51 protein-coding genes and 1 pseudogene (1 of these 52 running past the window's edge) are annotated in these 57671 nt (G+C 70.3%); 16 read left to right on the top strand and 36 right to left on the bottom strand.

Translation table 11 applies throughout. From position 1 onward, the window contains the following. Nucleotides 1-147 precede the first annotated feature (147 nt). The 12 genes from AB0I23_RS26565 to AB0I23_RS26620 form a co-directional block, all read right to left on the bottom strand. Nucleotides 148-1587, bottom strand: coding sequence for an amino acid permease (locus AB0I23_RS26565; RefSeq protein WP_359112918.1), 1440 nt, complete (start codon nt 1585-1587; stop codon nt 148-150). 210 nt (nt 1588-1797) lie between these two features. Beyond that, nucleotides 1798-2802 (bottom strand): ornithine carbamoyltransferase, encoded by a 1005-nt coding sequence (argF, locus tag AB0I23_RS26570; protein WP_359112920.1) that lies wholly within the window; start codon nt 2800-2802, stop codon nt 1798-1800. Nucleotides 2803-2958: 156 nt separating this feature from the next. Further along, nucleotides 2959-4191, bottom strand: a complete 1233-nt coding sequence (locus AB0I23_RS26575) for an arginine deiminase (RefSeq protein ID WP_359112921.1) — start codon at nt 4189-4191, stop codon at nt 2959-2961. A 110-nt stretch (nt 4192-4301) separates the two neighbouring features. After that, nucleotides 4302-6869, bottom strand: a complete 2568-nt coding sequence (locus AB0I23_RS26580; RefSeq protein ID WP_359112923.1) for a polynucleotide kinase-phosphatase — start codon at nt 6867-6869, stop codon at nt 4302-4304. Beyond that, entirely contained in the window at nt 6866-8359 is a 1494-nt protein-coding gene (locus AB0I23_RS26585; protein ID WP_359112924.1) for a 3' terminal RNA ribose 2'-O-methyltransferase Hen1, read from the bottom strand. Before AB0I23_RS26585 ends, AB0I23_RS26580 begins: the two co-directional genes overlap by 4 nt. A gap of 66 nt (nt 8360-8425) precedes the next feature. After that, nucleotides 8426-9364: a homocysteine S-methyltransferase gene (gene mmuM, locus AB0I23_RS26590; protein WP_359112926.1), complete on the bottom strand. Its 939-nt coding sequence runs from the start codon at nt 9362-9364 to the stop codon at nt 8426-8428. Between the two features lie 42 nt (nt 9365-9406). Then, complete coding sequence (locus tag AB0I23_RS26595) at nt 9407-10330, bottom strand: LLM class F420-dependent oxidoreductase (protein WP_359112927.1); 924 nt, start codon at nt 10328-10330, stop codon at nt 9407-9409. 90 nt (nt 10331-10420) lie between these two features. Further along, nucleotides 10421-10945, bottom strand: a complete 525-nt coding sequence (locus AB0I23_RS26600; protein WP_359112929.1) for a DUF6099 family protein — start codon at nt 10943-10945, stop codon at nt 10421-10423. Nucleotides 10946-11069: 124 nt separating this feature from the next. Continuing rightward, a complete protein-coding gene (locus AB0I23_RS26605; RefSeq protein WP_359112931.1) occupies nt 11070-11429 on the bottom strand; it encodes a nucleotide pyrophosphohydrolase in 360 nt (119 codons plus the stop codon). Beyond that, a complete protein-coding gene (locus AB0I23_RS26610; protein WP_436847002.1) occupies nt 11426-12640 on the bottom strand; it encodes an AAA family ATPase in 1215 nt (404 codons plus the stop codon). The genes AB0I23_RS26605 and AB0I23_RS26610 overlap by 4 nt, the downstream gene beginning before the upstream one ends. Before the next feature lie 55 nt (nt 12641-12695). After that, nucleotides 12696-13094, bottom strand: a complete 399-nt coding sequence (locus AB0I23_RS26615; protein ID WP_037700939.1) for a cell division protein SepF — start codon at nt 13092-13094, stop codon at nt 12696-12698. 104 nt (nt 13095-13198) lie between these two features. Continuing rightward, entirely contained in the window at nt 13199-13387 is a 189-nt protein-coding gene (locus AB0I23_RS26620; RefSeq protein ID WP_359112935.1) for a hypothetical protein, read from the bottom strand. A 413-nt stretch (nt 13388-13800) separates the two neighbouring features. On the opposite strand from AB0I23_RS26620, the gene AB0I23_RS26625 reads away from it, so the two are divergent. Further along, a complete protein-coding gene (locus AB0I23_RS26625) occupies nt 13801-13929 on the top strand; it encodes a hypothetical protein (protein WP_359112937.1) in 129 nt (42 codons plus the stop codon). A gap of 121 nt (nt 13930-14050) precedes the next feature. Here the strand turns inward: AB0I23_RS26625 and AB0I23_RS26630 are convergent, their stop codons facing one another. The 5 genes from AB0I23_RS26630 to AB0I23_RS26650 all read right to left on the bottom strand — a co-directional run bounded on the left by AB0I23_RS26630 (nt 14051) and on the right by AB0I23_RS26650 (nt 20375). Beyond that, a complete protein-coding gene (locus AB0I23_RS26630; RefSeq protein ID WP_359112939.1) occupies nt 14051-15049 on the bottom strand; it encodes an MBL fold metallo-hydrolase in 999 nt (332 codons plus the stop codon). 457 nt (nt 15050-15506) lie between these two features. Then, entirely contained in the window at nt 15507-16679 is a 1173-nt protein-coding gene (locus AB0I23_RS26635; protein WP_359112941.1) for a Gfo/Idh/MocA family protein, read from the bottom strand. Between the two features lie 39 nt (nt 16680-16718). Next, nucleotides 16719-18356, bottom strand: a complete 1638-nt coding sequence (locus AB0I23_RS26640; RefSeq protein ID WP_359112942.1) for a hypothetical protein — start codon at nt 18354-18356, stop codon at nt 16719-16721. 52 nt (nt 18357-18408) lie between these two features. Next, a complete protein-coding gene (locus AB0I23_RS26645) occupies nt 18409-19368 on the bottom strand; it encodes a carbohydrate ABC transporter permease (protein WP_359112943.1) in 960 nt (319 codons plus the stop codon). Further along, a complete protein-coding gene (locus AB0I23_RS26650; RefSeq protein WP_359112945.1) occupies nt 19365-20375 on the bottom strand; it encodes an ABC transporter permease in 1011 nt (336 codons plus the stop codon). Before AB0I23_RS26650 ends, AB0I23_RS26645 begins: the two co-directional genes overlap by 4 nt. A 379-nt stretch (nt 20376-20754) precedes the next feature. On the opposite strand from AB0I23_RS26650, the gene AB0I23_RS26655 reads away from it, so the two are divergent. Next, nucleotides 20755-21999 (top strand): DUF3472 domain-containing protein, encoded by a 1245-nt coding sequence (locus tag AB0I23_RS26655; protein WP_359112946.1) that lies wholly within the window; start codon nt 20755-20757, stop codon nt 21997-21999. Nucleotides 22000-22041: 42 nt separating this feature from the next. On the opposite strand, the gene AB0I23_RS26660 is transcribed toward AB0I23_RS26655, so the two are convergent. Beyond that, a complete protein-coding gene (locus AB0I23_RS26660) occupies nt 22042-22842 on the bottom strand; it encodes a DeoR/GlpR family DNA-binding transcription regulator (protein WP_359112948.1) in 801 nt (266 codons plus the stop codon). A 185-nt stretch (nt 22843-23027) separates the two neighbouring features. Between AB0I23_RS26660 and AB0I23_RS26665 the strand changes: the two genes are divergently transcribed. Together AB0I23_RS26665 and AB0I23_RS26670 are read left to right on the top strand one after the other, a co-directional pair. Beyond that, entirely contained in the window at nt 23028-23912 is an 885-nt protein-coding gene (locus AB0I23_RS26665) for an SIS domain-containing protein (RefSeq protein WP_359112949.1), read from the top strand. A gap of 393 nt (nt 23913-24305) precedes the next feature. Continuing rightward, on the top strand, nt 24306-24656 hold the full coding sequence (locus tag AB0I23_RS26670) for a hypothetical protein (protein ID WP_359112950.1): 351 nt from the start codon (nt 24306-24308) through the stop codon (nt 24654-24656). 170 nt (nt 24657-24826) lie between these two features. On the opposite strand, the gene AB0I23_RS26675 is transcribed toward AB0I23_RS26670, so the two are convergent. After that, entirely contained in the window at nt 24827-25366 is a 540-nt protein-coding gene (locus AB0I23_RS26675) for a hypothetical protein (protein WP_359112952.1), read from the bottom strand. A gap of 417 nt (nt 25367-25783) precedes the next feature. On the opposite strand from AB0I23_RS26675, the gene AB0I23_RS26680 reads away from it, so the two are divergent. From AB0I23_RS26680 to AB0I23_RS26695, 4 genes are all read left to right on the top strand, one after another. Further along, nucleotides 25784-25993 (top strand): ferredoxin, encoded by a 210-nt coding sequence (locus tag AB0I23_RS26680; protein WP_359112954.1) that lies wholly within the window; start codon nt 25784-25786, stop codon nt 25991-25993. Next, entirely contained in the window at nt 25983-27356 is a 1374-nt protein-coding gene (locus AB0I23_RS26685) for an NAD(P)/FAD-dependent oxidoreductase (protein WP_359112956.1), read from the top strand. Before AB0I23_RS26680 ends, AB0I23_RS26685 begins: the two co-directional genes overlap by 11 nt. A gap of 30 nt (nt 27357-27386) precedes the next feature. Then, nucleotides 27387-28604 (top strand): cytochrome P450, encoded by a 1218-nt coding sequence (locus tag AB0I23_RS26690; RefSeq protein WP_359112958.1) that lies wholly within the window; start codon nt 27387-27389, stop codon nt 28602-28604. 256 nt (nt 28605-28860) lie between these two features. Further along, nucleotides 28861-29448 (top strand): histidine phosphatase family protein, encoded by a 588-nt coding sequence (locus AB0I23_RS26695; protein ID WP_359112959.1) that lies wholly within the window; start codon nt 28861-28863, stop codon nt 29446-29448. Between the two features lie 267 nt (nt 29449-29715). Here AB0I23_RS26695 and AB0I23_RS26705 read toward each other — a convergent pair whose 3' ends face one another. From AB0I23_RS26705 to AB0I23_RS26745, 8 genes are all read right to left on the bottom strand, one after another. After that, the gene (locus tag AB0I23_RS26705; protein WP_359112961.1) at nt 29716-30624 is read right to left on the bottom strand and encodes an adenosine kinase; all 909 of its coding nucleotides are present in this window, start codon (nt 30622-30624) and stop codon (nt 29716-29718) included. A 324-nt stretch (nt 30625-30948) separates the two neighbouring features. Then, nucleotides 30949-33093 carry an MMPL family transporter gene (locus AB0I23_RS26710; protein WP_359112963.1) on the bottom strand — a complete coding sequence of 715 codons (2145 nt, stop codon included), beginning with the start codon at nt 33091-33093 and terminating at the stop codon, nt 30949-30951. A 64-nt stretch (nt 33094-33157) separates the two neighbouring features. Further along, nucleotides 33158-33406, bottom strand: coding sequence for a hypothetical protein (locus tag AB0I23_RS26715; RefSeq protein ID WP_359112964.1), 249 nt, complete (start codon nt 33404-33406; stop codon nt 33158-33160). Nucleotides 33407-33549: 143 nt separating this feature from the next. Further along, nucleotides 33550-34194, bottom strand: a complete 645-nt coding sequence (locus tag AB0I23_RS26725; protein ID WP_359112966.1) for a response regulator transcription factor — start codon at nt 34192-34194, stop codon at nt 33550-33552. Further along, a complete protein-coding gene (locus tag AB0I23_RS26730; protein ID WP_359112967.1) occupies nt 34158-35447 on the bottom strand; it encodes a sensor histidine kinase in 1290 nt (429 codons plus the stop codon). Before AB0I23_RS26730 ends, AB0I23_RS26725 begins: the two co-directional genes overlap by 37 nt. A 173-nt stretch (nt 35448-35620) precedes the next feature. After that, the gene (locus AB0I23_RS26735) at nt 35621-36097 is read right to left on the bottom strand and encodes a hypothetical protein (RefSeq protein WP_359112969.1); all 477 of its coding nucleotides are present in this window, start codon (nt 36095-36097) and stop codon (nt 35621-35623) included. 140 nt (nt 36098-36237) lie between these two features. Next, nucleotides 36238-36822: an SUKH-4 family immunity protein gene (locus AB0I23_RS26740; RefSeq protein ID WP_359112970.1), complete on the bottom strand. Its 585-nt coding sequence runs from the start codon at nt 36820-36822 to the stop codon at nt 36238-36240. Nucleotides 36823-36927: 105 nt separating this feature from the next. Next, nucleotides 36928-37371, bottom strand: coding sequence for a hypothetical protein (locus tag AB0I23_RS26745; protein WP_359112972.1), 444 nt, complete (start codon nt 37369-37371; stop codon nt 36928-36930). Between the two features lie 473 nt (nt 37372-37844). On the opposite strand from AB0I23_RS26745, the gene mptB reads away from it, so the two are divergent. Next, complete coding sequence (gene mptB / locus AB0I23_RS26750) at nt 37845-39311, top strand: polyprenol phosphomannose-dependent alpha 1,6 mannosyltransferase MptB (RefSeq protein ID WP_359112974.1); 1467 nt, start codon at nt 37845-37847, stop codon at nt 39309-39311. A gap of 225 nt (nt 39312-39536) precedes the next feature. After that, on the top strand, nt 39537-40745 hold the full coding sequence (locus AB0I23_RS26755; protein ID WP_359112976.1) for a glycosyltransferase 87 family protein: 1209 nt from the start codon (nt 39537-39539) through the stop codon (nt 40743-40745). Between the two features lie 44 nt (nt 40746-40789). On the opposite strand, the gene AB0I23_RS26760 is transcribed toward AB0I23_RS26755, so the two are convergent. The 6 genes from AB0I23_RS26760 to AB0I23_RS26785 form a co-directional block, all read right to left on the bottom strand. After that, nucleotides 40790-42151: a TIGR02679 family protein gene (locus tag AB0I23_RS26760; RefSeq protein WP_359112978.1), complete on the bottom strand. Its 1362-nt coding sequence runs from the start codon at nt 42149-42151 to the stop codon at nt 40790-40792. Beyond that, nucleotides 42148-46290 carry a TIGR02680 family protein gene (locus tag AB0I23_RS26765; RefSeq protein ID WP_359112980.1) on the bottom strand — a complete coding sequence of 1381 codons (4143 nt, stop codon included), beginning with the start codon at nt 46288-46290 and terminating at the stop codon, nt 42148-42150. The genes AB0I23_RS26760 and AB0I23_RS26765 overlap by 4 nt, the downstream gene beginning before the upstream one ends. After that, nucleotides 46287-47522 carry a TIGR02678 family protein gene (locus AB0I23_RS26770; RefSeq protein ID WP_359112982.1) on the bottom strand — a complete coding sequence of 412 codons (1236 nt, stop codon included), beginning with the start codon at nt 47520-47522 and terminating at the stop codon, nt 46287-46289. The genes AB0I23_RS26765 and AB0I23_RS26770 overlap by 4 nt, the downstream gene beginning before the upstream one ends. After that, nucleotides 47519-49081 (bottom strand): TIGR02677 family protein, encoded by a 1563-nt coding sequence (locus tag AB0I23_RS26775; RefSeq protein WP_359112984.1) that lies wholly within the window; start codon nt 49079-49081, stop codon nt 47519-47521. Before AB0I23_RS26775 ends, AB0I23_RS26770 begins: the two co-directional genes overlap by 4 nt. A 712-nt stretch (nt 49082-49793) precedes the next feature. Then, nucleotides 49794-50132 carry a GNAT family N-acetyltransferase gene (locus tag AB0I23_RS26780; RefSeq protein ID WP_359112986.1) on the bottom strand — a complete coding sequence of 113 codons (339 nt, stop codon included), beginning with the start codon at nt 50130-50132 and terminating at the stop codon, nt 49794-49796. A 21-nt stretch (nt 50133-50153) separates the two neighbouring features. Then, entirely contained in the window at nt 50154-51140 is a 987-nt protein-coding gene (locus AB0I23_RS26785) for a pirin family protein (RefSeq protein ID WP_436847003.1), read from the bottom strand. A gap of 127 nt (nt 51141-51267) precedes the next feature. Here AB0I23_RS26785 and AB0I23_RS26790 point away from each other — a divergent pair, with 127 nt between their 5' ends. Beyond that, nucleotides 51268-51741, top strand: coding sequence for a carboxymuconolactone decarboxylase family protein (locus AB0I23_RS26790; protein WP_359112988.1), 474 nt, complete (start codon nt 51268-51270; stop codon nt 51739-51741). Nucleotides 51742-51775: 34 nt separating this feature from the next. Here the strand turns inward: AB0I23_RS26790 and AB0I23_RS26795 are convergent. From AB0I23_RS26795 to AB0I23_RS26805, 3 genes and pseudogenes are all read right to left on the bottom strand, one after another. Then, nucleotides 51776-53057: pseudogene (locus tag AB0I23_RS26795) on the bottom strand (RNA-guided endonuclease InsQ/TnpB family protein). Between the two features lie 57 nt (nt 53058-53114). Continuing rightward, on the bottom strand, nt 53115-53495 hold the full coding sequence (locus AB0I23_RS26800; RefSeq protein WP_359112989.1) for an MFS transporter: 381 nt from the start codon (nt 53493-53495) through the stop codon (nt 53115-53117). Nucleotides 53496-53609: 114 nt separating this feature from the next. Then, nucleotides 53610-54533 carry a helix-turn-helix transcriptional regulator gene (locus tag AB0I23_RS26805; protein WP_359112991.1) on the bottom strand — a complete coding sequence of 308 codons (924 nt, stop codon included), beginning with the start codon at nt 54531-54533 and terminating at the stop codon, nt 53610-53612. 249 nt (nt 54534-54782) lie between these two features. Between AB0I23_RS26805 and AB0I23_RS26810 the strand changes: the two genes are divergently transcribed. From AB0I23_RS26810 to AB0I23_RS26830, 5 genes are all read left to right on the top strand, one after another. After that, on the top strand, nt 54783-55799 hold the full coding sequence (locus tag AB0I23_RS26810; RefSeq protein ID WP_359112993.1) for a zinc-dependent alcohol dehydrogenase family protein: 1017 nt from the start codon (nt 54783-54785) through the stop codon (nt 55797-55799). A 61-nt stretch (nt 55800-55860) separates the two neighbouring features. Next, nucleotides 55861-56526 (top strand): SDR family NAD(P)-dependent oxidoreductase, encoded by a 666-nt coding sequence (locus tag AB0I23_RS26815; RefSeq protein WP_359112995.1) that lies wholly within the window; start codon nt 55861-55863, stop codon nt 56524-56526. Nucleotides 56527-56566: 40 nt separating this feature from the next. Next, nucleotides 56567-56725 (top strand): hypothetical protein, encoded by a 159-nt coding sequence (locus AB0I23_RS26820; protein ID WP_359112997.1) that lies wholly within the window; start codon nt 56567-56569, stop codon nt 56723-56725. Between the two features lie 29 nt (nt 56726-56754). Continuing rightward, nucleotides 56755-57087, top strand: coding sequence for a cyclophilin-like fold protein (locus AB0I23_RS26825; RefSeq protein ID WP_359112998.1), 333 nt, complete (start codon nt 56755-56757; stop codon nt 57085-57087). After that, nucleotides 57084-57671: the 5' portion of a glucose 1-dehydrogenase gene (locus tag AB0I23_RS26830; protein ID WP_359113000.1), read on the top strand. 180 nt of this gene lie beyond the right edge of the window; only the first 588 of its 768 coding nucleotides appear in the window; the start codon lies at nt 57084-57086; its stop codon lies beyond the right edge, outside the window. Before AB0I23_RS26825 ends, AB0I23_RS26830 begins: the two co-directional genes overlap by 4 nt.

Consider the following 57671-nt stretch of genomic DNA (forward strand, 5'->3'; position numbering starts at 1 on the left):
TGGTAGCTCCGCTACAAGGCCATCCCGGCGCCTTGGAATCGCACGCACCATGCCGCGTCCGCTCTCCGATCGAAGGTCACCCGACAGGCTCTCAGTCCCAGGAGGTGTCCGGCGACTGATCCGCCGGACACCCTCTGGCGGGCGCTCTCAGGCCCGCTCCGCGCCGGCCAGCCGGGACCGGCGTCGCCCGTAGCAGGCGTACACCGCCGCGCCGACCAGCAGGAAGACCACGAACTGCACCCAGGTCGCCCAGCCCGTCCCGTACATCAGATAAAGGCAGAAGCCAACGCCCAGGATCGGGCTGACCGGGTAGAGCGGCACCCGGAAGGAACGCTTCAGCCCGGGGTGGCTGCGGCGCAGCGCGATCACCGCGATATTGACCGCCACCATGGTGGCGAGCGTGCCGATGGTGGTCAGGTTCACCACCGCGTCAAGGGACGCGAAGGCCGCCGGAACGGCAAAGACGGTGGCCACGATCCAGGTGTTGGCGACGGGCGTCGCCGTCCGCGGCGAGACGCGTTCGAAGACCCGCGGGACCAGGCCGTCACGGGACATCGACATCAGGATGCGGGTCTGCCCGTACATCACCGCGAGCACCACGGACGCGATGGCCACGACCGCACCGAAGGCGATGATGCCGCCGCCGACGGTCGAGTCGGTGACCTGGTCGACGATCAGCGAGAGCGCGGCCGGCTTGTCCGAGACTGCGTCCGGGCCCAGTGCCCCGATGGCGGTGAGGGCGACCGCGCAGTAGAGCAGGGTGGCGACGCCGATGCAGATCATGATCGCGATCGGGATGTTCCGGCGAGGGTTCTTGACCTCTTCGCCGGCGGTGGTGACGGCGTCGAAGCCGATGTACGAGAAGAACGCCAGCGAGGCGCCGGAGGTGATCCCGGCCACGCCGTGGGTGGCGAACGGCGAGAGGTGACCGGCCTCGAACGCGGTGAACGCGATGGCGCAGAAGGCGATCAGGATGCCGATCTTGAGGACGGCCATCGCGGCCGTGGCGCCCGCGCTCTCCCGGACGCCGCGCACCAGCAGGGTGGCGGCCATCATGATCACCACGACGGCGGGGAGGTTGATCACGCCGCCGTCGCCGGGCCCGGCGGACAGGGCGGCGGGCAGGTGCCAGCCGACGAGGCTGTTCAGCAGCTCGTTGACGTACTGGCTCCAGCCGACCGCGACCGCGGAGACCGAGACGCCGTACTCCAGCAGCAGGCACCAGCCGACGAGGAACGCGGTGCGTTCGCCCAGAGTGGCGTAGACGAAGGAGTAGGAGCTGCCGGAGACCGGGATCGCGCCGCCCAGCTCGGCGAAGGAGAACGCCGTGAAGATGCAGGTGATCGCGGCGAGGACGAAGGAGACGACAACGGCGGGACCGGCCTCGGCGACGCTGCCGGAGAGGCCGACGAAGATGCCGGTTCCGACGATGGCGCCGATGCCGAAGCACACGAGCTGGAACAGCCCCATGGTGCGCTTGAGGCCGTGCCCCTCCAGGTCGGCGCCGGATTCGGCGACCAGCTGGGTGGGGCTCTTGATGCGCAGTCCCGGCCGGGGCGACAGGCTCTGCGGGCGGAGCGGACTCACGGGGATGATCTCTTCTCTGGTGGAGCATGTGGGGCGTGCGCGCGGAGCTGGTGGGGGGCTCCGGCCGGCTCCGTGGGGGGGAACACATCGGGCACGACAATGGGGTCCGAGCCCGCGAGCTCGAACCCCACCAAGTGGAACCACTGTAACCAATTGCCTGCATGTTCACCCAATCGGGCGCATGTTCATACAGAACCTGGCGGCGCCCCGTCAGGCGGCGGCCAGGGTCGCCACCAGGACGGCCTTGATCGTGTGCATCCGGTTCTCGGCCTCGTCGAAGACGATCGAGTGAGCGGACTCGAAGACCTCGTCGGTGACTTCCAGCTCGGTCAGCCCGTGGGCGGCGTGGATCTCGCGGGCGACCTTCGTGCCGAGGTCGTGGTAGGCCGGGAGGCAGTGCAGGAACTTGACGTCGGTGTTCCCGGTGGCGTTCAGGACGTCCATGGTGACGGCGTACGGCGCGAGCGCCGTGATGCGCTCGGCCCAGACCTCCTTGGGCTCGCCCATGGAGACCCAGACATCGGTGGCGACGAAGTCGGCGCCGCGGACGCCCTCGGCGACGTCCTCGGTGAGGGTGACAGTCGCACCGCTGGCCTCGGCGAGCCTGCGGGCCCGCGCGACGACCTCCTCGGCCGGCCAGTAGGACTTCGGAGCGACGATCCGGACGTCCATGCCCAGCAGCGCACCGGTGACCAGGTACGAGTTGCCCATGTTGAAGCGGGCGTCGCCGAGGTAGGCGAAGACGATCCGCTCCAGCGGCTTGTCGCTGTGCTCGGTCATCGTGAGGACATCGGCGAGCATCTGGGTCGGGTGCCAGTCGTCGGTGAGCCCGTTGAAGACGGGGACACCGCCGTACGCCGCGAGCTCCTCGACGGCCGCCTGGCTGTCACCGCGGTACTCGATGCCGTCGAACATCCGGCCGAGTACGCGAGCGGTGTCCTTCACCGACTCCTTGTGACCCATCTGTGAGCCCGAGGGGTCGAGGTACGTGGTGGAGGCACCCTGGTCGGCGGCGGCGACCTCGAAGGCACAGCGCGTGCGGGTCGAGGTCTTCTCGAAGATCAGCGCGATGTTCTTGCCGCGCAGCCGCTGCACCTCCGCACCCGACTTCTTGGCGGCCTTGAGCTCGGCGGCCAGGTCGATCAGGCCGCGGAACTCCTCGGCCGTGAAGTCCAGCTCCTTGAGGAAGTGGCGGCCTGCGAGGTCTATGGCCATGGTGACTGCTCCTGGGTCGGGCGAGGGTCGCGCGTACAGTTCCCTGGAAGTCTATACGAGAGTACGCATCGCTATACAGTCTCGGGTGCTCCCGTGCCGTCGTCCGCACTCCCGTGCGGCCCGGCGTTCCCCCGTTCGGTCGGGCACCGCTCGTGCCTACACCGGATCGCGGACCACCGGGCAGCTCATGCAGCGGGGACCGCCCCTGCCCCGGCCGAGTTCGCTGCCGCGGATCTCTATGACCTCGATGCCCTGCTTGCGCAGATACGTGTTGGTGGTGGCGTTGCGCTCGTACGCGACGACGACGCCCGGCTCGACGGCCAGCACATTGCAACCGTCGTCCCACTGCTCGCGTTCGGCCGCGTGCACGTCCTGGGTGGCCGTGAGGACCCGGATCGAGTCCAGACCCAGCGCCGCCGCGATGGCCCGGTGCATGTGCTCGGGCGGATGGTCGGTGACCTTGAGCTCCCGCGGTCCGCTGCCGGGCTCGATGGTGTAGGAGCGGAGCATGCCCAGCCCCGCGTACTGGGTGAACGTATCGCCGTCGACCATCGTCATCACCGTGTCGAGGTGCATGAACGCGCGCCTCTTGGGCATGTCGAGCGCCACGATCGTCCGGGCGGAACCGGCGTCGAACAGTCCGCGGGCCAGCATCTCCACCGCCTGCGGGGTGGTGCGCTCGCTCATCCCGATCAGGACGGCGCCCTGCCCGATGACCAGGACGTCGCCGCCCTCGATGGTGGACGGATAGTCGTCCTGCCCCTCGGACCAGTGGTGGAAGGCTCCCGCCTCGGAGCCGGTGAAGAGGGGGTGATGGCGGTAGATCGCCTCGAAGTGGACGGTCTCGCGCTGCCGGGCGGGCCAGCGCATCGCGTTGATGGACACCCCGTCGTATATCCAGGCGGAGGTGTCCCGGGTGAAGAGGTGGTTGGGCAGCGGACCGAGCAGGAAGTCGTCCAGGTCCATGACATGGAAGCGGACGGATGTCGGCTCGCTGTGCCGTTCCAGGAACTCCCGCTTCGTCATACCGCCGACCAGCGCCTCGGCCAGCTCGGCCGTGGGCAGCTCCTCGAAGGCGGCCCGCAGGTGTTCGGTGGCGAGCGGGCCGTACTCCTTCTCGTCGAAGACCCGGTCGAGGACGAGCCGCTTGGCCACCGGGATGTCCAGGGACTCACGCAGCAGATCGCCGAAGAGGTGCACCTCCACCCCGCGGTCGCGCAGGACGTCCGCGAAGCCGTCGTGCTCCTGCCGGGCGCGGCGCACCCACAGCACGTCATCGAAGAGGAGCGCGTCCTTGTTGCTGGGGGTGAGCCGCTTCAGTTCCAGATCGGGGCGGTGCAGGATGACGCGGCGCAGCCGCCCGGCCTCGGAGTCGACATGGAATCCCATGCCTCCATCCTCACCGCGCGGAGCGCCGTTCACCCGGCGAATCGCCACCGAGTTCGCCACCGAATGCGATGCCGGGTCCGGCATCGCATCCCGGCGCGTTCCGGCTGCGGTCAGAGCCTCGGGTCGACGGGCTCCGACTCCAGGGCGAGTACCGCGAACACCGCCTCGTGGACCCGCCACAGCGGCTCGCCCTCGGCCAGCCGGTCCAGGGCCTCGAGACCGAGCGCGTACTCGCGGAGCGCCAGCGACCGCTTGTGGCCCAGGAACCGGGAACGCAGCCGCTCCAGATTCTCCGGACGCGTGTACTCGGGGCCGTAGATGATCCGGAGGTACTCCCGGCCGCGCACCTTGATGCCCGGCTGGACCAGCCTGCCCTTCTCGTCCCGCACGAGCGCGGCGAGGGGTTTGACGACCATGCCCTCGCCGCCGCTGCCGGTCATCTCCAGCCACCAGTCGGTACCGGCACGGACCGACGCCTCGTCGCCGGTGTCCACGACGAGTCGGCGGGTGACCTGGAGCAGGCCGGTGGGGTCGTGCTCCACCAGTCGGTCCAGCCAGGCCAGCTGCTCGTCATGCGGTACGGAGGCCAGTGAGCGCCCCTGCACGGCGAGGATCTGGAACGGGGCGATCCGCACCCCGTCCAGGCCCTCGGTGGACCAGCAGTAGCGACGGTAGGCGTCGGTGAACGCCGCGGCGTCGGCCGTCCGGTCCTGCTGACGGGCTGCCAGGTCGGCGACGTCCACACCGCGGACCGCCGCTGCCGCGAGTGCCGCGTCGACCTCGGGGAGTACGGCACCGGACGCGGCGCCGACCGCCGCGTACTGGGAGCGCAGCAGCCCGCCCGCCTTGAGGGACCAGGGCATCAGCTCGGCGTCGAGCAGCACCCAGTCGGTGTCCCACTCCTCCCACAGTCCTGCGGCGGCGACGGCCGTGCCCAGTCTGCCGAGGATCACCTCGGTCAGGGCGGCGTCGTCGAGGAACGGCCGTCCGGTACGGGTGTGCAGCGCCCCGGTCGGGCCCTCGACCCCGAACCGTTCGCGGGCCGCGTCCGCGTCACGGCAGACCAGGGCCACCGCCCGCGAGCCCATGTGCTTCTCCTCGCACACGACCTGCGCGACCCCGTCGGCCCGGTACTGGGCGAAGGCCTCGGCGGGGTGCTCCAGAAAGCCCTCCTCGTGGGAGGTCGCGGTGGGCGCCGTCGTCGGCGGGAGGTAGCCGAGCAGCCGCGGGTCCACAGCGAACCGGCTCATCACCTCGAGCGCCGCCGCGGCGTTCTCCTCGCGCACCGAGATGCGGCCCATGTGCCGCGTCTCCACGATCCGTCGGCCCTGCACATCGGCCAGGTCGAGCGGACGCCCCTCGCGGCCCCCGGGTGCCTCCGTGACGAGCGGCTTCGCGGGCTCGTACCAGACCTTCTCGGCCGGTACGTCCACGAGTTCGCGCTCCGGCCAGCGCAGCGCGGTCATCTTCCCGCCGAAGACCGCGCCCGTGTCCAGGCAGAGGGTGTTGTTGACCCAGGAGGTGCTGGGCACGGGGGTGTGGCCGTAGACCACGGCGGCACGGCCGCGGTACTCCTCCGCCCACGGGTAGCGCACCGGCAGGCCGAACTCGTCGGTCCCGCCGGTGGTGTCCCCGTACAGCGCGTGCGAGCGGACCCGTCCGGAAGTGCGCCCGTGATACTTCTCGGGCAGCCCGGCGTGGCAGACGACCAGCTTCCCTTCGTCCAGCACGTAGTGGCTGACGAGCCCGTCGATGAACTCCCGTACCTGCTCGCGGAAGGCCGGGTCCCTGGCGTCCTCACGGTCCAGTTGCTCGATGGTCTCGGCGAGCCCATGGGTGTGCTGGACCTTGCGGCCCTTGAGGTAGCGGCCGAGCTTGTTCTCGTGGTTCCCCGGCACGCACAGGGCGTTGCCCGCCGCCACCATGGACATGACGCGGCGCAGCACGCCGGGGCTGTCGGGGCCGCGGTCGACGAGGTCGCCGACGAAGACCGCCGTGCGCCCTTCGGGGTGCGCGCCGTCGACGTAACCGAGCTTGCCGAGCAGGGTCTCCAGCTCGGAGCTGCAGCCATGGATGTCACCGATGATGTCGAACGGACCGGTGAGATGACGCAGGTCGTTGTAGCGGCGCTCCAGCACCACGTCGGCGTGGTCGACCTCCTCCTCGGTGCGCAGGATGTGCACCTTGCGGAACCCCTCGCGCTCCAGGCCCCGCAGCGAACGGCGCAGCTCGCGGCGGTGGCGCGGGACGACGTGGCGGGGCATGCCGGCGCGGTCGGGGCGGGTGGCGTTGCGCGCCTGACAGACCTCTTCGGGCAGGTCGAGGACGATCGCGATGGGCAGCACGTCGTGGGTCCGGGCCAGCTGCACCAGCTGCCTGCGGCTCTCGGCCTGGACGTTGGTGGCGTCGACGACGGTCAGCCGTCCCGCGGCGAGCCGCTTGCCCGCGATGTAGTGCAGGACGTCGAAGGCATCACCGCTCGCGCTCTGGTCGTTCTCGTCGTCGGCGACGAGGCCGCGGCAGAAGTCCGAGGAGATGATCTCGGTGGGCTTGAAGTGCTTGCGCGCGAACGCGGACTTGCCGGAACCGCTGGCCCCGATGAGCACGACGAGGGAGAGGTCGGTCACCGGCAGCGTGCGGTGCGCGTCGGTGCTCTTTTCGGTGTCGTTGTCGGTCATGCTGCCTTCGCCTCCTTCTTCTTCGTGTCGTCCTTCTCCGTGTCGTCCTCGGCGGTCTTCGTGAACACGGCCATCTGAGTCGGCGGCCCCACCTCGGGGTCATCGGGTCCCACCGGCACGAAGCCGACTTCGTATCCGTGCCGCCGCGCCACTTCCTGCGCCCAGCCCCGGAACTCGGCCCTGGTCCATTCGAAGCGGTGGTCGCCGTGGCGCACGTGCCCGGCGGGGAGGCTCTCCCAGCGGACGTTGTACTCCACGTTCGGCGTCGTCACGAGCACCGTCCGCGGCCGGGCCGAGCCGAACACCGCGTACTCCAGCGCGGGCAGCCTCGGCAGGTCGAGGTGCTCGACGACCTCGCTGAGCACGGCCGCGTCATACCCGCCCAGCCGCTTGTCGGTGTACGTGAGCGAGCCCTGCCGCAGCGTGACGCGGCCGGCCTGCCGCTCGCCCATCCGGTCCAGCTTCAGCCGGCGCGAGGCGATGGTCAGGGCACGCATCGAGACGTCGACGCCGACGATCTCCGTGAAGCGCACGTCCTTCAGCAGCGCCTGAACCAACTGCCCCTGTCCGCAGCCCAGGTCCAGCACCCGGCTCGCCCCGGCGGCCCGCAGCGCCTCCAGGATCGCTTCGCGCCGCTGCTCGGCGAGCGGCACCGGCTTCTCCTCGGTGTCCGTCGTCTCGTCCACGGCGTTGTCGACGCTCTCCACCGCCAGGTCGTCCAGCTCGGCAAGCCGTACCAGTTCAAGCCGTTCCATCGCCTGCCGGGTCAGCCCCCAGCGCCGGGAGAGATAGCGGCTGGTGATCAGCTTCTGCTCCGGGTGGTCGGCCAGCCAGCCGTCACCGGCCCGCAGCAGCTTGTCCACCTCGTCGGGCGCGACCCAGTAGTGCTTGGCGTCGTCGAGCACCGGCAGCAGGATGTACAGCTGCCGCAGCGCGTCCGCGAGCCGCAACTCGCCCTCCAGCACCAGTCGTACGTACCGCGAGTCGCCCCACTCCGGGAACTGCTCGTCCAGCGGTACGGCCACCGCGTCCACGCTCGTCCAGCCGAGCGGACCGAAAAGCTTCGTCACGAGCTCCGCGCCACCGCGTGCCGGGAGCGCGGGCACCTCGATCCTGAGCGGCAGGGGCGCCGCCGCGCGCTCGGGCAGGGCCCGGCACACGCCGTTCAGAGCGGACTTGAAGACGGTGCTCATCGCGACGGAGAGCAGCGAGGACGCCGCGTACGGCCGGTCGTTGACGTACTGCGCGAGTGCCGCGTCGGGAGCGCCGCCGCGGCCCTTGCCCTTGCCCCGGCGCACGAGCGCCACGGGATCCACCTGCAGCAGCAGGGCTGCCGTGCAGCGCTCGGCGGATGCCTCGGGATAGAAGACATGCGCGGTGCCGTGGGAGGTGGAGAACGCCTGCGCCTTCTCGGGATGCTTGTGCAGCAGGAAGCCGACGTCGGTCGCAGGGCGCTCAGGGGTGCCGGTCGTACTGATGGTCAGGAACACACGTCCGAGTATGGTCTGGATCACTGCCCTCGACCAGGCATTTTCGTGGCATCCACGGGACGGCCCTCAGGGTGTCCGGGGTTCTTCTCTCCCCGCCTTCGGCCCCGCCTCCAGCAGCCCGGCCAGTTCCGCGATCAGCCCGGGCCCGACCCGGCAGCAGCCGCCGACCAGCCGCGCACCGGCCTCCTGCCAGCCCCTCACCCGGCAAGGGTCGAACGTGGCACCACCGGTCCATCCCCGGCCCTCGGCGTCCCACCGCTCCCCGCTGTTCGGGTAGACGACGACGGGTTTCCCGGTCATCTCGGCCGCCGTCACCACCGCCCGGTCCGCGTCCGCCGGATCGCAGCAGTTCACCCCCACGGCCACCACCCGGTCGTGCCCGGCGGCGAGCCCGAACGCCGTCTCCAGCGGCTGCCCCGCCCGGGTCCGGTCGCCCGCCACGCTGTACGAGAGCCAGACCGACAGCCCGCATTCATCGACCACCCGCAGCAGCGCCTCGGCCTCATCGGTGTCCGGCACCGTCTCCAGCGCCAGCACATCGGGGCCGGCCGCGGCCAGCGCCTCGATCCGGGGCCGATGGAAGCGCTCCAACTCCCGGACCGAGAGGCCGTACCGGCCGCGGTACTCGCTGCCGTCCGCGAGCATCGCCCCGTACGGGCCGACGGAGCCGGCGACCCAGACCTCCCGATCCGCCGCCGCACCGGCCCGCCGGGCCAGCTCCACGCTGGAGGCGAAGAGCTCCGTCGCCCGGACCCGGCCGATCCCCCGCCGCGCGAACCCCTCGTACGTCGCCTGGTAGCCGGAGGTGATGAGCACCTGCGCACCCGCCCGCACATACGCCCGGTGCGCGGCCTCGATCTGCCCCGGCTCGTCGACCAGCAACCGGGCCGACCACAGCTCGTCGGACAGGTCGCAGCCCTGCGCCTCCAGTTGGTTGGAGAGACCGCCGTCGAGGAGGACGGTGGACTCGTCGAGCGCGGCGGCCAGCGGGCGGGCGGGTTGCACAGGTGTTCCTTCCGGTCGTGGCTGCTCCTGCAGCTCCGTCGGTCAGTTCAGCTGGGACTGGACTTGCGAGGAGATCAGTTCCAGGTGCTCCAGATCGTTCAGGTCGAGGATCTGGAGATAGATCCGCGACGCCCCGATCTCGCCGTACCGGCCGATCTTGTCGACCACCTCGGCGGGCGAGCCCGCGAGCCCGTTCGCCTTCAACTCCTCCACGTCGCGCCCGATGACCGACGCCCGGCGGGCCACCTCCGCGTCGTCCTTGCCGACGCAGACCACCAGGGCGTTGGAGTACACCAGGTCGTCCGCGCCGCGCCCGGCCGCCTTCGCCGCTTCCCTGACCCGGCCGAACTGCTTCTCACTGTCCTCGAGGGAGGCGAACGGAATGTTGAACTCGTCCGCATACTGCGCGGCCAGCCGCGGTGTACGCGTCACACCGTGACCGCCGATCAGGATCGGCACCTTGGCCTGTGCCGGCTTGGGCAGCGCGGGTGAGTCGGTGAGCTGGTAGTAGGCCCCGTCGTAGTTGAACTTCTCGCCGATCCCGGTCGCCCACAGCCCGGTGACGATGGCCAGCTGCTCCTCCAGCCGGCCGAACTTCTCCTTGGGGAACGGAATTCCGTACGCCTTGTGCTCCTCCTCGAACCAGCCTGCCCCCAGACCGAGTTCGACGCGTCCGCCGGACATCTGGTCGACCTGGGCGACCTGGATCGCGAGGACACCCGGGAGCCTGAAAGTCCCCGCGGTCATCAGCGTGCCGAGCCGGATCCGCTTGGTCTCGCGCGCCAGCCCGGCGAGAGTGATCCACGCGTCGGTCGGGCCGGGCAACCCGTCGCCCGCCCCCATGCGGAGATAGTGGTCGGAGCGGTAGAACGCGTCGAACCCAAGGTCCTCGGCGGCCTTGGCGACGGTGAGCAGGGTGCCGTAGCTCGCCCCTTGCTGGGGCTCGGTGAAGATTCGAAGATCCATGATTCCATCCTGCACCTCCGAGCACCGGTCATTCCTCGCACCCGCCCGGCGCCGCCCCACCGAACGCCCCGCCGTGACGACCCCGCACCGTCACGGCTGGCCCGCCGCCGAGCCCGCCGGTCCGCGCACCGCACCGTACGCACCGTCCCGCTCCCGCTGCCGGTCCTGTTCCCGGTCCTGCTCGGCGAGGAGCCGGAGCATCCCGTGCACCCGGTCCAGCGCCTCGTCGGCCGCATCGATCGCCTCGATGCACTGCCAGTAGAGGCTCTCCTCGCCGGTGTCGCAGGCCACCGCGACGAGGGCCATCCCCATCTCCCCCAGCAGCGCGCCGAGACCGGTCAGGGCCGCCCGGGGATCGGCGACCTCGGAGAGCTGCGCGGCCCGCGCCGTGCCGGTTCGCACCACCGGATGATCCGGCGCACCGCCGCCGCTCCCCCCGATCTCACCGAGCTCCCGTGCCTCACCCCGCAGTGTCTTCGGCCCGTACGCCGCCAGCCGCTCGCCGATCGCCTGGGCCAGCGCCTGGACCTGCCAGGCCTCCGCCATGATGGACGGCGCGCCCCGGCTCTGCGCCAGAGCCCGCCGACTTACCTCTATGAGCCGCTCCGCTTCCATGTATTGCCCCCGTCCGAACGAAAACCCGCTCACCTCATCCATTACCCACAGTGAGGGGAGCGGCACCGAAAAGCCAGGGGATTTCGGAAATCTGTGGACACGAAGTCGACTGTGAAGAAATCGATCACTCCGAAGAGTGACGGTCTTGGGATTCCGGGGGCTTCGGAACCGGAAAGCGCGCTTCGTTCCGATCGATCTTCTCCGCCAGCGCCGCCAGCGCATCGATGCCCAGCACCTCGCAGAACTGCAGCAGATACGCGAGCACATCCGCGACTTCGTCCGCCACCCGATGCGCCGTCTCGGGCACCTCCATCACCCGCGCGGACTGCTCCGGCGTCAGCCACTGGAAGATCTCGACCAGTTCGGACGCCTCGACGCTGAGCGCGGCCGCCAGGTTCTTCGGGGTGTGGTACTGCTCCCAGTCCCGGGCGGCCGCGAACGCGGCGAGCCGTCGCTGCAGTGTCTGTACATCGAGTCCGTTCACGGTCCCAGGTCTACCACCGTCGCACCGGCCGTCCCGCGGGCCCGTCCGGCAGCCGCCTCCGCAACCGTCCCCACCAGTCTGAGGTGCCCGGTCGCGCCGATCGACGCGGCCAGGCCCAGCAGTTCCGCCACCTGCCGTCCGTCCAGGTCCCGGTCCAGCCCGTCGACCAGCACGGTGAGCGTCTGCATGGCCGACGGCACCTCCGCCGCGGTGTCCATGGCCAGCACGCCGGGGCCGGTGAGCAGGACCAGGGCGAGCGCCAGATACCTCAACTCGCCGTCGCCGAGCCGCCCGACCGGGGTGAGGTGACCGCCGTCGCGCTCCACCACGGCGCGCAGCAACCCGTTCGCGAGCCGCTCGATGCCCAGCCCCCTCACCGTCCCAGCGCATCCGGCAGCGGCCGCCGCAACCAGCCGGGCGTGCCGCTGTCCGCACTGGGTGTGTGTCCGTTCCAGTACCGCCGCGAGGTTGCCGCAGTCCCGGCGCAGCCGGTCCTCCCCACCGGGCACCGGCGCCCGCATCCGCTGCGGCTGCGGTTCGCACACGAAGACGGAGCGCAGGGCCACGACCATCTGTTCGGCGGCGGCAAGGACCTGTAACTGCCCCTCGGTCGTGCCCGCGACCCGCAGCGGCAGCAGCGCCGTGCCGAGCAGGTCGTCCGGCAGCGGCGCCCGGGTCACCGGGACGGTGCCGGCCGTGTGCCAGGACGCCTGGACCGTCGAGCCCCTGAGGTCGCGCAGCGCGGTGGTCAGCAGCGTCTCGCCGCCGCCGGTCAGCCGTTCGCCGACGATCCGAAGGGTGGGCTCGGCCTGCACGGCGAGGTCGAGCCGGACCGGTCCTGCCGGGCCGGTCGCGGTGCAGCCGATCCGGAAGCCGCGGCGGCCCTGGGCGTCGGGACCGGCCCGTTCGGGCACGTACGCCGCCGGATCCGGGAACACCTCGTCGAGCGGGTCGCCCGCGCCCAGCCGGGCCAGCGCCTCGTACGCCCGCAGCGCGCTGGACTTCCCACTGCCGCCGGCCCCGGCGAACAGCGTGAGCGGGCCCACCGGGAGGACGGCGCCACGGTGCGAGGCGAAGGCGGAGAGCCGCAGTTCCGTGACGACGGGACCGGCGGAACGGACAAGCTCGGTTCGGACGGGCTCGGTTCGGACTTCTCGGGCGGCCGATGTCACTGGGGTCGCCCACGGGTTCTCCGGGCAGCGTGCAGTCATGAGCGGACCGTACGCACACCGGCGACCGGCGAACCGTTCCGCCCGCACGACCTTCCTACGATCGGGGGACGCCCGCCCCCGTGACCCCTTCGACCTCCATGCCGACCGGCGACAGAAGAAACACGTTCCGGTCGACGCGGTGCATTCCGCTGCCGAGCCCGAAGACCACACCGCTGGTGAAGTCCAGGATCCGCTTGGCCACATCGGTCTCCGCACTGGTCAGATCGAGCAGCACGGGGATCTGTGCGACCAGATACTCGGCCACCTCGCGCGCGTCCGCGAAGACCTGCACCCGCAGCACGACCATGCGACGTTGCTCAACGGTCTCGTGATCGTCGGGGACGGCGCGGTGGTCGACCCTTGACGGCCACTCGTTACGGCTGCGCAGCGGTACGACCTGGGCCAGACCCTCCCACTGCTCGTCCGTGACGTCATACCTGTCGTACCTGCTCACCGGACCACCCCGTCTGTGCTTCGGTCGGCGTTGCGCCGGCTGCGCTCGCTGTTCATCGGGCAATTCTCGCGCCCCTCACCCGTTCGGCGTACCACCGACACGGGTCAGCGGCTGATCGACACCTCCTGCGGTGCCGAAAGCGCTGCGTCGCCGGTCACGTCGAGCGGGGGGAAACGGACCGGGAGATGCACCAGCGCGCGGTGGAACAGGTCGGGCCGCCAGATCAGTTCGCTCGCCGGAACGGCCAGCTCCGCATCACACGGCCGGCTGGTCAGCTGCTCGATCGCGGTCATCGCGATGAGCAGTGCCGGCTGCATCGCAGGGCACCGGTGCGGCCCCGCCGACCAGGACGGACGGGCGCTGCCTCCGGAGCGCACGCCGGGTTCCGAAGGGGCTGGCGGGGACTGGGTGTTGGTCTCTGCGAGGAGAGCGGGAGCAGTTGCCCGGCGCGCGCAGCCGGACGCCGTGGAACTCGGTGTCGTGGCGGGGGCAGTGCGCGGCGAAATCGGCCGGCGGCGGGTCCTGCCACAGGACCTCGTCGATCGCCTCGTGGGCCGCCGTCGCTCCGCCGTTCAGGAAGCCGGCGTAGCGCGTCAGTCAGCGTGTGCGGCAACGCGTTGCCGATCAGGTTGGTCGTCGCGTCGTGGCCCGCGCTCATGACCCAAGTGATCTGACGCACAGTCTCGTCGTTGTCCAGACCGGCCGGATGGCCGAGGAAGTACGAGGGGAGGTCGCGGCGGGGCCGGGCGTGTCCGTCGGCGACGAGGGTGGGGACGACGGTGACGAGATCGGCGTACGCGGAGGCGTTGCGCTCATCGCCCGCGTCGGCGCGTGACCTGTCATGCGGCTTGTGCAGCAGCGGCTGGGAGTTGAGCAGCGGCTGAATCCTGGCGGAGGGGCCGCGCATCGCCGCGCGTGCGGCCGCGTCGACCCGTTGCCGCTCCTCGATCCGGGTGTCACCGCTCGTGGTCTGCCGCCCCACGGGACTGCTCCACCTCATGAGCGACGACGGCGACATCGGTCATCACCTGGAGCACGCCGGGCAGTTCGGAGCCGTCGAGCTGCCGGTACTCGCTGCCGATCGTGACCACAAGGCGTTCGGCCAGGCCGAGTTCGGGGTGGCGCCCCTCGGCGATCACCCGGCGGGCCGCGTCCAGTGCGGGCACCCCGGCCGCGTGGAGAGCGTGGGCGCGTTCCCGTACGTACTCGAGGTAGCCCATGTGTGCGCGCACGCCGGCCGGGTCGAGGACCGGTCCGTGGCCCGGGACGATGGTCTCGGCGCCGGTGGCCAGCACCTGTTCGCAGGCGGCGATCACGTGGGAGAGGGGGCCCGCCCAGTGCACCGGGTGGTCGCCAGGCTGTTCCGGCGTGGAAGCGAAGATGACGTCGCCGCTGAACACGGTGCGCTGCGCGGGCAGATGCACGATCAGGTCACCCGTGGTGTGGGCGGGGGGCAGAGCCGTCATCCGGACGGGGTACTCCCCCAGGATCAGTTCGAGTTCGCCGGTGAAGTACGTGGTCGGCTGCACGGGTTCGGTCCGCGACCAGTCGAACGGGCCGAAGTGGCGCTTGAGGTACTCTCCGAGCGCGGTGGCCGGATCACTTCCCTGGACGAGCGCGTGCTGCTGCTTCGGGGTGGGTTCGTAGTGAATGTGTTCCCGGGCCTCGCGGGTCGCGATGATCTCCGCGTCCGGGAGTACGCCCGCGCCCCAGAAGTGGTCCCCGTTGGCGTGGGTGACGATCACCCGGTCGACGGCGGCGCCCTCGGGCAGCCGCTTCGTGGACTCGGCCAGGAACTGGCCGGCGAGCACGGGGTCGTACGGGGTGTCGATCCAGATCGCCCTACGAGGTGACGTCAGGAGGCCGCAGTTCGCGAAACCCCAGCCCCGTTTCGGCGGGAGCCATGCGTACAGGTCCCGGCCCAGCTCGACGAAGTCTCCGCCCGTGATCGACATGGACGCGATTATGCCGACCGTGATCCGGCAACGCGTTCGAACTCTGGCACCGAGGGGTCCGTTTGGCGCAAAGTCACTCTTTATCACGCCGGTCGCGGTGCGGCGGTGACGGTACGGGATCGGGCGCTCTCACCCCTGTACGACATCTTCCGGATGTTCGAGCTCCTTTCACCCGACGGTGTCACGCTTCTCGGTCATGGCCGATCGAGCGGCCGCCAAACAGGAAGGGGTCGATTACCCACCGAGCATGGCTGAAAACAGAGCGACCGTCCCGTCCGGGACACCTCCCGACGCGCCCACGCAGTTTCTGCGTTGCACCTGCTTCCGACGGGGGGAAGGGGGATCGGGCTCTCGTGCGTGTATCTCTGGGGCGAGGTGCACGGTGTGCGAGTGAAACCCGTCGGACAGGGCCGAAGCCCTGTCCGACACTTCCCGGTCAGATTCCGGCCAGGGCGTTCTAGCGGTCCTGACCGCGTTCGAAGTAAGCGATCAGCTCGGGGTCGAGGGTCGGCACGTCGTACGGTGCCCCGCCCTCACGCAGCGAGCGGGTCGCGAGGACTCCGGCGGCGACGCTCATCCGGGCGGCGACCGGGGAGGTGTCGGTGACGCCGCCGTCGCGGACGAACCGGCAGAACTCCTCCATGATCCGGGTGTCTCCGCCGCCGTGCGAGCCGCCTGCCTCCGGCACCCGGTAGGTGATGTCGGCCTCGGCGCGGTATCCGCTGGGTCCGGTGTTCCAGACCTTGACCTCGTCACCGGGGCTGTCGCCGAAGTTCTCCAGCCGCCCCTCGGTGCCGATGACGGTGTAGTTCCGCCAGTAGTCCGGGGTGAAGTGACACTGCTGGTAGGCGGCCACGACGCCGTTGTCGAGCTGCATGTTCATCACCGAGACGTCCTCGACGTCCACGATGTGGTGCAGGTCCTTGCGGGCCGTCGGCGGCCAGTCGAACTCCCGCAGCCAGTTGTCCGGGCGCGGGGTGTCCGCCTCGCGGCGCGGCAGGTCTCCGTAGACGAGGAGGTCGCCGAGGGCGTTGACGCGGCGCGTGTAGCCGCCGGCCAGCCAGTGCAGCACGTCGATGTCGTGCGCGGCCTTCTGGAGCAGCAGTCCGGTGGTGCGGGTCCGGTCGGCGTGCCAGTCCTTGAAGTAGTAGTCACCGCCGTAGCCGACGAAGTGCCGCACCCACACGGCCTTCGGCTCGCCGATGTCGCCGCGGGCGATGATGTCGCGCATCAGCCGCACGACGCCCATGTGGCGCATGTTGTGGCCGACGTACAGCCGGGTCCCCGTCTCGTACGCGGCGCGCAGGACGTTGTCGCAGCTCTCCACGGTGATACCGAGCGGCTTCTCGACGAAGACCGCCTTGCCGGCCCGCAGGGCGTCGATGGCGATGACCTCGTGGGTGTCGTCCGGGGTGGCGATGATGATCGCGTCGAGGTCGTCCCGGTCGAGGAGCAGCTTGTAGTCCTCGACCGCGACATCGGTGCCGAAGCGCTCGGCCTCGCGCTGCCGCACCTCGGGGTCGAGGTCGCAGACGGCGGTGATCGCCGAACCCTGTCCGGGGTGGTGGGCGGACATCGCGATGGAGCGGCGGAGGCCGAGCCCGATGACGCCGAGTCGCAGGTCTGACACGGGGGTCCCTTCTGTCTGTACGGGTGGTGCGGGCGGAGACTACTTACCGGCGATCGAGGCCTCGAACTCGGCTCGGATCTCGTCGCCGCCGCCCGAGCGCCACTTCTTCACCTGGTCCTGGAAGGCGGAGATCGGCTTGCGGCCCGCGACGACGTCGAGGACGGTGTCGCTCACCGCGGTGCCGATGGAGGCGCCCTTCTTCGTCGAGGCGTCCGAGAAGTGACCGCTGGTGGGGTTGGCCTTGCCCATCTTGAGGAGCTCTTCCTGCCAGCCGTGGATCTTCGAGGCCACTTCGGACTTGCCGGGCAGGTAGATGTACTCAGGGGTGTTGGCGAGGAAGGCCAGCGGCATGGCGGTGGTCACGGCCTCGGCGTTGCCCTTGGCGGTGAGCTTGATGTCGCCGTTGGAGGTACGGGTGTAGTGCGTGCCCTCGATGCCGTTGTCGAGGAAGAGCCGCTCCTCGGTGCCGAACGGGGCGGCGAGGTAGTCGAGCACGCGCAGCAGCATCTCGACGCGCTTGGCGTCCGCCTTCTTGGAGATGGCGGTGTAACCGACCGAGCCGTAGCCCAAGGTGTACGACGGGGTGGCACCGGCCTTGCCGGCGAACGGCACGATGAGGCCGAACGGGAAGTCGTAGGTCTTGACGTCGGTCAGGAAGCTCGGGAAGGACTGCACATAGGCGCCGAGCGAGCCCTGCGCCACCTTCTCCATGGTGGTGCTGAGGTTCGGGTCCGGCCAGAAGAGACCGGCCTTGCGGACCTTGACCGCGAAGGCCACAGCCTCCAGGTACTCCTCGGTCTCGTACAGGTGGGTGAGCTTGCCGCCCTCCAGCCGCCAGCTGGCGGGCGCGCCGAACCACTGGGCGAACTGGCCGACGTGGTTCACGTACGCCGGCTCCAGGACGTACTTGTTGCGCTTGGCGTCGAGGAGTTCCTTGCCCTTGGCGAGGAAGTCCTCGGCGCTGGTGAACTCGGCGCCGCCGACCGGCTTCCAGAAGTCCTGGTTGACGACGTAGACCTGACCCATGGAACCGTACGCGACGGCCACACCGCGGATCTTGCCGTTGATGACGGCGGTCTTCCACGCGGTGGTGGGCAGGTTGGCCAGGTTCGGGTACTTCTTGACCGCGTCACCTGACAGGTGCGGCGTGAGGTCGTGGAACTTGGCGTCCAGCAGCTCGGGGACGTGCTGGAGGCCCTGGTTCGGCGGGAACCACACCAGGTCGGGGATGTCCCCACTGGCGACGATCGCGTTGAACTTGCCGGGGTAGCCGGCGCCCTCCTCGACCACGATGGTCATGTCGAACTGCGAACCGAGGCGCTTGTTCAGCTCCTGCCAGTAGGCGTTCTTGCCCTGGGCCGGGGCGGGCGTCGTGAAGGTCTCGGTCAGCGCCGTGATGCGGCTGCCGTCACCGGGAGCCTGGGCCACCGACTTGGTGAGCTTCTTCGGGTAGCGCAGGTACGTGGCGTCCAGTCCGGCAGCATTGCCCGCGAGGTCAGCGGGGGCGGTCTGCGCAGGGACGTACGTCGGGAGCTTCAGCTTGGCGGACGCCTTGGCGCCGCCCTTGCTGACGGTGGCGCCACTGCCGCACGCGGTCAGGGACGACAGGCCCGCGACGGTGAGGCCGGCTATCCCCGCCGCGCCCATGAAGCCGCGCCGGGACAGGTGTGTGGACATGGGTGCTCCTTGAAGTGTGTGACGTGCGTGGGGCGATGTCCGCGTGGACGGATCAGCCCTTGATCGCCCCGGTGAGGACGCCCTTGACGAAGAACTTCTGCAGGAAGGGGTAGACGCAGAAGATGGGCACGATCGCGATGATCAGTACGGCCATCTGCAGCGAGGTCGCGGGCGGAATCGCGTGGACTCCCATGGCCTGCGCGTTGATGCTCTGACCGTTGAGGACGTAGGAGCGCAGGATCACCTGGATGGGGAACTTACCCGAGTCGTTGAGGTAGAGCACCGCGTTGAAGAAGCTGTTCCAGTAGCCGACCGCGTAGAAGAGACCGACCACGGCGAGAACCGCCTTGGAGAGCGGAAGGACGATCCGGAACAGGACCGTGACCTCACCCGCGCCGTCGATCCGCGCGGCGTCGTACAGCTCCTCGGGAATGCTCTGGAAGAAGGAGCGGACGACGACGATGTTGAACGCGTTGAGGAGTACGGGAAGGATCAGCGAGGCATAGGTGTCGAGCAGCTTGAACTGCTGGACCGCCAGGTAGGTGGGGATGATGCCGGGGGCGAAGAGGAACGTGCCCAGCACCATCAGCAGGATCGGCTTTCCGAGAACCGTGCCGGGCCGTGAGGTTCCGTACGCGATCATCACCGTGCACGCCAGGCTGAGCGCGGTACCGATCAGCGTGATGAAGATGGAGACCACGGCGGCCTGGGTGACGACACCGCCGGAGAGGATGACCCGGTACGCCTCCAGCGTCGGGTGCTTCGGCAGCAGGACGTAGCCACCGTTGGCGTTGAGCTCCTCGCGGCTCGCCAGGCTGGTGCCGACGGCGAGGACGAACGGGTAGAGCACGATCACGGTCAGGACGATCAGGGCCACGGCCTTCGCGCCCTGCCCGTACCAGTGCGGTCGCTCCATCCAGGGCGGACGGCCGGACGCCGTGCGGCTGCGGGTGGTTCCCCGGGGGCCGAATCGCGCCGTGCGCAGTCGGGTCGCAAGGGGCTGCTGACTCATCGGTACACTCCCTGCTCACCGAAGCGGTGCGCCAGCTTGTTGGCGGCGAGGATGAGGGCGAATCCGATGACGCCCTTCATCAGGCCGGCGGCCGTACTCATCCCCCAGTCACCGTCGATGACCCCGTGGTAATAGACGTAGGTGTCCATGACCTCGGCGGCGTCCTTTCCGACGGCGTCGCGCTGCAGGATGATCTGCTCGAATCCCACCGAGAGGATGTCGCCGAGCCGCAGGATCAGCAGCATGAGGATCACCGGCCGGATACCCGGCAGGGTGATGTGCCAGATCCTGCGGAGCCAGCCGGCGCCGTCCATGGCGGCGGACTCGTACTGGCCCATGTCGATCGAGGCGATCGAGGCCAGGAAGATGATCGTCCCCCAGCCGCAGTCCTTCCAGATGGCCTGGGCGGTGATCAGCAGCTTGAAGGTGCCGGGGTCCGTCATCACGTTGCCGATGTTGACCCCGTGCTCCATCAGGAGCGTGGTGACCGAACCCGCACCGCCGAGCACCTGCTTGAACATCGCGACGACGACCACCCACGACAGGAAGTGCGGGAGGTAGACGATCGTCTGGATGAATCGCTTGATCTTCTCGCTGATCAGCGAGTTGAGCAGCAGCGCCAGGGCGATCGGGGCGGGGAAGTAGAGGAGCAGCTGGATCGCGGTGATCTGGAGCGTGTTGGAGACCGCGCTCCAGAACTCCGGCTCGGCGAGCAGCGCCGTGAAGTTGGCCAGACCGACGAACGGGCTCTGCTTGAAGCCCAGGAACGGCTGGTAGTCCTGGAAGGCGATGACGTTGCCCGCGAGCGGCAGATAGAAGAAGAGTACGAAGTACAGGACGCCCGGCAGGCAGAACAGCAGGAGCGCCTTGTCCCGCTTCAGTCGGTACCGCAGCGGCTGCCGTATTCGGCCTTGGGCTCGCTTCTTCCCGGCGGGTGAGTCCGCGTCATCGGGGTCACGGGGCTGCGGCACCGGCGACCGCACGGATGAGACCGGCGCATCTGCCATCGTCACAGGCACCTCCAGGGCTGATGGAGCAAGGGGGAGTGTCCCGCGATCACGGCTGCGGCACGCACCGGTGACGGTGCGGCCGCTGCTCCCTCGCGGCGACAGCCACATAGTTCACGACGGTGCACCTCGATGGCAAGAGTTGTTCATTCCACCCAGGTAACGAACATCTATAGACATGGAAAAAGTCTGAAGAAGGTCCCTTTTAACCCTGTTGTGACCCCGGGTCGGGCGCAGACGGGGCATCGAAGCACCTTTGACGAGATCGCCGAACCTCTTGCCAGTGGGGTCAAAGCGGGTCCAAGATGCGACCTCGTGCTCGATCTTGCGCTGATGAGCACATCTCCCAACATTCTCAAGCAGAGACGGGTAAGCCCGTATGAGCTCTCGCACGTCCAGGTCCGGCTTCGGCCGGCTCGGTCACATCGCCGGAAGTGCCGTCGCGGCACTGGCACTTGTAGCCGGCATCGCCATGTCCACGGCAGGCACGGCGAACGCCAATGAGGACGGCTGGGGGGACACCCCTGGCACGTACACGCACTACGCCTTCCCCGCCGGGACGCCGGACCTGTCGTCCGTGACCTGGAGCACCACGGTCACCGCCGACCCCGGCTTCACCTCGCACACCTTCTGGTCGCATCAGTTCGGCTTCAACCAGGGGAACGGCGGCTACATCGGCATGCAGGACAACGGGGGCGAGGACCAGTTGTTCCTCTTCTCCGTCTGGGACGTGAACCAGGCCAAGCCCGGCAGCAAGGGCAGCTGGTGCCAGGACTTCGGCGGCGAGGGCACCGGCTACAGCTGCCGGATGAATGTCCCGTGGAAGGCCGGTCACACCTACACGTTCAACGTGGCTTCGGAGGGCGGCGGCTGGTTCGGCGCCACCGTCGAGGACACCACCGCCCACACCTCGTTCAAGCTGGGCAGCATCCTGACGCCGGCGACCGGAATCAAGACGGCCGGCATGGTCGACTGGGTCGAGTACTACGAGTGGAGCATGACCCGCTCCACCTGTGTGCAGCAGCCCTACAGCGCCGCCACGTTCGGTCTGCCCAAGGCCACGACCCTGAACAACACCCAGGTCACCGCCACCGCCACCCGGCCCGAGAACAACGGTGACTGCGCCAACGTCACCAGCACGATCGGCCCCGACGGCGGCGAGCAGGTCCTGGGCATCGGCAACTCCACCCGGGACGCCGTGACCGACCGGGCGGGCAACTGCCTGGACGTGGACGGCGTGGACTACGCCCAGCTCGAATGGGCCGAGGACGCCGATCTGGCCGCCGCCGAGAACCGGGCCGCCGTCGTCGAGACCTGCCACCGCCGCACCGACCAGGGCTGGGTGCACGGCGCCGACCGGACGCTGCGCCTGGTGAACAACTTCTGCCTGACCGCCGCGCCCGAGACGGCCGGGAACGACAAGAAGGTCCCGGTCACGATCACGACGTGTGCGGGCACACCCGGACCGCTGACGACCTGGACGTACGGCGCACACGGCTCGATCGTGAACGACGCGACCGGCCAGTGCCTGTACGCTCCCGGCGGCAACGAGACCGGGCACCGCGTGGAACTGCGCGACTGCACCGGCAGGGCCGACCAGCAGTGGACCGCGCCCCGCGCCTGACAACGCGGGACGGTGTCACCGCCGGACGGGCCGGCGTCACTCTCACACAGCGATGACGGTGACGCCGGCCTCGGTGAAACGGGCCTTCGCGTCCTGGGTGATGCCGGTGTCGGTGACGAGGAAGTCGACCTGGCTGAGATCGCAGACCCGGGCGAAGGCCCGCTTGCCGATCTTCGAGGAGTCGGCGGCCACAACGACCCGCTGCGCCTGCTGGGCGAGCAGCCGGTTGATGCTGGCCTCGCCCTCGTGGTGGACGTACGCCCCACGCTCGGTGTCGATCGCGTTGACGCCCAGCACGGCGACATCCAGCGTTATCTCGCCGAGTACGCCACTGGCCAGCGGCCCCGTGAGCTCGTACGACTGCGGCCGGGCCACCCCACCGGTCACCACGATCTTGATCTGCGGCCGTATCACCAGTTCGTTGGCGATGTTGAGGGCATTGGTCACCACCGTCAGGGTCGGCTGCCCCCCGGCCCCGGGGCCGGTGTCACCGACGAGGTCGGAGCGCACGGCCAGCGAGCGGGCGACCTCGGTGATCGTGGTGCCGCCGGTCAGCCCCACCACCTCGCCCACCGCCACGAGTCCGGACACGGCGCGGCCGATGGCCTGCTTCTCCGGGGCGTTGCGTCCCGTCTTGTAGCGCAACGCCAGTTCGTACGAGACTCCGTGCGCGACGGCGCCGCCGCGGGTTCGGGTGAGCAGTTGCTGCTCGGCGAGCTGGTCCAGGTCACGGCGGATGGTCGCGGCCGAGACGTCCAGCGTCGTCGCGGCGTCCTCGACCTCCACCCGGCCATGTTTGCCGACCAGCTCAAGCAGCGCGTCCCACCGGGCATCCCTGGACAAGTGAACTCTCCTTACGGGCCCGGGATTCGAGCACCCATCCCCTTGGGCAGTGTCACCGGACAAGCGCAAGGGTCGCACAAGGCGCCGATCAGTCAAGCCCCATGCAAGCAGAATGCTTGATAATGATTGTAGAACGTGTATAACGTGCGTGAACGAGCATTCACACACTCACATGGAGCGCAAAAGTGTCGTTTGTCGAGATTGAGACAGCCAGCCAGCCGGAGTGCTGGCGTCGCGCCGCGGACCTGGCTCAGAGCCAGTCGGCCGCCCTGCCCGCCACGGGCGAGCGCATCGCCGTCGTCGGCTGCGGCACCTCGTTCTACATGGCCCAGGCGTACGCCGCGCTCCGCGAGGAATCCGGACAGGGCGAGTCCGACGCGTTCGCCGCATCGGAGTTCCCCTTCGGCCGCAGCTACGACCGGGTCGTGGCGCTCACCCGCTCGGGCACCACGACCGAGGTGCTGGAGCTGCTCGACCGGCTCCGTGGCGTCACCCGTACCGTCGCGATCACGGCCGACCCGAACACTCCGGTGATGACATCCGCCGACGATGTCGTCGTCCTCGACTTCGCCGACGAGCAGTCCGTGGTGCAGACCCGGTTCGCCACCACGCTGCTCACGCTGCTCCGTGCCCACCTCGGCCTGCACACCGACGCCGTGGTCCGTGACGCGGAGACCGCACTGGCCGAGCCGCTGCCCGAAGGGCTGCTGGAGTGCGCCCAGTTCACCTTCCTCGGCCGGGGCTGGACGGTCGGTCTCGCCAACGAGGCCGCGCTCAAGATGAAGGAGGCGTCGCTCTCCTGGACCGAGTCCTACCCGGCGATGGAGTACCGCCACGGTCCGATCAGCATCGCCACCACCGGCACCGCCACCTGGGTGTTCGGTCCCGCACCCGAGGGTCTTGAGGAGCAGGTCGCGTCGACCGGCGCCCGCTGGGTGGCGAGCGGCCTGGACCCGCTGGCCGAACTGGTCCGCGTACAGCGTCTGGCGATCGCCCGCGCCGAGGCCGCCGGCATCGACCCGGACAGCCCCCGCCACCTGACCCGTTCGGTTGTCCTCGCCGACGCCTGACCGGCCGATGGGCATCCTCGAACACGCGCTCACCGTTCCGCACAGCGGTGTGCGCGGGGGCGCGTGAGAGGGGTTCACAACTGCTGGGCAGACGCATCGTTGTGGCGAACATGGACACGATGGGGTGAACGGTGTGACGAGCTGCGGGTATGCCCGGCAGGGTGTGCGTGGCGTTCCCGGTGCGGTCCGGGACGCCGGGTGTGGCGTCAGCGGTCGGGGCCCCCGTGTCACCGGAGAGAGGGTTCGGGGCCTCCCCGTCGCCTCCGGCCACACCCATATGGCCAGGTCGTAGGGATTCCGCCCGCCCGGGAGGGACCGCATACGGGATATGCGTCGCCGACCGGGACGCGAAAGCGGAGAACCAGTGCGCCCAGGACCGTTCGGGGCGTACCGGTGAGCCGGGACTCACTCCTGCCCACCGCCCAGGAACGGTTCCTCGCCACGCCTGCACGGGGCAGCGATACCGGCGTCCTCGTCCTTGCCGGGTCAGGTGGACGGATCGAGGACGAGCGATGCCGGATCCCGGCGCGGGAGGGCCTGACCGCCCTGTCGGTCCGCTGGTTCGGCGGCGCCGGGCAGCCACCGGGGATCTGCGAGGTCCCGCTGGAGACGTTCGTGTCCGCGACCGAGCTGCTCCGGTCGCGCGGGGCGCGACGCATCGCCGACGCGGACGCGGCCGAGCCCGCTGCCGCACGAACGGATGGCCCGGCTCGGCACCGGCTGGTAGGGACGCATCGCGAGTGAGGGACCCGGCCGCGGAGGCCGGTCCCTCACCCGTGTTTCAGCGCTCGGGGCGTGTCGCCCGTGACGACGGGGCGACTCAGGTCCACGTCTCGGTGACGTCGCACCGGATCCGGAGGCAGTCCGCCCATGATCCGGTCGTGCCTTTGGCCGCCCTCCGTCACCGCCCAGGGCTACTCCTCGAAGTAGGCGTCGAGCACCACGTCGAGTTCTTCCGCCCACGTCTTGAGACTGCTCCTGGCGGCCGCCTCGACCTCGGCGTTGAACCAGCGACGGGACGACATGTGGACGGTGACGGTGAACCGGCGCCCGAACCGGGGGACCTTCACCTCGACCGCACCGACCTCGTCCCAGTGGAACTCGGCCTCCTGGTCGTCCAGCCGGAACCGGATGCCGTCACGGTCCGCGGTGATCGAACCCCGCCGGTCGCTGACCTCGAATACGGGCCCGTTCTCGCCCTTCTCGTCCTTCTCGTGTTCCTCCTGCTCCCCGTCCTTTGGGTCCTCCGAGCCGGAATTGGCGGCGGTGCCCCCGGGGGCACCCTCCGCAAGGGCGTCGTCAGGGGCGGCACCCTCGGGCGCCGGCTCCTCGGTCTTCTCCTGGTCCGCCTCGGGTGTTCCGACGGTGAGGGGGGCCGTGAGACCAGGTATGTACGCCGGGTCTGTCCCTGCGGCGTACGCGGGCTGAGTGTTCGGATCTATGCGCTGCTCCACGGCGGGCAGTATGGCCGACGAACCTGTACGAGACCAGTAAGGGCCGGCCGAGCCGTGAACCCACCCGAGAACGTACCGAGGTGGCGGAGCAGGAACCGGCGTCCGCGGGACCTCCGCGGCGACCGCGGCCAGGAGCCCCGGGTGATCGGTACGACCGACGCCCCGGAAGGGGGATGCCCTTGCGGGCTGTTCCGCAACCCGCAGGCCGGCGGCCGGGATGGCGACAAGCTTCCGCCTCATGGGGACCTTCGGAGACCACCGCCGGGAACAGGCCCGGCCACGGCCCGTCACTGTCCGCGTTTCTCCTGCCTGCGAACCCTGCTCCTGTCCTGCCTCCGACGCAGTAGCCGGGCGAGTGTCCGATTCTTCCCTCACTCTGGAAAGGAGGAGGGGTGAGGCGACAGAGGGAGTGGTGGGATGCGGATCGTTGTGGACCTCACGCGCTGCCAGGGCTATGCGCAGTGCGTGTTCCTGGCACCAGAGGTGTTCCGACTGCACGGGGAGGAGGCGCTGCTGTACACGCCAACGGTCCCCGAGGATCAACTGGAGCGCGTGCGCCAGGCCGCGGCGGCGTGCCCGGTCCAGGCCATCCTCGTCGGTGAGGAGGTGAGCGCGGGTGACCGGTGACCTGCGGGAGGGCCGGATCGTCATCGTCGGCGCGTCTCTGGCCGGGTTGAGGGCCGCCGAGACGCTGCGCGAGGAGGGCTTCACCGGCTCACTGACCGTGGTGGGGGATGAGGCCTGCCCGCCCTACGACAGACCGCCGCTGTCCAAGCAAGTGCTGCTCGGCCAGGTGGCGGCGGACACCACCGGGCTGCCGATGCGCCGGGATCCGGACGCCGAGTGGCGGCTGGGGGTGCGAGCCACCGGTCTGGACCCCATGGGGAAGCGGGTGCTGCTGGCCGACGGGGACGCACTGCCGTACGACCGGCTGCTGATCACCACCGGGACCCGGGCGCGGCCCTGGCCCAACCCGGAGGAGGCCGCCCTGGACGGGGTCTTCACTCTGCGCACCTGCGATGACGCCGGGGGGCTGGCCGAGCGACTGGCCGCCGGGCCGCGGCGGGTGCTGGTGATCGGCGGGGGCTTCACCGGCTCGGAGATCGCCTCGGCCTGCCGGGAACGGGGATTGGAGGTGACGGTCGCCGAACGTGGCCCTGGCCCCCTGGTGGGCGCGCTCGGCGGGACGCTGTCGAAACTTGCCGCCGCGATGCAGCGCAACCACGGGGTGGACCTGCGGTGCGGGGTGACGGTCTCCGCCCTGCGCGGCGACCGCAGCAGCCGGTTCATCGGTGCGGACCTGTCCGACGGCAGCCGCGTCGAGGCGGACGTGTGTGTCGTGGCGTTGGGGGCGGTCCGAAACGTCGAGTGGCTGGCGGCCTCCGGCCTTGCGGCGGGCCCGCGCGGGGTCGCCTGCGACGCAGGGTGCCGGGCCTTCAACATGTACGGGATCGTCACCGACGACGTCTTCGCGGCCGGTGACGTCTCCCGCTTCCCGCACCCCTTGTTCGAGTACCAGATGCTCTCCTTGGAGCACTGGGGCAACGCGGTCACGCAGGCCGAGGTGGCGGCCCACAACATGGTGAATCCGGGGCCGTTGAGGCGTCCCCACCTTGCGGTGCCGGCGTTCTGGTCGACCCAGTTCGGGCTCAACATCAAGTCTGTGGGCGTCCCCGCCTTCTCCGATCAGGTGGTCATCGCGCAGGGCTCGCTGGAGGCGCGCCGTCTGGCGATGGTGTACGGCTACCGGGGGCGGGTCACCGCCGCGGTCACCGTCAACATGGCCAAGTCGCTCGAGTACTACCAGCACCTGATCGAGACCGCCGCTCCGTTCCCGCCCGCCCCCGGCGCGGCCGACCGTGCGATCGCGGCCGAAATCCCGGTTCCCTCCGATGTGCCGGATCCGAAGGGGCTCTCCCACGGCCCCACCGTCGCGCTCACCGGCTACCTGCCGGACCGCCGGCTGACCGTGGTGCAGCCCAAAGGCTGACCCTTCCGCCCGTCCCCGAGGAGCCACATCATGACCGCGGACACCCTGCTGGAACGGATCACCGACTACGCCAACCGCCCCGACCCCTACCCGCTGTACGCGGAACTCCGCGAAGCGGGGCCCGTGGTGCGGCAGGCAGACGGCAGCTACCTGGTCGGCACCTACCACGAGATCACCGCTCTGCTCCACGACCCGCGGATCAGCACCGATCCCCGCAACCGTCCGGCCCCGCCCAGCGGTCCGTCCGAGAAAGTGCCGCAGCCACCCTTCCTGCGACTCGACGACCCCGAGCACCACAGGCTGCGCACCCTGGCCATGCGGCCGTTCGGCCCACCGCACAGCCCCGGCCGGATCGACGCCATGCGCGGCCAGATCGCCGACATCACCAAGGAACTGCTCGAGGCGCTCCGGGACCGCAAGCACATCGACATCGTCGACGACTTCGCCTACCCGCTGCCCGTCACGGTCATCTGCCGACTGCTCGGTGTTCCACGCGAGGACGAACCGCTGTTCCGGCAATGGTCCGACGTGCTCGTCGCGACTGCCGACGTCAAGCCCGAAAAGGACACCACCGAGCAAGACCGGGCGGGCCACCAGGCGCGGGCCGAGATGGGCCAGTACCTGGTGGACCTCGCCGAACAGCGCCGCGGCCGTCCGAGCGACGACATGCTGTCCGCGTTCATCAACGAACCCGACCCGGCCATGCGGCTCACCCGCGAGGAACTCGCGGGCACCGCAATCCTGTTGCTCATCGCCGGACACGAGACCACGGTCAACCTGATCACCAACGGGGTCCTCACCCTGCTGCGCCACCCCGACCAGCTCGACCGGCTGCGTCGCGACCCCGACCTGCTGCCCGGCGCGGTGGAGGAACTGCTGCGCTACGAGCCCCCGGTCCACATGCGGGAACGTATCCCCCTCGCCGACATCGACGTCGCCGGCGCCTCCATCCCCAAAGGCAGCCTCGTCGTGCTCGCGCTGGCCTCGGGCAACCGCGACCCCAAGCGGTTTCACGAGCCCGATCGGTTCGACCCCGGCCGCACGGACAACGAGCACTTCGGCTTCGGCGGCGGTATCCACCTCTGCTACGGCGCACCGCTCGCCCGCATCGAAGCCCAGACCGCACTCGACGCGCTGATCCCCCACCTCAACGCCGCGACCCTGGTCCAAGACCCGCCCCCCTACCGGCAGAGCGCCATGCTCCGCGGACCCCGCCATCTCCTCCTGGACGTCCAACAGCCCACCTGACTCCGGCCCCCGGGCCGGCGACGAGATCGCCGAGGCAAGGCCGACGAGGCCGCGGCCCTGTTGCACGACCTGCTCGGCGGTCTCCATCCCGACCGCCGGAGACCCCCTGGAGCTGACGGTCCGGACCGTGGCCCCGCTCCTGGGGCCTGTCGTCACACTGCCGTCCACCGCGCGACGACGGCAGTTCGACCGACAGGACCAGTGCCGCGTCAGGCAACGTTCGCCCGGTATTCGATGTGGGATAGCGTCCTCGGCCATGGGCGAGTTGATAATGATCAGGCACGGTGAGACCGAATGGAGCCGGACGGGCCAGCACGGCGGCCGCACCGATCTCGCGCTGACGGATGCGGGCGTGGCCGCGGCCAAGGCGCTCGCCCCGAAACTGGCCGGCCGCGCCCTGGTCGCCATATTCAGCAGTCCACTGAGCCGCGCGCTGCGGACTGCCGAGTTTGCGGGCCTGTCCGGCGTCACGCCCGACGCGGACCTGGTCGAGTGGGACTACGGCGGCTATGAGGGCCTGACTGCGGCGCAGATCCAGCAGATGCGGCCGGGCTGGGATCTGTGGCGCGACGGCGTCGTCCCCGGCGACGCCGACCATCCGGGCGAACAGCTCCATCAGGTGGCCGCGCGCACGGACGCGGTGCTGGAGCGGGTGCGGCCGCTGCTGAACGATGGTGACGTCGCGATCGTGGCCCACGGTCACCTGCAGCGTGTTCTCACCTCGCGCTGGCTCGGCCTGGACCCGTCGGCCAGCCGACTGTTCGGCCACCCGCGTCCAGGCACCATCAGCATCCTGGGCCTGGAGCACGAGCAGCCGGTCGTGCTCGCCTGGAGCCTGCCGTAGCGGCTGGCTCGTCAGGCGACATTCGCTCTGGCGACGACCTTGCGCAGCCTCGGGTCGGTGACGTGCCCGTTGCGCCAGGCGATGTAGCGGCGGATCATGCTGGCTTGCACTGGATGGTCCGCAGCAACCTGCGACCTTCGTCAACGTCGATCTCCCGTACCTGCACCCGCTCGGCCATGCCGGCCAGTCCGGACCGGCCGCGCCGACCGGGAGCGGAACTCGGTCGGCGCGACACGAACTACGGGGTGAACGTTGCCTGACGCGGCACTAGCCTGCCGGCTCCGCGACGCGGGCGAGGAGTTCGTCGCGGCCGATCGGATCGGTTCGCGTCGACTCCACCGTGCAGGCGTGGGCTCCGGCCACCGCACCGTAGAGACCGCACCGCTGCGGCGGTTCGCCGGCCAGCCAGCCGAGGAGGAAGCCGGACACGAAGGCGTCACCGGCGCCGTTGGAGTCCACGACCGGCCCGGGGGGCGTGACGGCCGGAATCCGGGTCACCTCGCCGTCGGCCAGCAGATAGGCACCTTCGGCTCCGGCCGTGGCAACGACCACCCGGGCACGTCCCCGCTCGGCGACCCGTCGCATGGTCCGCTCCGGGTCGGCCAGGGCGACGGCAGAGACGAAGACGAGGTCCGCCTCGTGGGCGAACGACTCGTGGTAGGGGTTGACGCCGTCCCAGTTGTGCAGGTCGGTCGAGATCGTCACTCCGGCCTCCCGCAGCGCGGGAAGGGCGAAGGCGCACGGGTAGGAGATCGAGACATGAGCATGACGGCTCGCCGCGGCCAGGGACCGGACCGTCGCCTCCGGCAGCCGGTCCCCCTCCTGCGACCGGCTGTCGTCGTACAGGGACAGCCGCCGCCCGTCGGGACCGACGAGATTGACGGCGCGTTTGGTACCGCCGGGCAGCGGGACCTCGGTGAGTGCGATGCCCCGCTCGCGGTGCAGCGCCCGGACCAGGTCACCTGCGTGGTCGTCGCCGATCATGTCGAGATGATGCGTGCGCAGTCCCAGGGCGCTCACCCCCAGCGCGACGAAGTCCCCGGTCTGCCCCGCCCGCGTCTCGATCCCGGGGCGGATCATGTAGCTGTCGGCGTACGGGAGGGGCAGCTCCGGGACGTACACGATCGTGTCGACGCCCGCGCCTCCCAGGACAAGGACGTCGGTCTCGGCGCTCATGGGTGTTCCTCTCCGGCCGACCGGCAACTGTGGCTGTCGGCAGGCGAGTCAAGCAGGGCAGCCCGTACGACCGCAAGATGTTGCAGAATCTTCCCGCAAACCTTTGCCACTCGTCTGCGGACCCGGCCGGCCGCTGGAATCCGCCGAGCAGAAAGGCGAACGGCGTGACGTCGAGCGTGCGGCCTTCGTCAGCCGGTCGACCGTGCTCGCGGCAACGGGAGTTTCATGGGTGGCCCCTCGGAAACCCTGGGTGACGGGGTCCGGCCGGTCGGTCGGCAGCTCGGCGGGGGAGCACGCCGACGCGCGCCCTTGGCTGTATCCGGGCTATACACCACCGCCCCGGCTGCCCGCGGGTACCGCGGCCGACATGGGCCGTTCGCTCGCCGCCGGCGGTCCGGTGTCCGTGCCGACGGGGCGGCCCGGCCACCAGAAGGTGCGGCCGACATCCAGGGCCAGGGCCGGGACGAGAACGGACCGTACGAGGAAGGTGTCGATCAGGACACCGATGGCCACGACGATGCCGATCTCGATGAACGCCACCTGCGGGGCCGTGGTGAGCGCGGCGAACGTCGCCGCCAGCACCGCGCCGGCGCTGGTGATGACGCCGCCGGTGGAGGTGAGGCCGCTCAGTACGCCGGCGCGGTGGCCGCGGTGGCCGACCTCCTCGCGGATCCGGTGGATGAGGAAGATGTTGTAGTCGACGCCGAGTGCCACCAGGAACAGGAAGCCGATCAGCATGACCTGGATGTCCACCGCCGGGAATCCCAGGACGTGCTGGAACAGCTGCCGGCTGACGCCGAGAGCGGCGAAGTAGGACAGCACCACGGTCGCCATCAGCAGCAGGGGCGCGACCAGGGCCCGGAGCAGGACGATCAGGATGAGGAAGACCACGGCGAGCACCAACGGGATCACCACCTTGCGGTCGTGGGCCTGCGCCTCGGTCTTCTCCTGTGCCATCGCGGTGGGGCCGCCGACCTGGGCGTCGGCGTCGGGCATGGCGTGCACCGTGGCGCGGATGCGGTCGACCGTACGGGCAGCCGCCGCGCTGTCCGGGCTGTCCTTCAGTACGGCCCGGGTGCTGGCGAGAGTGCCGTCCGTGGACTTCTCCGGTGAGGCAACCTCGGCAACCCCGTCGATGCCCTGCAGCGCCGCGGCGACCGCGGGAGCGGCCTCGGCCTTGCTGATCACCTCAGCGGGCCTGCTCTGGCCGGCCGGGTAGTGGTCGGCGAGGAGTTCCTGCCCGGCGATCGAGCCGGGCTTGCCGACGATGAGGTGGTCGTCGTCGAGACCGGTCTTCAGGCCGAGCGAGCCGAAGGCCAGCACGGTGAGGACCAGGGCGGAGCCGATCCACACCAGGCGCGGACGGCGGGAGATGCTGCCGCCGATGCGGTCCCACAGGCGGTGGTTGGCGTTCTTCACGGCCACTCCGGCGCGCGGCACATGGGGCCAGAACACCCAACGTCCGAGGATCACCAGAACAGCCGGGAAGAGCGTGGTCATCGCGGCGAGACCGCAGATGACGGCGGTGGCCCCGGCAGGACCGAGCGTGTAGTTGAAGCCGACGTCCGCCTGCGTCAGGCAGAGCAGCCCGATGCTGACGGTCGCCGCGGACGCGGCGATGGCGGGGACTGCCCTGCGGACCGCGGTCTGCATGGCCTCGTGCCGGTCCTCATGGACCCGCAGTTCCTCGCGGTAGCGGGCCAGCAGCAGCATCGCGTAGTCGGTGCCGACACCGAACAGCAGTGCCGTCACGACGATCTCGTTGCCACCGCCGACCGTGAGCCCGAATCCCTTGGCGAGGAGGTACGAGACGGCCTGTGTGGTGAGGAACGCGACGCCGACGGTGAGCAGGGGCAACAACCACAGGATGGCGCTGCGGTACGTGATCAGGAGCAGGGCGGCGACGACGAGGACCGTGATGAGGGTCAGCGCACGACCGGTCGACTCCCGGGCGTCGGCGGCGTCCAGCGAGTTGCCCGCCGGGCCGGTGAGTTTCGCTTCGAGGCCGTCCGGCCGGCCGGCGGTGGCCCGGTTCCGTACCTTCTCCGCGTTGTCCGCGAGTACGGTGCTGTCCTCCTTGTCGAGGGGCACGAACGCGGTCAGTGCCTTGCCGTCGTCGGACGGCCCGGCCGACCCGACCTCACCGGCCGCGAAGGTCGCGAACTCCTTGATGTCGGAGGCGACCTTGGCCTTGTCCTCGGCGGTCAGCCCGCTGTTCCGTACGTAGACGACGATGCCGAGGGAGATCTTGCCGTCGGCGAACCGGTCGGCGAGCCCGGCGACATCGGTGGACTCGGCACCGCGGGGCAGCTCGATGGTCAGCTCGTCCTTCGCGATCTCCGAGAGCTGTCCGGCGAGTGGCACGGACGCGGCGACGATGATCAGCCAGGTGATCATCGTCAGCCACTTGCCCTTCCTTCCTCCCGGTATCTTCAGGAGCCGGTCGGCCCAGCGGTGCGGTCGTGACATGAGGACTCCTCGTCCAGGGTGTGGAACGTGCGGGGCAAGGGCGGGTGGTGCGCAGGGGGGCGGTTCAGGCGGCGGGCTGTTCGGCGAGCGCCGCCTCCGCGTCGTGGCGCTGGATCCAGGAGGTGTCCGCGACGAGCGCCTTCAACTCCTGGCCGGACTGTTTGCGGGCCCGCAGACCGGACGGGCCGCCGCCCAGGCTGCGAGCCGCTGTCGCGGCCGCCCAACTGGACCTGTGCGGTGTGGGCCAGGCAGACCGTCTCGTACCGCCGCAGTGCCGCGGCGATGTCCTGCGGACTCGGGGTCTCCCCCACATCGGCGAGGCAGGCCAGGACGACGGCGTCCTCGATGACCTGGGCGGCGCCCTGCCCGTGATGCGGAAGCATCGGGTGGGCCGCGTCACCGAGGAGCGTGGTGCGCGCCGTGCTCCAGCGGGTCAGCGGCTCGCGGCGAGAGTTGTCAGGAATTCAGATAGGCGAGGACGGCGAGAACGCGGCGGTTGTCGTCGTCGGACGGTACGAGATCGAGTTTCGTGAAGACATTCGATGTGTGCTTGGTGACGACCTTCTCGCTGACACCGAGCCGCCCGGCGATGGCGGCGTTGGAGCGGCCCTCCGCCACCAGTCCGAGCACGTCCCGTTCCCGGGCGGTGAGCCTGCCCAGGGGGGCGTCGGAGGCGTTGCCCGCCAGGAGTTTCGCCACCACATCGGGGTCCATCGCACTGCCGCCGGCGGCCACCCGGCGTACGCAGTCGATGAACTGACGGCTGTCGAAGACGCGGTCCTTCAGCAGATAGCCGACCCCGCCCGAACCGTCTGCCAGCAGCTCACGGGCGTAGAGCTGTTCCACGTACTGCGAGAGCACGAGCACCGGGAGGCCCGGGATCCGGCTGCGCGCCTCGATGGCGGCGCGCAGGCCCTCGTCGGTGAAGGTGGGCGGGAGCCGTACGTCGACGAGCGCGATGTCCGGCCGGTGTTCGATCAGGGCGTCCAGGAGTGCGGGGCCGTTGTCCACGGCGGCAACGATCTCGAATCCATGGGCGGTCAGGAGGCGCACGAGGCCTTCCCTCAGAAGGAAGAGGTCTTCGGCGAGAACAATGCGCACGGGATCTCCATCGTCGCCATCGTCGGTCCGCCCTGAGGGCTGTTCACGGCAAGTATTCCGTCGAATGCGGCAATGCGGCTCTCAATTCCGCTCAGCCCCGTTCCCGCGGATGCCGCAGCGCCACCCACCCCGTCGTCGGTCATGCTGATGCGCAGGGCGTCCACGTCGTGCCTGATGTCGATCCATACCCGCCCGGCCTTCGCGTGTTTCGCCACATTCGTGAGCAGTTCACTGACGGCGAAGTACGCGGCGGACTCGACGGGGGCGTCCAGTCGGCCGGGCAGGTCGACGACCACGTCGACAGGGAGCGGACTGTCCAGTGCCAGGGCCCGTACGGCGTCTCCCAGACCCCGGTCGGAGAGGACCGGCGGATGGATTCCCCGCACGAGGTCGCGCAGTTCGCTCAGCGCCTTGGAGGACGAGTCCCTGGTCTCCATCAACAGGGCGCGCGCCGCCTCGGGGTTGGAGTCCAGGAGCTGTTCGACGGCATCGAGGTTCATGCCCATCGCGACGAGCCTGGCCTGCGCCCCGTCGTGGAGGTCGCGCTCGATCCTGCGGAGCTCCGCCGCCTGACTGTCGACGACGGCGCCCCGGGTACGGGTCAAGTGGCCTACCCGCGCGGCGAGTTCGATGCTCGGGCGAGGGCCGAGCAGGGTGCGGGTGAAGCGGGCGTGGGCCGTGAGCAGTTTGGGTCCTGTCCACAGTCCCAGCCCGATGAACCCCATGCCGACGAGGGGCATCAGCCAGGTACGCAGACCGGTTTCGCCGTGCACATGAATCAGTCCTGCGTAGTGGTCGTCGTATCCGGCCGACACGAGGCCGTCCCAGACGAACGGGAAGACCAAGCCCTCCAGTCCGTAGACGAGCAGCGCCGCCGGCATGAGGGCGAGAACGGTGCCGACGACGGGGTCGGCGACCGTCCACAGCATGTCCCGCCAGGTGGCAGGGTCGGAGAGGAGCTGCCTGCAGCGCCGCCACCGGCCGAAGAAGCCGGGCTCCCCGGGCGGCAGTTCACCGTACGGCTCGGCGATCCGGACCCCCGACCAGGCGTGGGCCAGCCTGCGGGACCGGTTCGCCAGTTTCCGTACGGCGACCACGACCAGTGGCAGGAGCAGGACGCCCACGCCGAGGCCGAGATAGACCAGGGAGATCACCATCAGGACGAACAGGGCGAGCTGAGGCACCTTCTGCGCCACCAGGGCCAGCCCCCGCAGCGGCGGCTGCCAGAGCTTGGGCGGTGCGGCTGTCGTCATCCGGGCCTCCTCGGTGCGGAACCTCTTGATCCCTGCAGGCATCAGTCTGTCCCGCGACCGCTCCAGGAACATGGGGCCTGCCCCCCTTTTCCAGGGGGGACCTAGGTCCCCCTGGCCGGATGCCTGGTCGGAGGAGGCCCTGCGCAAGGACCGCGCCCGGGGTGGGCCAGGGGTCAGCGAGGGACGGCTTCGACGAGCGCGGCCCTGGCTCCCCGGTGGATGTCGACGGTGTCGAAACCGCCCCGCTCCAGCAGGGCACGCCACTGCGACTCGGTGCGCTCCCGACCGCCGAGCAGCACCAGCATGTGCAGGTCGAGCAGCGCGGCCGGGTGCCGGGCCGTTGCCGCCGCCGACATCGGCGACGCTGCCGACCGCGCTCCAGATTCCAGGAGTGGCAGGAGGCGCGGGGGCACCAGACCCGCCTGGCCCTTGTTGAAGGTGGGGGCGGCCTCGGGGTGGGCGGCGAGCCACTCGACGTACGGGCTGCCGTAGACCTCGTCGAAGCCGGCCGCCCGGTGTGCAGCCCGTGGGTCGCGGCTGCCTCGTACGCCTCGCCGGCCATCAGGCTGGAGGGATGGGAGAGGGAGCCGGGGGTGTCGGTATCCGGCACAGCGCTCACCACGAGAGACACCGGGCCGTGGGCCTCTCATCGTCCTTCGCCTGCGAGCGCGAGCCGGCCGTCCCGTTGCTGTGGCGCCCAACGGCTCCTGGCCGGCTCGCTGAAACCCGGAACGGGGCCGGTGACCCGGCCCCGCTTCCTTCTGGGCATCAGTGAGCGTTGCGCCCGACATCAGATGGCGTCGAGCTCCACTTCCTCGTAGACCCGCTGCCACCAGGTGGCAATGTCGTCCCTGAAAGCATCCGGGTCCTGGGCGCGAAGCCCGTCCCTGATCTTCAGCCCGAAGGCGACCCGTGCTGCTTCGGCCGGGTCGTCCTCCTCCTCGGGATCGTCCGGCTCCAGATCGTCGAAGTCGTCGAGGTGCTCGCTTCGGTGGTCCCACGCCGCCAGGGCGTCGAGGAACGCGAGCAGCGAGCTGTTGACGAAACGGGGTTCGGGGAGGGAAGGGTCCGGGATCACGACCCGCCCCTCCTCGTCGAGTACGTACTCCAGTGCGTGCGAGGACTCGTGCCGGCCGAGTCGCCAGTACGGACCCTCGCCCGCCTTCGGCGTCACCCGGGTGAACGCGGCGCCCTGCTCGGACGGGTAGAACATCCCGTACACCTCGTTCGGCAGACCATAGGTACGGGCCACCTCCAGAGCCTCACGCACGGGCTGCGGCCACTCGCCCGCCGACGCGACCGCGCCCGCGTCCAGATCGAGGATGCCCTCCTCGTCCCAGGACTCGGGTGTCAGCCACTGCAGTACGTACTCCACTGGACATTCCCTTCGACATATGCGCTTACGGTGCGCCGCACAGGACCGGAACAGACGAAAGGCGCTCGGCCGGGCCACCCCCGGACGAGCGCCTCCGTCGTTCGTTCATCCTCGCAGTCGGCCCGACCGCCTCAGAAGTCCGGTCCACTGCTCCTCCGCCTCGGAGCCGGTGAGGTGTATGTAGCGCGGCCCTGCCACCCACTCCAGGAAGAACGTGGTGAAGTCGTCGGCCGCTTTCTCGAAGACGGACGACATCCACCATTCGACCCCGGTGTCGGGGAAGTGGAAGACCGCCCCCGTCGACCGGTTGACGAAGAACGGTTCGTCGGAGACGACACCGGGGCAGAACCATTCCTTGCGGCCGAGGCCGGCCTCGGCACCCTCGACCGGGTCCGCGTAGAACTGCATGCTGTCGACCGTCGCCGCGTCGAACACGGTGACGTCTCCGCACGTGGCCCCGTCGCACACGGCAAGGAACTCCCGGAACCAGTCCGGCAGGCCGGCTCCGATTCCTTCTGGCCGAGCCCCGGCGGGAAGCGAATTCATCATGCTCCACTCATTTCGCGTGGCAGCAGTGGAGCGCAATTCGTCCACCACCCGCCGGAGTTCGGCATTCACCTTGCATTTCCTACCATTCGATCTTGATCTTGATGGGAGTGACGTTCTGCGCACATCCGGACCTCTGGAATACTGCCCTTCAGGGTGCGTGACCTGCACCATCGGCAATGCGACGTCCGCGTCACCCATGTCCCGGCACAGGCCCGCTTCTACCGTGGCACCGCGGCGGATGCGGTTGATCTCGGCGGCGATCGCACGCCCCTCATCATGTCGGCGACCCCTTGTCCAGGCGAGAGGATCTAAGATTCACCCCGCGAGAACCCCAACCAGGTCACTCCTCACGCGTGGGATCGGACTGCCCCCGTCACGGACCTGACCGTGGACAACAGGCCGACATCCTGAGTTCGCCCTCAATTTTCCGGGTGCTGGTTTGGCGATCCGGGGAGAAATCTAGATTCGGCCGAATGAGAACGGTGGGGAGCGTGGTCCGGGTATGGACGCGACGGGGCATGTGGGGTTCCGTGCTGCTCTCGGCGGGCGCGTGGGGCGCTGGTGCGTTGCCGCAAGGCGTGCGGGACGGCGTGTGGGGAGCACCGGGCCCGCTCGTCACAGCGGTGGGTGCGACGGCGGCGTATGCCGGACTCGGGCTGCTGGTGTGGGCCTGGTGGCAGCTGGGCACGCTGTTGCGCGCCGGTGCGGTGATGAGCCGGAGGCAGCGGTGGAGCACGCTGGGATGCTGGGCTTTGCCTCTGCTGCCCGCGCCGTTGCTGTTCAGCACTGACGTCTACAGCTACATGGCCCAAGGTGCCCTGGCCCTGCGCGGCTGGAATGTCTACGAGGTCGGCCCGGCGGCACTGGGCGGCCCGCTCGCCGCCAATGTCCCGGAGATGTGGCGGGACGCACCGTCCCCGTACGGGCCGGTGTCCGTGCTGGTGAGCCAAGGCGTGGTATCGGTGACCGGGGAGCATCACGTGGTCGCCGCGGCCGTGGGGCTTCGGCTGGTGGCGCTCGCCGGGCTGGCCCTACTGGCGTGGTCGGTGCAGCGGCTGGCGGAGCAGACGGGCGCCGACGGTGGAGGGGCCTGGTGGGCGGCGCCGCTCAATCCGTTGGTGTTGGCGCATGTGGTGGGCGGGGCGCACAACGAGGCGCTGATGGTCGGCCTGATAATGGCCGGTTTCGTGGCCTTTCGCTTCGGGCGATGGGGTCTGGGCGCTGCGGTGCTGGTGTTGGCCGTGCTGGTGAAGGCCCCCGCCGCGGTGGCATTGGGGTGTGCCGCGATGGTGGCGGTGGCCGCACAGTCGGGCTGGCGACGGCGCTGCGGTCGCGCCCTGGGGATCGCCCTGGTGGCCGGCGGGACGCTGTGGCTGGGTGTGGCCCTGTGCGGGCAGGGCTGGGGGTGGCTGCGGACCGTGCGTACGCCGACCGAGGTGTACACGCTGCTGTCGGTGAGTACGGACGTGGGCCGAGTGCTGGAGTGGACCGCGACCGCGGTGGGATGGAACGCGGCGCCGGGGGCGGTGACCGCGGCACGTACGGTCGGGACGCTGGCGGGGCTGGGCGCGGTGGTGTTCTGCATAGGGCGTGCTCCCCGGTACGGGGCGGAACGCGCTGCGGCGATGGGGTTGTTGGCCCTGGTGATCTGTGCTCCCGCATTGCAGGTGTGGTACCTGCTGTGGGGCGGGGTGCCGCTGGCTGTGGTGGCGTGGCGCACTCTGGCGGATGCCCGGGCGAAGGGGGCGGTGGTCGCTCTGCTCCTGCTGGTGCTGCCCGCGGGCCGGGGGCCCACCTGGACCTATGCGGTCGCCGCCGCCATCGGGGGGTCGGTGGCCATGGTGTACCTGGCATGGACAGCTCAGCGAAGTCGGGAGCGGGCAGCCCTGGCCATGACCGGATCCGCCGAAACAAGCCGGCTCCCGGCGCCTTCACCCTGATGGTGGCGTGAAGACGGCACGCCTGCCGGCAGAGGTCCTCCGGCCGGGGCTTCCCGGGCATTCACCCGCGATCGAGCGAAGTTGGAGCGCACAGCCATGACAACCGCCGTGGACGACAACGCCGTTCCGCCAAGTGGCCGAGAACCGCAGGACCCACAGCTTCGGTGGCCACCACTGCCGGCGGTGCGGACCGCGTTGGCCCGCCGAGCGACATGGGTGCTGGCCGTGAGTTCCCTGGTGATGCTGCTGCTGGTGTGGATCCCCGCCTGCACCCGTTCCGGCATGGTGGATCTACGGGTCTACCGCACCGGTTCCACCCATCTGCTCTCCGGCGACCTGTACGCCTTCCGGCTCGACCTGCCCGGCCCCGACATCTTCCCTCTGCCCTTCACCTACCCCCCGTTCGCCGCTGCCCTCTTCCTTCCCCTCTCCGCGCTCCCGTTCCCGCTGGCGGCCGCCGTCTGGACCACGGCCTCGCTCCTGGCTCTGGTCGCCTTCGTTCACGGCAGCCTGCGCCTCGCCGCCCCGGACACACCTCCCGAGCAGCACCGGCAGCGGGTACTGCTGTGGAGCGCCGCCCTCATGTGGACCGAACCGGTCACCACCACACTCGCCTTCGGGCAGATCAATCTGCTGCTCGCGGCCTTGGTCGTCCTCGCTGTCCAGCAGCGCCCGGCAGCCGCGGCGGGATTCGGTGTCGGAATCGCCGCCGCGATCAAGCTGACCCCGGCGGTCACCGGTCTCTACTTCCTCATCCGCAGGCGCTGGACAGCTGCCATGTGGTCGGCCGTGGCGTTCTTCGCCGCGGCGGCGACCGGATGGTGGCTGGCGCCAGGGCCCTCCCGCGACTTCTGGCTCCATGCGGTGGGCGATGCCGCACGGGTCGGCCCCGTCGGGTCCGGGCTCAACCAGTCATTGCGCGGGGCGCTTTCGCGCTCCCTCGGCCACGATGTGGGCACGTCCGCCCCATGGTGTACGGCAACCGCCCTGGTGGGCGTGCTGGCACTCTTCGCCGTGGTGCGCGGCGCACAGCGCTCCGACCGGCTCGCCTGCCTCCTCGCGGTGCAGGTCTTCGGCCTCCTCGCCAGCCCCATCTCGTGGTCCCACCACTGGGTCTGGGCCCTCCCCGCCCTGTTCTGGCTCCTCCACACCCCGCACCGCACCCGTTGGCGCGCAGCCGCTCAGGCCGCCTGGGCGACGACACTGCCCTGCCACCTCGCTTTCTGGCTGGTACAACTCCACCCCCGGATCACCTCGCTCGACTACCCATGGGCTCTCGCTGTGCTCGGCTGGGCCTACCCCGTGTGCGCACTGCTCACCCTCGTGGCTCTGACCTCTGCAACCGCCCCTTCCCCGGCTTCCCCGCGCGCCGGGGAAGCCGGCAGGCCACAGTCACTCTTCCGGGTAATAACTGCCGGGCGAGGTTCGAAGTAGCATCGACGGGTTCGGCGCCGGGCCGTGCTCCTGCCCGGGAAGGTTCACCGATCGGCTCGTCGAACTGCTCGGGCGTCCGCCGCGGCCCCTGGACGCGCCTGTCGAGCAAGGGCACGTGGGCCCTCGCCCGGCGGCGCAGGCGGCGTTGCTGGAGGGAGTGCCGAAGGGTGCGACAGGTCGGACAGCAGCGTGCCGAGGACGGTCTCCTCCTCGACGCGGACACCCAGTTCTGCGAGAGCGCGGGGCAGATCCGAGTCCCAGGAAGCCTCGGTCGGTCGGCCGGTGAGGGGCGGACCGCCGACGCCCGCGCGCACCGCGTCACGGTAGTCGGCGGCGGTGAAGCGCCAGGGACGCCAGGGAACATGGCGCATCAGTGCTGAGGCGATGCGCATCCCACCCCAGTCGAAGTCACCGTGGTAGTAGAGGGTTGTTCCGAGTGCGTGCAGGTGGCGGAGGAGCGTGAGGGCGGCAGCGGACGGCTGGCCCTGCAGGCACACGAGGGGCGCGGACCGCGGGCCGTGCGTCTCGGCCGCGGCCGCGAGCACGGCAGGGTTCTCACACATCCGGACCGCCGGGGTCGGAGCAGCGGGGAGACAGCGAGTCAGTTGTCGCAGGGTCAGTACTGCCGGCTCACCCTCATCGGCCATCCAGTCAAGGGCAGGTGTGCCGCGCAGGTTCAGGGTGAGGACGGTCGAGGAGAGTTCGTCACGGAGCAGGCCGGCCGACGCCCATGCCTGCCTCCGCCACTCAGCTCCCGTACCGTCCGGAAAACCAGTGACGGACCGGACACCGGACAGCGTGAGCGTGGCGAGCGGGGTCCCGTCGTCCAGAGCGTGAGCGCCGCCGAGGACGCGGGCCGAGAAGGCGGGAAGAGACACCGGTTCCTCCGAAGGGAGGGCGCACAGTGCGGTGGCGACCTGACCGAGCAGCGCACGGGCCGCGGCCGGGGTACGGGCGAGGCGCCGTACCAGGCCGTCGCCGCGGAGCCGGTCGGCCCATGCGTCGAGGGCGGAATTCCGGTTCGCGAGGACGTCGAGCGGGGCATACGCGTCCCGCCAGGCCTGCTCCTCGGCCTCACGTGCCGGGCCGAGCAGGACGACCGGCCCGGTGAGCGCTGTCACAGCCGCTTCCAGGCCTCCGGGGCTGATGCCCGAACGGCGCAGGAGCGCGTCGACCGCTTCGAGCCGCACGGTCAGGGAGCGACCGCGCCCCGGGATACGGCCCAGCAGGCGTTCGGCGGCTGCCCGCTGGTCCTCGGTCGGCGCGCTGAGCACGACCGGGCCGGTGAGCGGCTGCCCGCGTTCCAGTCGGCGTCGCACACGCCCGACCAACCAGGCGAGCCCGGGATCGCCCAGCAGGCGGTGCAGCCGGGGAATGTCGGCCGGGGACGCGGATGCCGGCTTCACGGTTGCCGTCCCGGTCCTGTCGACGCCTCGGCACGCGGTCCGGAAATAGTGCTCTCGGCCCGTACGGGGTCCTGGCGGCGCGTCCGCCTGGTGCCGTCCCACTCCCAGCGCGTGACGAGGACCGCCGCCACCTCGTCGATCCGCGACAGCTGGGCGATCGCGATCCCGGGCACCTGCGGATAGCAGGCCCACTCCCGTTCACTGGTCATCACCACGTCGAGGTCGAAGGCGTGCAGCAGCCCCAGGCACTTGGCGCGCGAATCGTCGTCCACCCCGGCGAACGCCTCGTCGAGGGTGACCAGGCGCGGAGCGTGGGGACTGCCCGCGCTGGCGTAGTGCGAGGAAGCCGCGGCGAAGAGGGGCACGCAGACGGCAAGGACCCGCTCGCCTCCCGAGGCCGGTCCGGTTGCGGGGACCCAGCGCCCGTGCTGGTGCCGCTCGACAGCGAACTCGTGCCAGGATCGATAGTCGAGTGCGGCCGTGAGGTGTTCGAGCCAGCTGCCGGAGGTATCGTCGGTCTGCTGTCGGGCGATCTGCTCCTGGAGGAACTCGCCGACGGCCGCCCGGTCCTCGGGAGTCCAGGCGTCGGCCGACTGCCGCAGCCGTTCCCTGGCCCGGCCAAGACCGGAGGGCGCCTTGCGAGAGGCCCGCCACACCAGGCGCAGCTTCATGCCGGTGGAGGTGGGACGGTCTTCCAGTTCGGCGTTCATGTCCCGCACCTGCCGTTCCGCGGCGCCGATCAACTCCTGGAGGGTGCCGGCGACTTCGGTGATCAGGTGCGTTTCGAGAATCTCCCGTTCCCTCGCGGACAGGATGCGGGTGAGTTCCGCCACCTCGGTGGCCAGCGCCTCGGCGAGTTCCGGTACACCTCGTTCTCGGCCCTGGTAGACGATGTCGACGACCATGCCGTCCTCCACCATCCGGGCCGAGGCGGTGTGCCCGTGCCGGGACAGACTGTCCTGGAGGGTCTTGAGTTCCTCGCTGAGCCGCCGCTGGATCCGTTCCCACGCTCTTTCGGAATCATCGGTCGTCGACAGGTTGGCTTCGATGGCGCGGGCGAGTGCGATGGCGGGGGTGGCCGCCCAGGGACCGTTGTCCATGGCGGGCACGGTGACGTCCGGCAGGGCGACCGCGATCAGGCCGGTGGAGGTGAACCGCTGAAGTGCCGCGATGGCCTCCGCACGCGTCCTGGCCGCTTCCGCGAGGTTCTTCTCCAGCTGTTCGATGTTGCCTTCGGCCTTGCTCGCGGCCTTCTCCGCCTCGGTGTGGCGCCGGCCGGCGAGCCGCTGGTCGGCCTCGCAGGTACGCAACGCCTCGGCGGTCTGCGCGAGCCGTCGCTCGAGTTCGGCGACGGCCGCTCCGACGGTGGAGCGCAGCGTGAGATGACGCTGCTGCGCCGCGGCCGCCTCCTGCCCGGCCTCCTCCGAACGGAGCGCCAGTTCCGTGGCCCGCTCCGCGGCCCGTGCGGCGTCGGCTCCTTCCTCCTCCGCCTGGTGGGCCGCCTCGCCGCGCTCACGCAGGGCCGGCCACAGGGCTGCGAGGAGGGCGGCGAGGGATGTGAGGGTGTCGCGTACCACGGCGAGGCCGGTCCGATCGGCGGGCAGACCGAGATCGGCGGTGGTCTCCGCGAGTTCGGCCGCCGCCTCCGCTGCGCGCTCGGCGGCCTCGGCCATGCCGGCGGCACGGTCCTCACGGCGCGCGCGGGCGCTGCGTACCGTCTCCGCAGCGGCGGTGACCGTGGCGTGTGCCCGGGTGAGAGGGCTCGCGTCCGGCACGTCGGCCAGCTCGGCATCGAGGGTACGGCGTCGGGCTGCGACGGCGTCAGCCCGTGCCACAACGTCCTCCGACTCGCTTTGGAGCCGGGCGAGTTCGGTGCCCAGTTCCTCGATCCGAGCCCGCCGTGCGGCCTCCCGGGCCCCCTCTCCGATGTATTCGGCGGCGGGTTTGGCCCATCGGCCGGTGAGGGCACCGATGCGGAAGTGTCCGTCCATCGCGACCCAGGTGTCCGCGGCGCTGTCCGTTCCTGCGCCGACCGCGGCCAGCAGCCGGGCCACGGTCTCCTCGCCCATGGCCGAGGCCCGGGCGTCCCTGTGGGCCGGCGCCGGGCGGAGCAGCTCCGCGAGCGAGGCGCCGGCGACCGGCCCGGTCGTCGGGCAGAGCAGCACGTCGTGTCCGTCCGCGGCTCGTACGCAGCCGTCCGGCTGCACCCAGGCGTCCAGCAGCCCCGACGCCTCGAGGGCTGCTTCCAGACCGGTGCGCTCCGGTTCCGACAGCCCGTCCTGGAAGTCGACCAGTCGCCACAGTGGCGCTCCCGAAAGGCGCTCACGCAGCCCCGGCGTTCGGGTGGGCGGGGGCTGGGGCGCCCGGCGCCCGCCGGCTTCCAGCGTGTTCAGTTCCTGTCGCACTCGGTCGATCCGGGCAGTCAGCTCCGACCGGCGGCGTGCGGCGTCCGCGGCCTCGTCGGCCAGGAGGGCCGAGGCGGCGCTGTGGGCCCGAGCGGCGTGCACGCGTGCCGGGTTGGGGCCGTCGAGGTGTCCGGTCCACTCCTGGAGCTCGTCCAGGAGGCCGGCCGGGTCGGGGTAGGCGAGTTCGGTCCACGCCCGGGCTCGTTCTCGTACGTCGTCCAGCAGTGCCCTGCCGGTGTCGGCGGCTGCCTGTTCCGCGCGGAAGTGCCCCTGAACTGCCTGGTCGAGGTCTGCGTCGGCTTCGTCGAGGCGTACGGATTCGCGGCGGCGCTCGGCTGCCGTCTGCTCGGCTGCCTCGGCGAGGGTCTCCGCGTGGGCGAGTGTGCGGCGCCGGCGGTCCACCGAATCCTCGATGGCGCGGCGCAGTTCGGGCTCGGGCAGCCGGTCGTCGGCGGGCAGCTCCAGCCGAGCGGCGGTGGCCGCCTCCCGGGCCTGTCGGTAGCTGGTCTCGGCCCGCTGCTCGGCGGTCCGCAGCCGGTTCTCGGCGGCGCCGAGCCGCCCCTGTGCCCGTGTGTGGTCGCGTACAGCCCGGTCCTGGTCGTCCCTGGCCCGGCTCAGGGCGTGGGCGGTGCGGTCCACCGCCTGGGCCGCCTGTTCCAGTTCCCGTGCGTCGCGCATCTCGGGGCCGCCGCGCAAGGCTGTCTCCTGGGCGCGCAGACGCACCTCGGTCTCGGCCAGCACGGCGAGGTGCCGCTCGGTCGCCTCCCGCTCCACCTCGGCCCTCGCGTGCTGGGCCTGTGCCTCGGCCAGGTCCCGCTGGAGGTGTTCGTAGCGGGAGTGCTCGCCGCGCGGGAGCCGGGCGCGACGGCGGGTGGCGACCCTGGCATATCGCCGGTAGTGGTCGAGGAACGTGGCGGCGGCGCGCTCGGCGGCGGAGGCGGCGGCCAGCCCTTCCTTCTCCTCGTCCAGGGACCGGAATGCCTCGGCCACGTCGGCGATGACGGCCTGGTCCATGGGCGGCAGGGCTTCGGTGAGTGCCCTGGAGAGGGCGGCCTCGTTGGGCCGCTTGGACAGCTGGGGCTGGCGGAGCTGGATGAGCAGGTCGACGAGGGCTCCGTAGCGCTGCTCACCGAGACCGAACAGTGCCTCGTCGACGGCTCTGCGGTAGGTCTTGGCCTGGTCGTACACCATGCCGTGTCCTGTGACTGCTTCGGCCAGCCGGTCCCGGGAGAGCGCTGTGCCGGTGGAGTCGAGGAGGCGCAGCACCCCGTCACCGGCGGCCTCCGCGCGGTGGTCGACGCGCAGGCTGGTGACCGCGTACCAGTGGCGGGCGATGCCCCGTCCGCTGACGGCTTTCAGCCCGCACAGCAGCGTACGGAAGTGCTGCTCTCCGCTGGTCTCGTCGACGCGGCCGAACTCGATCCAGGTGTAGCCGAGGCGTTCGGGGTGCGGGTGCTCGCCGCCCAGGAGGAGGTTCCACTCCATCCGTTTGCCGGGGTCGCCGTCCGGTTCGACACGGCGGGAGCCGAGGTCTCCGTCGAGGAGGAAGGGCAGGGTGAGTGCGAGCACCTTGGACTTGCCGGTGCCGTTGTTGCCGCGGAGCAGCAGGCGTCCGTCGCGGAAGTGGAATTCCTCCACGTCGTAGTGGAAGAGGTCGACGAGTCCGATACGCAGGGGCTGCCAGCGCGCCCTCCCCGGGGCGGGCGGTACGGGCGACTGCGGGTACGTGGTCACTGCTGTCTGGCCTTTCGCTGCGCGGGCGGGCGTACGGTGCCTGGTTCGCGTACGACGGCCTCGCCGACCGCGTATCGGGAGAGGGCGGGGCGGGGTGTCACGCCGTCGGCGGTGCGGGAGACGAGCCCGAGGGCGGCGAGCCGCGCGACGGCCTGGCCGACGAGTTCGGTCTCCGTGCCCGGCTCCCGGGCGGACTTGGCCCAGAACGCGCCGTGCGCGGCGGCGAGTTCGCGTACCCGGTGCTCCAGCCGCTCGGCGGTGACGGGGCCGGGCGCGGCGGCCAGGTACTCGGCGAGCAGCAGGGTGACGTGGCCGTGGGTGCCCTGATCCGGCATGCGGACGTCGGTGAGGTCGTCGTCGGGGTCGACCATCGCGATGCCCTCGGCCCGGACTTCGGCGACGAGTCCTGTCAGTTCGGTGATACGAGCGGTGAGGAAGCCGCGCTGCCGGGTCAGATAGCCGAGTTCGGCGTCGGTCAGCTCGTCGTAGTAGAGGACGGGGTCGTCCAGGAGGCGGCGGGTCAGGGACCACCGCATGGCGCGGAAGCGCAGCTCGTCGCTGTCGAGGGCGGTCTCGGCGACGAGTTCGTCCAGCCGGTCCTCAAGGGTCTCGGCGTGCACGGTGGAGGGGCCCCGGCGGGTGGCGAGCAGCCCGGCCAGTACCCGCCGCTCGACGTCGTACAGTACGTCCCCGGCACCCTTGACGTACGCCTCCTCGTCGCCCGCGACCCGCCGTAGCACTCCGAGGCTCAGCAGGAGCCGTACGACGGCGGCGAGGTCGAGACGCTCGTCACGGCGGTCCAGCGTGAACTGGACACCCGCCCGGCTGAGTTGGGGGTCGGCCGCGTCGAGGACAACCTGGTCGGCGAGGCGGCCGAGTGCGATCTGCGCCTCACCTCGCTCCAGGGCGGCGAGCGCAAGGCAGAGCAGGACGTACCGGCGGCGGGTGAAGGGGACGGCGGCACGGTTGGCCTCGCGCGCAGGGTGGGTGGGATCGGTGAGGACGCCGGGAACCTTGCGCAGCCGGGCGGCCTCGGCGTCCACGTGGAGGGACCAGCCGGTGTTGCGGTCGAACCAGTTGCGCAGTTCGGAGGCGTGGCGGCGGACGAGGCGGAACTCGTCGGCGTGCCGGCCGCGGGCGAGCAGGAGGGGCTGCTTCAGCAGCGCGCGGGCGGCTTTGCGCAGGTCGGCGGCGTGCTGTCCGTCGAGAACCTCGGCAAGCGCTGTGGTCATGACGTGTGGCCTCCGTCCGTCAGGTCGACGATCTCGATGAGGTGGTCCGGCCCTCGGAAGGTGCCGGAGGACGTCCGGATCTGCGCAGGCGGGCTGTCCGTGAGGGCGGTGAGCCGGATCTCCATGGAGCCGTCGTTGCTGGTGGCCACGGTGTGCCGCATACCGGGCCGCCAGGTGGCGAGGGCGTCGCCGAGCAGCTGGAGGAAGAGCGCGAAGGACGTCGGGTCGAGCTCGCCGAGCTCGGAGAGGCGGGTGATTTTCTCGGTGACGAGCCGGGCGCGGGCCGCGGCGGTCTCGGCGGCCTGTTTGGCGGCCACCTGGGCGAGGTGGCGGCGGCGCTCCTGCCGGTCCTCGACCCTGCGGGGCTTGCCGCGCCGCTCGTAGCTGCCGGTGCGGCGCAGTTGGGGACTGATCCGCAGGGGCTCGGCCGCCGCCCAGGGCGTGGCGGCGGACACCGGCCGGGCGGCGCGGGCCTCGAGGGTGTCGGCGTCGACGGTGAGGTGCCGTGCGGGGTGGAGTCCGAAAGCGGTGCGCCAGAGCCGGTGCCGGGAGTCGTCGTCGGGGGCCTCGGCGAACCAGCGGGCGAGTGTCCGGAAGTCGGCGGACCGGTCGGAGCGCCCGGCCCGGCGCTCGCCCAGGGCCCGTACGACGGCCAGCAGTTGGGGAATCGCTCCGAGCGCCCGACCGCGCAGCAGCCGGGCCTGCGACTCGCGCCCGTCTCTGCTGATGAACCATGCCCCGAGCCCGTCCCAGCGTCCGGCCCACCGCACGTACGCCTCCTGCTCGGCTTGCCCGGCCTCCTCGGGCGTGGCGTCGGCGGCCTCACGTGCGGCGGCTGCCCGCAGCAGGACGTCGATGCGGCCGTCCGCCTCCAGGCTCAGGATGAGCTGGGCGATGCGCCCACCGAGGGTGATCAGGTCCTGGATGAACCGCTCCAGGTACTGGATGAGCCGGTCCTTGTAGGCAAGGAACGCCTGCTCCTCCACCTCGTGCAGGTCGATCGTGCGCTGCAGCGATCCCATGAACGCGCGGGCATTGTCGGCGAGAGCTCCGAAGCGGCTGGCCAGTGCGTCGAGCGCCAGATGGGTCTTCGCGGGGTCGGGCGACTGGTCGGCGGCGAGGACGAGAAGGGCCCGCAACTGGGTGACGATGTCGTGCAGCGCGACGGCCTGGAGGGCGCCGCGCCGGCCGAGCGCCGCGTCATATCCGGCGAGGGCCTCCTCAGCCGCTTCTCCCGCCCGGGTGAGCTGGTAGATGAACCGCTTGCGGTAGAAGTCCTCGACGGCGGTGACGCGGGCGGTGTCGGGGTCGGCGCGCAGGTTCCCCCACCCGACGAGGCTGTCCAGCGCCTTGGCCACGGTGTCCAGGTCGGCCGGACGTTCGACGGCGGGCAGCGCGGCGTGTACGTCCTCGGGACGCAGATGGACGGCGAACCGCTCCTTGGCGTCGACAAACGCTCTCATCACCTGCCGGTAGAGCGCTGTGTTCGGCACGCTGAGATGGGCGAAGGGGCTGTATGCGTCGGGCCGGGGCTCCGGGGCGGTGGCGCTGTCGGTCATCAACGCTCATTGTGTCCTGTGTCGGGGTTCCGCGCGGTAGGAGTCCGAGGATCTGGCTCGACCGGGTTCCCGCAGTGCGGCCGCCTCGAACGGCTGCCCAGCCTCCCCTCGCAGGGCGGTGTCTCTCACGCCGCCGTACAGCGGGACGGAGTCGTCGGATGCCGCTGACGGCGTCACCACCGTGGGCAGTGGTTCGACGGTGGGTCATGACCTGGGCGACCCCTCGCCCGGCCCGGTAGCGGTCCTCCCCCAGGACGACCGCCGGCGCGCCCTCGCCCGGATACCGCACGCGGTTCCTCACCAGCGCCGGCCGCTCCCGGCCCGCTACGGCGTCCTCCGTGGAACCTGCCCGGCAGGGTGTACGGAACGGGGGGCGGGTCCGGCAGATCCGCGGCCGACCAGGCCCCTACGGCACCGGGAACTTCGCGCGCCGCCGCGCAATTCACGCCGCGGACGGCCTCATTTCTCGCGAATGCGGCGAGGCGGTGCTGCGCGAGAGCCGTACCCGCACTTCACATGCAGGTTTCTTATGGCCCGTCGCCGCGCGACCATTCACACAGAACGGCACGCCGCTGCATTCAGCCACCCCGACAGCAACCGCAGCAATCACATGAGGAGGAGTTGTGGATGGAATTGTGCGCTGCGAGGACAGAGTCCGTGCGCTACTCGTATACGCCGTCGCGGCCGGTGGCCGCTTCGTCGATGCGAGTTGTCAGCCGAGTTCCGCCTCCAGCCACTGCACGACGTCGGGGGTCACGGGATCGGTGATGTCGGCGAACTCGTCATGCTTCTTGAGGTACTTGGCCACGTAGGGGCAGACCGGCACGATCCGCTTCCCGGAGTTGCGCACGTCGGTGAGCGCCTCCTTGACCAGCTGCGAGGCCAGACCCTGTCCGGCGAAGGCGTCGTCGACTTCCGTGTGGTAAAAGACTCGCTGCGCATCGCGGTCGCGGTACGCGGTCAGGCCGGCGCGCTTGCCGTCGACCAGGATTTCGTAGCGGTGCCTGGTGTCTTTCCGCTCGACGATCGGAGCGGCGGAAGGCTGGCTCATCGGGTTCCTCTCAGCTGTGGGTCAGCGACGTGAATTCCTGCGCGGCGCAATGGTGGCGTTCGGCAGGGCCGGCGCGGGGAGACGTTCCCCCGCGTACCCCTCGACCGTACCGAAGCGATCGGAGGAGCTTTGCCAGTCTTCCCGAGCCCGGACAATATCGTCATGGCTACGGCCAATGAAATTCCACCACATGACGATTTCTTCCTCGAAGGGTGTTCCGCCGAGCAGCACCGCCCGAGCCTCGCCTTCCGACTCGTTCGTCAACGTCAGCGTGTTGATTCCGGTGTGGACATAGCCCAGCTCCGAGGGGCGCAGCAGGGTGTCGGCGATGCGGACGTCCCCGTGGTCGACGAGGAGGCCGTGCTCGAAACCGGAGTCCATCGTGAGCGTGATCGCTGCGCGCGGCTCGAGGATGATCTCGGCGCCGAGCAGAGGCGTGAAGGTCCGCACCGGGGAGACCACCCCGGCCAGGGAGCCCAGGAAAACCCTGATCTCGACCCCGTCGATCCGTACGGGCACGGGTACGTAGTGCTGGAAGTCCCGTTCCGCGTGCCGGTGTTCGTCGGGCAGTGCCACCCACAGCTGGACGCCGTGCAGGAGCGTGGTCCGCGGGGTGGAAACCTCCGAGTGGCTGATGCCGTACCCGCCCGTCATGAGGTTCAGCTCGCCAGGCCGTACGAAGGCGTGGTTCCCCAGACTGTCGCGGTGCTCGATCTCCCCGCTGAACAGCCAGCTGACCGTCTGCAGACCGGTGTGCGGATGCGGGGCGACGTCCATGCCGCCCGTCTCGCCGACGTCGTCGGGCCCGTAGTGATCGGCGAAGCACCAGGCTCCGATCAGGGTCCGGGCGCGCTGCGGCAGCGTGCGCCGTACGGTCATCGCCCGCGGGCCACCCAGGGGCACGTCACGCGGGGAGAGCACGTCCACCCGTGGCGCCTGCGTCGACCGTCCGCCGTCCCCCAGACCCCCACGCCGCGATTCGACAGGCTCTGCTTCGATATTGCTCACCCTGGACCGCCTCCCACTCCATGCGATAGTTTTACGTTCAACAATCTCGTCCTGATCATAGGACAATGGCGGAACCATGTACACGACGCAACAAGGCAGCCGGAAGCGGCCACGAAGGAGCCCCACGTTGAGCAGCGAGACGACGGGGCCTGCGGTCCAGCGGATCTTCATAGACAAGCAGGGCCCGAAGGCCTACCACACGCTGGTCCAGACATCCGAAGCAGTTCGCGCGGCCGCAGCCGACGCGGAGCTCGACCGTGTCGCCGTAGAGCTGATCAACCTTCGCGTGTCGCAGATCAACGGCTGCGCCTATTGCCTCAACGTACACACCAAGGCCGCCCTGCGCGCGGGCGAGACCACGCAGCGGCTGGGTGTGCTGGCGGCCTGGCGGGACACCGAACTGTTCACGCCCAAAGAACGCGCGGCTCTCGCGCTGGCGGAGGCGACCACTGTGCCGTCCGACGCCACCGCGCAGGAATCCGCCTACGACACGGCCCGTCAGGTCCTTACCGACGACCAGATCTCCGCCGTGATCTGGGTGGCGATCACCATCAACGCGTTCAACCGCGTCTCCATCATGAGCAAGCATCCAGTCCGTTGAAGTGCTCTCCCGTCTGAAGCCAGGAGATTCCTGCCTACCTTGCGGCAGCGGGCTTGACGCGCTTCGCGCGCCTGACGACTGCCCTCCCGGCAGCCGGGATGAGCGCGAGGCCCATCCGGTACAGGTGCAAGACGTTCCGGGCTGCGTTGTGGTCGGCGTTGCCCGACCAGCCGCAGTCCGGGTTCTTGCACACGAACACGGCCTGGCTCTCCCGGTTGCCGGGCGTGGTGAATCCGCACACCGAGCAGCGCCTGGAGGTGCCGGGGGCGGGGACCTTGTGCAGGGTGCCGCCTCGCTGGGCGGTCTTGTACGTCAGCATGGTGACCGTCCGGCCCCATGCCTCCCCGCTGATGGAGCGGTTCAGCCCAGACTTCTGGGCAACGTTCTTCCCCGGCTCCTCGATGGTTCCCCTGGCCGACTTGACCATGTTCGTGATGGTGAGTGCTTCGACCACGACGGTGCCGTACCGCTTGGCGATGGCGGTGGTCGTCTGGTGCTGCCAGTCCAAGGCCCGGCGCTTGGCTTTCGCGCGCAGTCCTGCGATCTGGTCGTAGATGCGGTGCAGCCGGCGGCTGGTGCGCTCGCCGGGCTTGCGGTGCCGCTTGCGCTGCGCGGCGCGCCGCTCCAGGTGCAGAAGCCTGGCCTTCTCCTTGCCGGTCAGCCATTCGCCGTGCTCGTACGTTTCGCCGTCCGAGAGGGCCAGGGGCACGGTGACGCCCACGTCGATGCCGACGTCCGGCCCCTGGTGGGGATCGGGCTTGACCTCCAAGGTCTGAAACACGGAAGGCGATGTGCCAGCCGAGCGCGTCCTTGATCAGTCGTGCCCCGGTGATCCGGTTCTCCGCGCCTGCACGCTTGCCGACCGGAAGGTCTTTGGTCCACCGGAAGCGGACCCGGCCCACCTTGGGAATGTTGACCATGCCCCATCGGCGGTGCACGCGGGTGATGTTCAGGTCCCGGCCCTGCGGGATGTCCACGGACATCACCGTGCGGAACCGGCCCTTGAAGTTCGGGGCGTCGGCGCGGCCCTCCCAGCAGTTCTTCCACGCCTGGAAGTACGTCTTGAGTACCGCTTGCGCGGCCTGGGCGGGGAGGACGGCCAGGAAGTCGATGTCCTCGCGGGCTTGTCGGATCGCGGCGTCCGCGTTCGCGAGAGTCCGCTTCTCCTTCGGCATCATCCGCCACCACGCGTGGAGAAGATTCCACACCGTGCGGGCCGCGTGCGCCTGATCATCCGCCGTGCGAACCCCGGCAGGGGACAGTGCCAGTCGGGCACGATGCCCGAACTGCCGCTTCTCCAAACCGTGTTCACTCATAGTAGTAACTCTACTACAGTTGGCTTATGTCACCACGGGGCGGAGCACTGGCCAAGGTCAGGGAGGGCATCTCCGAACGGGAGAACAGACATCCGGAACAAGCAGGCTCAGCAGACCGCTGAGCACCGGGCCCGCGGCGGCAGCCACGGCGCCACCCATCGCCCACACACCCACCGCACGCGTCCGGCGGGCCGGGTCGGGGAACGCCTGGCGCACCAGCGCCATCGAGGTCGGCATGGTGACGGCCGCGCCGACGCCCTGCACGACGCGCGCGGCGATGAGCACCGGCAGCGACGGGGCAAGCCCGCACGCCACCGCGTTCCTCCAGCTTCGCCACAACGTCCCGGAGGCCCCCGCAGCGGAACCGGACGGCCAGGCGGAGACCTGAACGGCGTCCGGGCCAGTCAGCCAACTGACGACGAGTTCCAGGCCCAGCACGTGCGCCTCCACACCGGAGAACTCCGATTCAGGGCATTTTCACCCCGAACTGTTCTTCTTGGGGGAGCTGCTACGGAAGCCGCAGTGCGGTCGCACCATGGTGATCGGTCACACTCAGCCGCCTGGCCACTGCATGCTCCGCGCCCGCTCGTCGGGCTCCGGTGGTTCCGTAGCGGTGTCGGCTTCCTGTGTGGCGGCCCAGGAGGCGAGGAGGCGCAGGCCCTCTTCGGAGGGGGAGCCGGGTTCGGCGGTGTAGATGGTGAGGGTGAGGCCGGGTTCGGCGGCCATCTCCAAGCCCTCGAAGGCGAGGGTGAGCTCGCCGACGGCCGGGTGGTGGAAGCGTTTGGTTCCGGTGCCGTGGTGGCGGACGTTGTGGGCGCCCCAGCGGGTGCGGAACTCGTCGCTGCGGGTGGAAAGTTCGCCGACCAGGTCGTGCAGGTCCTTGTCATGGGGGTTACGGCCGGCTTCGCTACGCAGGATGGCGACGGCGACATCGGCGAAGGTGTCCCAGTCGGGGTAGAAGCGACGCGAGGCCGGGTCGAGGAAGTTGAAACGGGCCAGGTTCGCCTGGTTTCCGGGGGCTAGGTAGACGTCGGTGTAGAAGGCGCGGGCGAGCTGGTTCGCGGCGAGGATGTCCGTGCGGCCGTTGCGGACGAACGCGGGCCCGGCGGTGATGGCGTCCAATGTCCATTGCAGGCTGCGGTGCGGGTTCCACTGCCGGGTGGTGCGGCGCCGGGGGCGGGTGAGGGCGTCGGAGCCGTCCGCGGCCTGGGCCAGGTTCAGCAGGTGGGCGCGTTCGGCGTCGTCGAGCTGGAGGGCGCGGGCAACGGCTTCGAGTACCGCCGGGGAGACTCCGGCGAGATTGCCGCGCTCGAGCTTGGCGTAGTACTCCACACTCATGTCGGCGAGCGCGGCGACCTCACTCCTGCGCAGGCCGGGCACACGTCGCCGGCTGCCGGACGGCAGCCCTGCCCGCTCCGGGGTGATCTTTGCGCGCCGCGAGGTGAGGAACTCGCGGACCTCTTCACGGTTGTCCACCCCTCGACCGTACGTCCCGCACGCGGCCAAAGGGATGCACTGCCAGTACACCCCTTGACAGTGACTCGCTGCGCGCGCGAAGAGCCGGTTACCTGGAAGACGTGGCGCTCGTCCTCCAGCCGTGAGTGCGGCCGGTGACGAGCCCGCATCCGGCTCGGGCGGCCCGCCGCCTGTGCCCGGTCCGCGACCTGTACCCGGCGCGGCCGGCTCACCCGGCCGAAGCACGCCTCAGCACGTAAGGAGCCCTTCATGCGCGGAGCAGTGATCCACGCCCCCGGCGATATCCGCTTCCGGACCCTGGACGACCCGAAGATCCTCCACCCGACCGACGCGATCATCCGCACGGCCGTCACCTGCGTGTGCGGCTCCGACCTGTGGCCCTACCGCGGCGTCGAGCCCACCGGCGACCCGCATCCGATGGGGCACGAGTACATCGGCTTCGTGGAGGAAGTCGGCAGCGAGGTCACCTCGGTCAAGCCGGGCCAGTTCGTCGTCGGCTCGTTCGCCACCTCGGACAACACCTGCGCGAACTGCCGCAACGGTTTCCAGTCCAACTGCCTGCACCGCGAGTTCATGAGCACCTGCCAGGCCGACTACGTGCGCATCCCCAACGCCCAGGGCACCCTGGTCGCCACCGACGACGTCCCGGCCGAGGAGTTCTGGCCCGGCCTGCTGGCCGTCTCCGACGTCATGGGCACCGGCTGGTGGGCCGCCGAAGCCGCCGAGGTCAAGCCGGGCTCCACCGCCGTGGTGGTCGGGGACGGCGCCGTCGGCCTCTGCGCCGTGATCGCGGCCAAGGAGATGGGCGCGGAGCGGATCATCGCGATGAGCCGCCACGAGTCCCGGCAGAAGCTCGCCCTGGAGTTCGGCGCCACCGACATCGTCACCGAGCGCGGCGAGGAGGGCGTCGCCCGGGTCAAGGACCTCACCGGCGGGATCGGCGCCGCCAGCGTGCTGGAGTGCGTCGGCACCGCCCAGTCCATGCAGCAGGCCCTGCGCTCGGCACGCCCGGGCGGCAACGTGGGCTTCGTCGGCGTCCCCCACGAGGTCGCCGTGGACGGGCAGGAGCTGTTCTTCTCCCACGTCGGCCTGCGGGGCGGTCCCGCCCCCGTGCGCCGCTACCTGCCCGACCTCATCGACCGCGTCCTGACCGGCCGGATCGATCCGGGCAAGGTCTTCGACCTCACCCTCCCGCTGGAGCAGGTCGCCGAGGGCTACCGGGCGATGGACGAGCGCCGCGCCATCAAGGCACTCCTCACCCCCTGACCGACAGCCTGGGGCCGGGCGTGTACTGCCCGGCCCCTGTGCCCATTGCCAAGGATTCACCATGACCACGTTCGCTCTTGTCGGTGCCGGCTCCGGCCTGGGCCTGGCCACCGCCCGCCGCTTCGGAAAGGCCGGCCACAGCGTGGCGCTCCTCGCTCGCAACGCCGACCGCCTCGACAGCCTCGCCGCCGCGCTGGACACCGACGGGATCCGGGCGCGCGGCTACACCGCCGACGTCCTCGACCCCGTCTCTCTCATCATGGCCCTCAAGACGGCGGCCGATGATCTGGGGCCCGTCGAGATCCTCCAATACAGCCCGGTGCCGCGGACCGACTTCATGAAGCCGGTCCTGAACACCACCGCCACCGACCTGGACGCCCCCTTGGCCTTCTCGGTCAAGGGGGCGGTCACCTCCGTGAACGCGGTCCTGCCCGGCATGCGGGCCCTGGGGCGCGGCACGCTGCTGTTCGTCAACGGGGGCAGCGCCGTGCGCCCGCACCCCGAACGGGCCGGCACCTCCATCGCGTTCGCCGGCGAGAGCGCGTACGCGGCGATGCTGCACGACGCGCTCGCCCCGGAGAACATCCATGCCGCGCAGCTGATCGTCCCCGGCGCGATCCGCCCCGACGCGGATCACTCCAGTCCCGCCGTCCTGGCCGAGCGCCTGTACGCCCTGCACATCGAACGCGCCGGGTTCCGGCACTACGCCGAACCGATGCCGGAATGACCGGGCCGCCGAGCGACCGGGTGAGCAGGTGACGACAGCCATGAACCCGACCGCCCTCCGCGCCGTACCCGCCGCCGCGCTGCTGCTGGCCGTGACGGCCTGCACCGACCACTCCCCACAAGCCACGTCGCCCACCGCATCCTCCCCCGCAGCGGCCGCCGGGCGGCGCGAGAGGAACCCGCCCTGCACATCCGGGTAACGCTCGACGGCCGCCCCGTCGACGCCACCTTGAACGACAACCCCGCCGCCCGCGACCTCGCCGACCTGCTCCCGCTCACTGTGGACCTGAAGGACTTCCACGGGACCGAGCGGATCGGCTGCCCGCCGCGCAAGCTGAACACCGCCGGTGCCCCCGAGCCGACCGCGGCCAAGGCCGGCGACCTCGCCTGCTACGCGCCCTGGGGCAACCTCGCCCTCTTCCACCGCGACGGCCCCGCCGCCGACGCGAACCTCCTGATCCTCGGCCACATCGACGCCGACCCCGACCGCCGGCGTCCGCGCACTGAACCCGCCCTCCCCAAGTCCGCATCGCACAGCCCCTGTTGGGAGAGACCCACATGAACCCCACGTACGACTTCACCGGGCAGGTCGCCTTCGTCACCGGCGCCGGGTCCGGCATGGGCCTGGCCGCCGCCCGTGCCTTCGCCGGGGCCGGGGCCGCCGTCGCTCTCGCCGACATCGACGAAACCGCCCTGAACACGGCTGCCGAGCAGCTGACCGACGAAGGGTGCCAGGTCCTCGCCCTTCCCTGCGACGTCACCGACGAGGAGCAGGTGGCCGCCGCGGTCGACCGCACCGTCGACGCCTTCGGCCGCCTCGACATGGCCTACAACAACGCGGGCATCCAGATCCCGCCCGCCGACGCCGCCGAAGAAGGCGCGGATCAGTTCGACCGGGTCCACGCCATCAACCTGCGCGGCATCTGGGCGTGCATGAAGCACGAACTGCGCCACATGCGGACCCAGGGCAGCGGCGCGATCGTGAACTGCTCGTCCCTCGGTGGCCTGGTCGGCATCCCCGGCCGCGCCTCCTACCACTCCTCCAAGCACGGCGTGATCGGCCTGACGACCAGCGCGGCCCTCGAGTACGCGCCGCGCGGCATCCGCATCAACGCCGTCTGCCCCGGCACCATCGACACCCCCATG

Source organism: Streptomyces atratus (genome assembly GCF_040655115.1).
In the GTDB taxonomy this organism is placed as follows: Bacteria; Actinomycetota; Actinomycetes; order Streptomycetales; family Streptomycetaceae; genus Streptomyces; species Streptomyces atratus_D.

What these genes read in the sequence shown, in the direction of transcription:
- AB0I23_RS26595 (WP_359112927.1), bottom strand. Translation starts at nt 10,330, where the DNA reads ATGGATCTTCGAATCTTCACCGAGCCCCAGCAAGGGGCGAGCTACGGC.
- AB0I23_RS26735 (WP_359112969.1), bottom strand. Translation starts at nt 36,097, where the DNA reads ATGAGAGGCCCACGGCCCGGTGTCTCTCGTGGTGAGCGCTGTGCCGGA.
- AB0I23_RS26820 (WP_359112997.1), top strand. Translation starts at nt 56,567, where the DNA reads ATGAACCCGACCGCCCTCCGCGCCGTACCCGCCGCCGCGCTGCTGCTG.
- mptB (WP_359112974.1), top strand. Translation starts at nt 37,845, where the DNA reads ATGAGAACGGTGGGGAGCGTGGTCCGGGTATGGACGCGACGGGGCATG.
- AB0I23_RS26680 (WP_359112954.1), top strand. Translation starts at nt 25,784, where the DNA reads ATGCGGATCGTTGTGGACCTCACGCGCTGCCAGGGCTATGCGCAGTGC.
- AB0I23_RS26810 (WP_359112993.1), top strand. Translation starts at nt 54,783, where the DNA reads ATGCGCGGAGCAGTGATCCACGCCCCCGGCGATATCCGCTTCCGGACC.
- AB0I23_RS26815 (WP_359112995.1), top strand. Translation starts at nt 55,861, where the DNA reads ATGACCACGTTCGCTCTTGTCGGTGCCGGCTCCGGCCTGGGCCTGGCC.
- AB0I23_RS26780 (WP_359112986.1), bottom strand. Translation starts at nt 50,132, where the DNA reads ATGAGCCAGCCTTCCGCCGCTCCGATCGTCGAGCGGAAAGACACCAGG.
- AB0I23_RS26640 (WP_359112942.1), bottom strand. Translation starts at nt 18,356, where the DNA reads ATGTCCACACACCTGTCCCGGCGCGGCTTCATGGGCGCGGCGGGGATA.
- AB0I23_RS26610 (WP_436847002.1), bottom strand. Translation starts at nt 12,640, where the DNA reads ATGACTGCACGCTGCCCGGAGAACCCGTGGGCGACCCCAGTGACATCG.
- AB0I23_RS26710 (WP_359112963.1), bottom strand. Translation starts at nt 33,093, where the DNA reads ATGTCACGACCGCACCGCTGGGCCGACCGGCTCCTGAAGATACCGGGA.
- AB0I23_RS26630 (WP_359112939.1), bottom strand. Translation starts at nt 15,049, where the DNA reads ATGTCGATCACGGGCGGAGACTTCGTCGAGCTGGGCCGGGACCTGTAC.
- AB0I23_RS26600 (WP_359112929.1), bottom strand. Translation starts at nt 10,945, where the DNA reads ATGGAAGCGGAGCGGCTCATAGAGGTAAGTCGGCGGGCTCTGGCGCAG.
- AB0I23_RS26745 (WP_359112972.1), bottom strand. Translation starts at nt 37,371, where the DNA reads ATGATGAATTCGCTTCCCGCCGGGGCTCGGCCAGAAGGAATCGGAGCC.
- AB0I23_RS26770 (WP_359112982.1), bottom strand. Translation starts at nt 47,522, where the DNA reads ATGACCACAGCGCTTGCCGAGGTTCTCGACGGACAGCACGCCGCCGAC.
- AB0I23_RS26655 (WP_359112946.1), top strand. Translation starts at nt 20,755, where the DNA reads ATGAGCTCTCGCACGTCCAGGTCCGGCTTCGGCCGGCTCGGTCACATC.
- AB0I23_RS26575 (WP_359112921.1), bottom strand. Translation starts at nt 4,191, where the DNA reads ATGGGATTCCATGTCGACTCCGAGGCCGGGCGGCTGCGCCGCGTCATC.
- argF (WP_359112920.1), bottom strand. Translation starts at nt 2,802, where the DNA reads ATGGCCATAGACCTCGCAGGCCGCCACTTCCTCAAGGAGCTGGACTTC.
- AB0I23_RS26715 (WP_359112964.1), bottom strand. Translation starts at nt 33,406, where the DNA reads ATGTGGGGGAGACCCCGAGTCCGCAGGACATCGCCGCGGCACTGCGGC.
- AB0I23_RS26620 (WP_359112935.1), bottom strand. Translation starts at nt 13,387, where the DNA reads ATGACCGCGATCGAGCAGCTGACCAGCCGGCCGTGTGATGCGGAGCTG.
- AB0I23_RS26775 (WP_359112984.1), bottom strand. Translation starts at nt 49,081, where the DNA reads ATGACCGACAGCGCCACCGCCCCGGAGCCCCGGCCCGACGCATACAGC.
- AB0I23_RS26650 (WP_359112945.1), bottom strand. Translation starts at nt 20,375, where the DNA reads ATGGCAGATGCGCCGGTCTCATCCGTGCGGTCGCCGGTGCCGCAGCCC.
- AB0I23_RS26690 (WP_359112958.1), top strand. Translation starts at nt 27,387, where the DNA reads ATGACCGCGGACACCCTGCTGGAACGGATCACCGACTACGCCAACCGC.
- AB0I23_RS26730 (WP_359112967.1), bottom strand. Translation starts at nt 35,447, where the DNA reads ATGACGACAGCCGCACCGCCCAAGCTCTGGCAGCCGCCGCTGCGGGGG.
- AB0I23_RS26695 (WP_359112959.1), top strand. Translation starts at nt 28,861, where the DNA reads ATGGGCGAGTTGATAATGATCAGGCACGGTGAGACCGAATGGAGCCGG.
- AB0I23_RS26705 (WP_359112961.1), bottom strand. Translation starts at nt 30,624, where the DNA reads ATGAGCGCCGAGACCGACGTCCTTGTCCTGGGAGGCGCGGGCGTCGAC.
- AB0I23_RS26645 (WP_359112943.1), bottom strand. Translation starts at nt 19,368, where the DNA reads ATGAGTCAGCAGCCCCTTGCGACCCGACTGCGCACGGCGCGATTCGGC.
- AB0I23_RS26580 (WP_359112923.1), bottom strand. Translation starts at nt 6,869, where the DNA reads ATGACCGACAACGACACCGAAAAGAGCACCGACGCGCACCGCACGCTG.
- AB0I23_RS26625 (WP_359112937.1), top strand. Translation starts at nt 13,801, where the DNA reads ATGGCCGAGGAAGTACGAGGGGAGGTCGCGGCGGGGCCGGGCGTGTCC.